The 57,671-nt window shown below is 56.5% G+C and carries 42 protein-coding genes (2 of these 42 cut by a window edge); 29 read left to right on the forward strand and 13 right to left on the reverse strand.

Annotated elements, in window-relative coordinates:
- The 5 genes from AAF465_00245 to AAF465_00265 all read left to right on the forward strand — a co-directional run.
- Nucleotides 1–8: the 3' portion of a phytanoyl-CoA dioxygenase family protein gene (locus AAF465_00245; GenBank protein MEM7081156.1), read on the forward strand. 802 nt of this gene lie to the left of the window's left edge; only the last 8 of its 810 coding nucleotides appear in the window; its start codon lies beyond the left edge, outside the window; its stop codon occupies nt 6–8.
- A gap of 164 nt (nt 9–172) precedes the next feature.
- The gene (locus tag AAF465_00250; protein MEM7081157.1) at nt 173–1,717 is read left to right on the forward strand and encodes a BCCT family transporter; all 1,545 of its coding nucleotides are present in this window, start codon (nt 173–175) and stop codon (nt 1,715–1,717) included.
- Nucleotides 1,718–2,039: 322 nt separating this feature from the next.
- Nucleotides 2,040–3,368 (forward strand): dimethylsulfonioproprionate lyase DddP, encoded by a 1,329-nt coding sequence (gene dddP, locus AAF465_00255; GenBank protein MEM7081158.1) that lies wholly within the window; start codon nt 2,040–2,042, stop codon nt 3,366–3,368.
- An 8-nt stretch (nt 3,369–3,376) separates the two neighbouring features.
- A complete protein-coding gene (locus AAF465_00260; protein ID MEM7081159.1) occupies nt 3,377–4,156 on the forward strand; it encodes an NAD(P)-binding domain-containing protein in 780 nt (259 codons plus the stop codon).
- Entirely contained in the window at nt 4,153–5,034 is an 882-nt protein-coding gene (locus tag AAF465_00265; protein ID MEM7081160.1) for a DMT family transporter, read from the forward strand. Before AAF465_00260 ends, AAF465_00265 begins: the two co-directional genes overlap by 4 nt.
- A 95-nt stretch (nt 5,035–5,129) precedes the next feature.
- Here the strand turns inward: AAF465_00265 and AAF465_00270 are convergent, their stop codons facing one another.
- The 4 genes from AAF465_00270 to dctP are packed head-to-tail and all read right to left on the reverse strand — an operon-like array spanning nt 5,130 to nt 9,936.
- Entirely contained in the window at nt 5,130–7,130 is a 2,001-nt protein-coding gene (locus tag AAF465_00270) for a hydantoinase/oxoprolinase family protein (GenBank protein MEM7081161.1), read from the reverse strand.
- On the reverse strand, nt 7,130–8,425 hold the full coding sequence (locus AAF465_00275) for a TRAP transporter large permease (protein MEM7081162.1): 1,296 nt from the start codon (nt 8,423–8,425) through the stop codon (nt 7,130–7,132). Before AAF465_00275 ends, AAF465_00270 begins: the two co-directional genes overlap by 1 nt.
- Entirely contained in the window at nt 8,425–8,937 is a 513-nt protein-coding gene (locus AAF465_00280) for a TRAP transporter small permease (protein ID MEM7081163.1), read from the reverse strand. The genes AAF465_00275 and AAF465_00280 overlap by 1 nt, the downstream gene beginning before the upstream one ends.
- 3 nt (nt 8,938–8,940) lie before the next feature.
- A complete protein-coding gene (dctP, locus tag AAF465_00285; GenBank protein ID MEM7081164.1) occupies nt 8,941–9,936 on the reverse strand; it encodes a TRAP transporter substrate-binding protein DctP in 996 nt (331 codons plus the stop codon).
- 133 nt (nt 9,937–10,069) lie between these two features.
- Between dctP and AAF465_00290 the strand changes: the two genes are divergently transcribed.
- Nucleotides 10,070–10,561, forward strand: coding sequence for a hypothetical protein (locus tag AAF465_00290; protein MEM7081165.1), 492 nt, complete (start codon nt 10,070–10,072; stop codon nt 10,559–10,561).
- 14 nt (nt 10,562–10,575) lie between these two features.
- On the opposite strand, the gene AAF465_00295 is transcribed toward AAF465_00290, so the two are convergent.
- Both AAF465_00295 and fusA read right to left on the reverse strand, forming a co-directional pair.
- Complete coding sequence (locus tag AAF465_00295; protein MEM7081166.1) at nt 10,576–11,901, reverse strand: MFS transporter; 1,326 nt, start codon at nt 11,899–11,901, stop codon at nt 10,576–10,578.
- Nucleotides 11,902–11,968: 67 nt separating this feature from the next.
- On the reverse strand, nt 11,969–14,053 hold the full coding sequence (gene fusA / locus AAF465_00300) for an elongation factor G (protein MEM7081167.1): 2,085 nt from the start codon (nt 14,051–14,053) through the stop codon (nt 11,969–11,971).
- Between the two features lie 470 nt (nt 14,054–14,523).
- On the opposite strand from fusA, the gene AAF465_00305 reads away from it, so the two are divergent.
- From AAF465_00305 to AAF465_00315, 3 genes are all read left to right on the forward strand, one after another.
- Complete coding sequence (locus AAF465_00305; protein MEM7081168.1) at nt 14,524–15,576, forward strand: efflux RND transporter periplasmic adaptor subunit; 1,053 nt, start codon at nt 14,524–14,526, stop codon at nt 15,574–15,576.
- An 11-nt stretch (nt 15,577–15,587) separates the two neighbouring features.
- Complete coding sequence (locus AAF465_00310) at nt 15,588–18,701, forward strand: efflux RND transporter permease subunit (protein MEM7081169.1); 3,114 nt, start codon at nt 15,588–15,590, stop codon at nt 18,699–18,701.
- A 332-nt stretch (nt 18,702–19,033) separates the two neighbouring features.
- Nucleotides 19,034–21,988, forward strand: coding sequence for a dockerin type I domain-containing protein (locus AAF465_00315; protein MEM7081170.1), 2,955 nt, complete (start codon nt 19,034–19,036; stop codon nt 21,986–21,988).
- 43 nt (nt 21,989–22,031) lie between these two features.
- On the opposite strand, the gene AAF465_00320 is transcribed toward AAF465_00315, so the two are convergent.
- Complete coding sequence (locus AAF465_00320) at nt 22,032–22,508, reverse strand: Lrp/AsnC family transcriptional regulator (protein MEM7081171.1); 477 nt, start codon at nt 22,506–22,508, stop codon at nt 22,032–22,034.
- A 169-nt stretch (nt 22,509–22,677) separates the two neighbouring features.
- Here AAF465_00320 and AAF465_00325 point away from each other — a divergent pair, with 169 nt between their 5' ends.
- Complete coding sequence (locus AAF465_00325) at nt 22,678–23,850, forward strand: Glu/Leu/Phe/Val dehydrogenase dimerization domain-containing protein (protein ID MEM7081172.1); 1,173 nt, start codon at nt 22,678–22,680, stop codon at nt 23,848–23,850.
- A gap of 82 nt (nt 23,851–23,932) precedes the next feature.
- On the opposite strand, the gene AAF465_00330 is transcribed toward AAF465_00325, so the two are convergent.
- From AAF465_00330 to AAF465_00340, 3 genes are read right to left on the reverse strand one after another with little or no spacing between them, the layout of a single operon-like run.
- A complete protein-coding gene (locus tag AAF465_00330) occupies nt 23,933–25,057 on the reverse strand; it encodes a hypothetical protein (protein MEM7081173.1) in 1,125 nt (374 codons plus the stop codon).
- A gap of 55 nt (nt 25,058–25,112) precedes the next feature.
- On the reverse strand, nt 25,113–28,439 hold the full coding sequence (locus AAF465_00335; protein MEM7081174.1) for a two-component regulator propeller domain-containing protein: 3,327 nt from the start codon (nt 28,437–28,439) through the stop codon (nt 25,113–25,115).
- Nucleotides 28,436–30,394: a bifunctional diguanylate cyclase/phosphodiesterase gene (locus AAF465_00340; protein MEM7081175.1), complete on the reverse strand. Its 1,959-nt coding sequence runs from the start codon at nt 30,392–30,394 to the stop codon at nt 28,436–28,438. Before AAF465_00340 ends, AAF465_00335 begins: the two co-directional genes overlap by 4 nt.
- Before the next feature lie 151 nt (nt 30,395–30,545).
- Here AAF465_00340 and AAF465_00345 point away from each other — a divergent pair, with 151 nt between their 5' ends.
- Together AAF465_00345 and AAF465_00350 are read left to right on the forward strand one after the other, a co-directional pair.
- Complete coding sequence (locus AAF465_00345; GenBank protein ID MEM7081176.1) at nt 30,546–31,127, forward strand: nitroreductase; 582 nt, start codon at nt 30,546–30,548, stop codon at nt 31,125–31,127.
- Nucleotides 31,128–31,131: 4 nt separating this feature from the next.
- Nucleotides 31,132–31,650: a GNAT family N-acetyltransferase gene (locus AAF465_00350; GenBank protein MEM7081177.1), complete on the forward strand. Its 519-nt coding sequence runs from the start codon at nt 31,132–31,134 to the stop codon at nt 31,648–31,650.
- Between the two features lie 9 nt (nt 31,651–31,659).
- Here AAF465_00350 and AAF465_00355 read toward each other — a convergent pair whose 3' ends face one another.
- Nucleotides 31,660–33,540: a Na+/H+ antiporter NhaC family protein gene (locus AAF465_00355; protein ID MEM7081178.1), complete on the reverse strand. Its 1,881-nt coding sequence runs from the start codon at nt 33,538–33,540 to the stop codon at nt 31,660–31,662.
- 116 nt (nt 33,541–33,656) lie between these two features.
- On the opposite strand from AAF465_00355, the gene fdhD reads away from it, so the two are divergent.
- From fdhD to AAF465_00390, 7 genes are all read left to right on the forward strand, one after another.
- The gene (gene fdhD, locus AAF465_00360; protein MEM7081179.1) at nt 33,657–34,505 is read left to right on the forward strand and encodes a formate dehydrogenase accessory sulfurtransferase FdhD; all 849 of its coding nucleotides are present in this window, start codon (nt 33,657–33,659) and stop codon (nt 34,503–34,505) included.
- A gap of 13 nt (nt 34,506–34,518) precedes the next feature.
- Nucleotides 34,519–34,992 (forward strand): formate dehydrogenase subunit gamma, encoded by a 474-nt coding sequence (locus AAF465_00365; GenBank protein ID MEM7081180.1) that lies wholly within the window; start codon nt 34,519–34,521, stop codon nt 34,990–34,992.
- Nucleotides 34,993–35,027: 35 nt separating this feature from the next.
- The gene (locus AAF465_00370) at nt 35,028–36,566 is read left to right on the forward strand and encodes an NADH-ubiquinone oxidoreductase-F iron-sulfur binding region domain-containing protein (protein MEM7081181.1); all 1,539 of its coding nucleotides are present in this window, start codon (nt 35,028–35,030) and stop codon (nt 36,564–36,566) included.
- Nucleotides 36,566–39,433, forward strand: coding sequence for a formate dehydrogenase subunit alpha (gene fdhF / locus AAF465_00375; GenBank protein ID MEM7081182.1), 2,868 nt, complete (start codon nt 36,566–36,568; stop codon nt 39,431–39,433). Before AAF465_00370 ends, fdhF begins: the two co-directional genes overlap by 1 nt.
- Before the next feature lie 2 nt (nt 39,434–39,435).
- Nucleotides 39,436–39,660 (forward strand): formate dehydrogenase subunit delta, encoded by a 225-nt coding sequence (locus AAF465_00380; protein MEM7081183.1) that lies wholly within the window; start codon nt 39,436–39,438, stop codon nt 39,658–39,660.
- Between the two features lie 116 nt (nt 39,661–39,776).
- Entirely contained in the window at nt 39,777–41,468 is a 1,692-nt protein-coding gene (locus tag AAF465_00385; GenBank protein ID MEM7081184.1) for a prephenate dehydrogenase/arogenate dehydrogenase family protein, read from the forward strand.
- 232 nt (nt 41,469–41,700) lie between these two features.
- Nucleotides 41,701–43,587 (forward strand): ATP-binding cassette domain-containing protein, encoded by a 1,887-nt coding sequence (locus AAF465_00390; GenBank protein ID MEM7081185.1) that lies wholly within the window; start codon nt 41,701–41,703, stop codon nt 43,585–43,587.
- 158 nt (nt 43,588–43,745) lie between these two features.
- Here AAF465_00390 and AAF465_00395 read toward each other — a convergent pair whose 3' ends face one another.
- Complete coding sequence (locus tag AAF465_00395; GenBank protein MEM7081186.1) at nt 43,746–44,591, reverse strand: neutral zinc metallopeptidase; 846 nt, start codon at nt 44,589–44,591, stop codon at nt 43,746–43,748.
- A gap of 174 nt (nt 44,592–44,765) precedes the next feature.
- On the opposite strand from AAF465_00395, the gene AAF465_00400 reads away from it, so the two are divergent.
- Complete coding sequence (locus tag AAF465_00400) at nt 44,766–45,356, forward strand: tetratricopeptide repeat protein (GenBank protein MEM7081187.1); 591 nt, start codon at nt 44,766–44,768, stop codon at nt 45,354–45,356.
- Nucleotides 45,357–45,430: 74 nt separating this feature from the next.
- On the opposite strand, the gene AAF465_00405 is transcribed toward AAF465_00400, so the two are convergent.
- Nucleotides 45,431–45,826, reverse strand: coding sequence for a GFA family protein (locus AAF465_00405; GenBank protein MEM7081188.1), 396 nt, complete (start codon nt 45,824–45,826; stop codon nt 45,431–45,433).
- Nucleotides 45,827–46,016: 190 nt separating this feature from the next.
- Here AAF465_00405 and AAF465_00410 point away from each other — a divergent pair, with 190 nt between their 5' ends.
- From AAF465_00410 to leuB, 9 genes are all read left to right on the forward strand, one after another.
- Complete coding sequence (locus tag AAF465_00410; GenBank protein ID MEM7081189.1) at nt 46,017–48,725, forward strand: serine/threonine-protein kinase; 2,709 nt, start codon at nt 46,017–46,019, stop codon at nt 48,723–48,725.
- 28 nt (nt 48,726–48,753) lie between these two features.
- On the forward strand, nt 48,754–49,680 hold the full coding sequence (locus tag AAF465_00415; protein ID MEM7081190.1) for an arginine deiminase-related protein: 927 nt from the start codon (nt 48,754–48,756) through the stop codon (nt 49,678–49,680).
- 41 nt (nt 49,681–49,721) lie between these two features.
- Entirely contained in the window at nt 49,722–50,612 is an 891-nt protein-coding gene (locus tag AAF465_00420) for a prohibitin family protein (GenBank protein ID MEM7081191.1), read from the forward strand.
- Nucleotides 50,613–50,619: 7 nt separating this feature from the next.
- Nucleotides 50,620–52,374, forward strand: a complete 1,755-nt coding sequence (locus AAF465_00425) for a PDZ domain-containing protein (GenBank protein MEM7081192.1) — start codon at nt 50,620–50,622, stop codon at nt 52,372–52,374.
- A 460-nt stretch (nt 52,375–52,834) separates the two neighbouring features.
- Complete coding sequence (locus tag AAF465_00430; protein MEM7081193.1) at nt 52,835–54,385, forward strand: 2-isopropylmalate synthase; 1,551 nt, start codon at nt 52,835–52,837, stop codon at nt 54,383–54,385.
- A 31-nt stretch (nt 54,386–54,416) separates the two neighbouring features.
- A complete protein-coding gene (locus AAF465_00435; protein ID MEM7081194.1) occupies nt 54,417–55,376 on the forward strand; it encodes a branched-chain amino acid transaminase in 960 nt (319 codons plus the stop codon).
- Nucleotides 55,377–55,438: 62 nt separating this feature from the next.
- Nucleotides 55,439–56,833 carry a 3-isopropylmalate dehydratase large subunit gene (gene leuC, locus AAF465_00440; protein MEM7081195.1) on the forward strand — a complete coding sequence of 465 codons (1,395 nt, stop codon included), beginning with the start codon at nt 55,439–55,441 and terminating at the stop codon, nt 56,831–56,833.
- A 25-nt stretch (nt 56,834–56,858) separates the two neighbouring features.
- Nucleotides 56,859–57,434: a 3-isopropylmalate dehydratase small subunit gene (leuD, locus tag AAF465_00445; protein ID MEM7081196.1), complete on the forward strand. Its 576-nt coding sequence runs from the start codon at nt 56,859–56,861 to the stop codon at nt 57,432–57,434.
- Nucleotides 57,431–57,671 carry the 5' portion of a 3-isopropylmalate dehydrogenase gene (gene leuB, locus AAF465_00450; protein ID MEM7081197.1) on the forward strand. The gene runs 824 nt beyond the window's last position, so 241 of the gene's 1,065 nt are visible here — the first part of the coding sequence; the start codon lies at nt 57,431–57,433; its stop codon lies beyond the right edge, outside the window. The genes leuD and leuB overlap by 4 nt, the downstream gene beginning before the upstream one ends.

Here is a 57,671-nt window from a genome sequence, read left to right on the forward strand (position 1 = left end):
ACGCGTAAATGGGCCACTGCCTTTGCTCGCAGAGAAAGTGATCGCGCTTCAGCGTCGCATGGCGAGATCAAAATAGGGTTGGAGGATGCCCTGGTTACGCGTCGAGTCAGGCCCCTCATTTTGTGTTGGGTCATCGGCGTGGTAAGTTTTCACGCTGAATAAAAACGAGTAGGTGAGCGGTATCTCTCAATCCAAGACGTCGGCGTCGCACGCCGAACCCACGATCGATTGGAGCGTTTTCGTTCCAACGTTCATCATGGTCGCCCTGCTGGGTGGCGCGTTGATCGGTTTTCAGGACGCCTCGAATCAGTGGGTGGCCGATGCCGTGAGCTTCATTAAAACCAATCTGAGTTGGCTCTACTTGCTCATCGGATTGGGCGCGCTGTTTTTTTGCGGTTGGCTGGCGTTTGGCCCCTATGGCGGTATGAAGTTGGGGGCGGATGACGAGCAGCCCGAATTTACCACACCGCACTGGGTAGCCATGATGTTTACGGCGGGTATTGGTGCTGGGTTAATTGTCTGGGGATTTGCTGAGCCCATCTACTATATCCAAACGCCACCGTTTGGCATTACACCCCACTCGGATTTGGCGTTCGAATGGGCGCACGTTTACCCGCTTTTTCATTGGGGCGTGATTCCATGGGCCGTTTATGCCGTGCCGGCTATCCCGATCGCGTATCTGCTCTACCGTCGGCGCGAATCGCATCTTCGCATTAGCCATACGTTGAGCGATTCGTTCCCCGGTGCGAAGCATCCGGCCATCGCGTCCTTTATCGATATTCTGATCATGCTGGGCATATTGGGCGGCACCGCCACGTCGCTTGGGCTGGGCGTGCCGCTCGTTTCATCATTCCTTTCGGCGCTAACGGGTATGGAAGATTCCGTGACGCTCAAATTCATCGTGCTGTTCGGCTATACGCTAATCTTCGGTGCCAGCGCTTATCGCGGATTGAAAAAAGGCATCAAGGTGCTTGCCGATATCAATATGGTGTTAGCGATCATCATGATGCTGTTCATTTTGTTGATCGGCCCCACCGTGTTCATCCTATCGTTAAGTGTCAATAGCCTCGGCATGTTTTTCGACAACTTCTGGCGCATGAGTTTGTGGACTGATCCAATTACACAGAGCGGTTTTCCGGAAGATTGGACCGTGTTCTATTGGGCCTGGTGGATTGCTTTCGCGGCCTTTATCGGTTTGTTCTTTGGCCGGATCTCGCGCGGGCGCACCATTCGGCAGGTGGTTTTGGGAATTATTGGATTGGGTAGCCTCGGTACCACGTTCTTTTTGCTCATCGCCGGCGGCTATTCCCTGCATCTTGAGCAATCGGGTGCACTGGCGGTCAGTGAGGTGCTATCCGAGCATGGCTTGTCGTATACGGTAACCGCTGTGTTGTCACAGTTGCCCTTTGGCAAACTCACATTACTGGCGTTTTTTATTTTGGCGCTCATTTTTTACGCGACCACGCTGGATTCAGCGGCGTATGTGTTGGCCAGTGTGTCGTCAAAAGATTTGCGTAACGATCAGGAGCCGCCGCGCGCGAACCGCTTGATTTGGGCTTTCGCGCTGGCCTTCTTTACGGCCGGACTCATCAAGGCGGGCAGCCTCAGTATTGTGCAGTCCATGACGATCGTCTTCTCGCTGCCGATTATTCCGATTTTGGTGCTGATGAGTCTGTCGCTTGTCAAATGGTTGCGCGCTGATCCGTATCGTCAATAGCCGGTCAATTCAGCCGCCCCACGCGAACTGTGGTGACTCAGCACGTTGCTTGTTAGATCGGTTGCTCTTTCTTTTTACTTTTCACTCGCAGCGGCTTTCTGACCCGCAGTAATAATCCACCGAATTGCCTCGAGGTCTCGCGCGAGGCGAGGCTAAACGAGGGATCGCGTCACCCGCGCGCATGTTCAAAAAACGACATTTGCCTTTCGGATTTTCCCGACTCTGGCGGTTTGCGATTTCGGGACGCATTTTCTCCGTGACCATCGCTTCCCCTGTCACCGAAAAGGTGGTTTATTGAGATCGGGAAGTGCGAGGTGATGACATGAGCTATTCAGTTTCAAAACCAAAAATCAATCCGTTTACGTCAGGCGCTGGCGGACTTAAAGCCGATGGTTCGCCGGACGATAACGATCGCGTTGAAATTGGCCCGACGCACATCGCATTCGAAGAGTGGCAACGCGCTGGCTTACAACCCCCCAATCTTGAGCGCATGCGCGAGCATCGTTTGGCGCGTGTTGTTGCACAACTTCAGCAGCGCGATTACGCCGGCGTATTGTTGTTTGATCCGCTCAATATCCGCTATGCCTGCGACAGTACCAACATGCAGGTGTGGACGCTGCACAATTATTCTCGAGCCGTGTTTGTATCGGCCAGCGGCAAGGTGATTCTGTGGGACTATCATCGTTGCGAGCATGTTTCGGCGCACTTGCATCGCATCGATGAAATTCGTCACGGGGCCGGTTTCTTTTACTTTGAAACCGGTGATCAAACCGACCAATACGCCCAAGATTTCGCCAAGCAGATAGACGGCGTCTTGCGGGAGCACGGTGGCGATAATCGGCGTTTGGCCATCGACAAGATGGAAGTGGCCGGCATCCAGTCGCTGCAGAAACTCGGAGTTGACATAAAAAGCGGGCAGCAGGTTATGGAGCATGCACGCGTCGTAAAAGGGCCCGAGGACATAAAAGCCATGCGTTGTGCCATCTACAGTTGTGAACAAGCCATGGCCGAAATGCATAGCGCCATGACACCGGGTATGACGGAGGTCGAACTGTGGTCGCATCTTCACGCTGGCAACATACGGCGCGGTGGAGAATGGATTGAAACGCGTATTTTCAGTTCTGGCCCGCGCACGAACCCCTGGATGCAGGAATGTGGGCCGCGCATAATTCAAAACGGCGATATCGTCTCGTTCGATACCGACATGGTAGGGCCGTATGGCATGTGTGCTGACATTTCGCGCTCATGGATCTGTGGCGATAAAAAGCCCACCGACGAAATGCGGCGTGTTTATCAAATGTCCCGCGAACATGTCGAAACCAATATGCGCTTGCTGGCACCCGGTGTGCCATTCAAAGAGCTCACATTCGGCGGCCATATGTTACCGGATGAATTTGTTGCTCAACGTTATGGAGTGAAAATGCACGGCATCGGACTGTGCGATGAGTTTCCGGCGATCTACTATCCCGAGGACTACATCGACAATGCGTTCGACTACGAGCTGGAAGCCGGCATGACCCTGTGCGTTGAAGTGTACGCGGGCGAAGTAGGTTCCAGTGTTGGAATAAAAATAGAGCAGCAGGTGCTCGTCACCGAAACCGGCTATGAGTGTCTCAGTCAGTTTCCTTATGATGAGCGCTTAATGGCGTAAACAACACTATGAACACAACTATCGGTGTAGTGGGCGCGGGCACCATCGCCACGCCCATGGTGCGGTCACTGCTGCGCCGTTTCCCGGACATTTCCATTGTTCTTTCTCCTCGTTCCGTCCATGTTGGCGAACGGTTAAGCGCTGAGGATGCGCGCGTGCAGGTGGCGCCGGATAACCAAGGCGTACTGGATGCGAGCAAAATTGTCTTGCTGTGCATGATGCAAGACGTGGCGCGCGAAGTATTGCCTGCGCTGAGTTTTCATTCCGATCACCGATTGGTGACTGTGATGGTCGACTACTCGGTTGAGGATTTATTGGTCGACTGCTATCCCGCCACGGACATTGAACTTACGATGCCGCTGCCGTTTATCGAGACGGGTGGCTGCCCGCTGCCTTGCTATCCCACCGCCCACATCGTCCGCGAGCTTTATGGTGACGACAATGACATTGTTGAATTGGATCGCATCGAGGCCATGGCGCCGCACGTCGCCGTATCGGGCGTTGTGTCGGCATTTATGCAGAGCGTTGATGAGGTGGGTCAATGGTTGGGCCAACAAACGGGCGATGCGGTTGCCGCGGAGTCGCACGTCGTGAAAATGCTGGTAGGCTATCTTAAATCGGTAAAAGCGGATGGTGCGGACAGACTCAAGGACGAAATGAAAAACCTATCCACGCGCGGTGGCCTCAATGCCCAGTTTCGACAGAATCTTAACGATGCGCAGGTCTATTTGCGCATGCACGCTGAACTCGATGCGTTGCTCAAGCGTTTAACCCAACCCTCGTCGTGACCACTCCCGCGGATTATCGACGCGGCGTTATCCAAGCCATTGTGGCCGGCTTCTTTCTGTCGAGCGCCGGCATCGGCATGCGCCTAATGGAGCAGGCCACGCCCGAACACGTCACGTTCTATCGCGCGCTGGGACTTACGTTTTTTGCACTGGCGGTGCTCGTGGTTAAAAATCCCACGCGACCGTGGCGGCCCGTCATTGAGACCGGCTGGATTGGGTTGGCCGCAGGAATTCCCTTTGCGTTTGCCTCACTGTGTGTCGTGTTTGGTTTGGCCAGCACCACCGTCGCCAACGTGATGTTCATCGTCTCGCTGTCGCCGTTTTTCGCCGCGCTGCTCGGCTGGCTGATTCTCAAAGAGCGCGTTTCGGTGCGCACTTGGATAGCCATCACGATTGCCGTATGCGGCGTACTCATCATGGTACAAGGTGGACTGTCCGCCGAGGGTTGGGTCGGTGTCCTGTGGGCGTTTGGCATGGCCTTCAACTATGGCCTATTCATGGTGCTCACGCGGTTCGGCAAAGATAAGGATATGTTCCCGGTCGTGTTCTGGTCAGGCGTGCTGCTCGCAGCGATCATTACCTTCTTTATTGACAGTTTTGCATTGCCCGCTCAAGACGTTTTGTTGGGTCTTGCACTCGGTGTCTTTCAAATTGGTCTGGGCGGCCTGCTGCTTGTCGCGGCGTCAAAACATGTGCCCGCCGCGCAGATAGTCTTTCTCGCTATGCTTGAACCGGTTCTGAGTCCTATTTGGGTGTGGCTCGGTGTGGGCGAAGTGCCGACATCTCAATCACTCGTGGGCGGCGCCATCATTCTGTTTGCCATCGGATTTTTTACGCTAGCAGGCGGTGCGCGCGAGGACGCCGCGCCCAAGGGCTGACACGGCCGCGTGCCGTATTCAGGTGATGACGGTAAATCACTTGAGTTCATTCGGTCGTAAAGCCAATCCACAGCTTAGTCGAGTGTCTATGTCGACTATTCGTTGGCCTCGAGACGGCGAGCGTTTTCGCCCGGTAAACTGTCACATGAAGCCGTCACCCGTGCGCTGATCAGGCCGGAATCATCGTCAACCTCCGGAAGTTGGATGCGCTGTACATCCAACGTCACGTCACTAGATTGTCCACCCTTGGTTTCTTGCAAGGCTTGCACTTGTTGTCGAGCCAGGTTTTCGGCTCGGGCGAGTGCGGCGGTCGGATCGATCTCTGATTCGGGCTCAGCGCCAGTATGAATCAGATAGCCACCACGCTCATTAAGCGTAATCTCAATGGTGTATTCGGATCGAATCATGCCCACGGCCGCGCCGACAGCGTTAGCCACGTGGCTGTGTTGGGGAACGTGTGTTTCGATGTTCAAACGCTGACCGACCGCTGGGTAGAACACATTAGCAGGCCCCCCCACCGCGACGAGGGGCAGGGCCGACGTAAACGTCACGCCCAGGTGATTGATCTTGTCCTGACCGGCCGCTACCGCGGCAACGAGTGCGTTGTCGTCGCTAAAATTCGTATCGCTCAATTCATTAATAATGAGCCGCGTGCTCTTATCGATGGTGAGATTGACTACCTCTTGGCATACGTTACGCACCTGTTCGTCCACATTAGACCCAGCCACCCGATAGCTGGCGCGGCCCAAGAGCTCAGCCGCCGAGCGCGCCGCGCGCACCGACCATTGTCCTTGAAGCCCGAGCACATGGGCTGCGTCACTCGGAGTAAAACCCGAGCGCCGCAAAATGCCGCGATCGACCAGCGCGCGCACGCAGGCGCGATCGGCGGCGCCATTTATCACGTTGCGGCTTTTGTTGGGGCGCGCTGGATTGAGCGTGGCAATAAAGCGCTGTTCGCGCGCGCTCAGCGTGGCGCTTTCGGTGAGATTCAGCACAAGATAATCGAGTGCTGACAGCATACCGCCCGAGGCTGAAAGCGCGGCCTCGAGTTCGATTTCGAGTTCAGGGTAAAGGGTTGCCAGCATGGAGATGGGTGCCACGCGCGTATCCAGCAGGGTTAGGCCGGAGGCGGAGTCGACCTCGACGCCGCTGTCACCGCCCAAGCCAATGGTCTGCATATCGATGGCGTGCACGAGCGTACGGTAACCGCCGACGTTTGAGCCACGCGCGCTTAAGGCGGGCCAGCCGTTGCGCACGGTGGCGACGTCGGAGGTGGTGCCGCCCATATCGGCCACCACAAAATTGTGGAGCGAGGTGAGGTAGCGTGCGCCGATCACGCTCGCGGCGGGACCGGACAGAATGGTTTCGATGGGTTTTTCTATTACCGAATCGGCGGCGGCGATGGAGCCGTCGCCCTTGACGATCATGACAGGTGCTTTGAGGTTCAACGCGTTCATCGATTCGATGACCGCATTGGTCAGATCAACAATCAGCGAGATAATGCGCGCATTAAACGCAGCGGTTAGTGCTCTGAGCGGTCCGTTGAGCGAATCGGATAGATCGCATGACGCACTGACAGGCTTACCGGTGAGGGCGTGAATCAGCGTCGACGCACGGCGCTCATGCTGGGGATTGCGTACCGCGTAGTGCGAGGCGACGGCGAAGGCGTCGACCTCAAGCGACGAGCACGCATCGCGCACCGCTTGTTCATCGAGCGGGGCGTACTCGTGGCCATCATAACGATGCCCGCCTTCAATCGCCACGACATGCGCGTCAGGGATAGCGCTGGCGATGTTCGTTCGCGCAATCATGTCTTGGTCAAAGCCGATAAGCAGTACACCGATGTTGGACCCTTTGCCCTCGACCAGCGCATTGGTGGCCAGTGTGGTGGACAACGACACCTGCGCGATGTCGGAGGCGGACAGGTTGCTGGCTTCGTCGAGCACTTTTTCTAACGCGCTCGATACACCATCAGAGAGCTTGCTGTGCGTAGTCAGTGATTTAGCGGCGGTGATGACGGCGTTCTGATCAGAATCGATAATCACCGCATCGGTGTACGTGCCGCCGGTGTCGATGCCGATGAGGTAGCGACTCATCAGGACACGTATCCAAACAGGCGGGGTAGATACAAAGCAAGCGGCGACCAAAAAGTCGTTATGAGCATGACCGGCAGTGCGGCAAACAGCATAAAGCCAAACGCGGGGCGGGCGACGCTCGACATGCCCACATTACAGATACGGCAGCTCATAAAAAGAATGGGCGCCATTGGTGGACTGTTGCAGCCAATGACGACGCTCGTGCCAACAATGGCCGCAAAATGAATGGGATCGACGCCGATATTGATCATCACAGGCAGCAATAGCGGACTGACGATGGCCACGACGCTCACATCGTCCATGATCATACCGAGCAGGATCAGAAATAGGTTGACGGCAAGCAGGATAAGAATTTTCGACTGCAGCGTATTGAGCATCAGGTCGGTCAGTTCCTGTGGGATGCGCTCGAGCGTGAAAATGCGACTGGCGACAAACGAGAAGACGAGAATGATCATGATCACGCCGGTGGTCGTAGCGGCGTCGATCAGCGCGTTGGCAAGTTTGCGCCAGTCGAGTTCGCGGTACACGAAAAATCCAACGGGAATCGCATACACGACGGCAATCGCGGCGGCTTCCGTCGGCGTGAAATAGCCGCCGTCGATGCCACCGAGAATGATGAATGGCACAAGCAGCGCGGGGAGCGCCGCTCCGCCGGCCTGACCAATGGTGCGCAGTCGTGTTTTTAATGGCATGGCTCCGCTGGCCACGCCGGCGTGACGACGATGCCAGGCATTGAGCGCGCAGAGCCATAGAATGAGCAGAATGCCGGGCCCGATGGTGGCAAGGAAACAGGCCGCCACCGATTGGCGTGTGACCACTGCATAGAGAATCATGGTGATGCTAGGTGGAATCAGTAGACCGAGCAGAGACGACATGCTCAGTAGCGCCGTGGTGTACGGCCTCTCGTAACCGTGTTTTTCCATCGGGTCGGCCATGATCGTGCCGATGGCGGCCACCGCCGCCGACGCGGTGCCGGAAATCGCACCGAATATGCCGCACGCTACAACCATCGAATTGCCCATGCCGCTGCGCGAACGTCCAACAATTGCCTCGACAAATGTAATGAGTCGCGCGGCCATACCGCCAGCCTGCATGAGATAGCCGGTCATAATAAAGAGCGGTAGGGCGATGAGGATCACCGAGTTGATCGACCAAAAACCGGTGGTCATGACAAACGAAAATTGAATGTCATACGTGAGCACCAGAACGAGCGTCATCGCGGCGAACGAAAAGACTACCGGCACGCCGATCATCATTAGCAGCACGACGGCGATGAGGGCATACACCACGCCCATCAGGCTTTGCCTCCATCGCCGAGTGCCAGGGCGTCGCTCAACGCATCGCGTATCGCGTAAAACACCATGAGCACACTGCACACAAACAGGCTGGACTGCGCCACGTAGAGGGGGATGCGTAAAGCTGCCGTGCTCTGCTGGCGTTCAAAGCCCCAACGGATGAGGCTGAAGCTCCAAATGGCAAACACGATCGCCATGAGAAGTGAGATAAGTGTGGCCACAAAACGCATACGCGCTTTGGTCGATTCGTTTTGAGTGATGACCTGAATAAAATCGCCGCTGAGGTGGGTGCGGTCACGCGAGGCGAGCGCCGCGCCGAGCATGTAAAGCCACATGACGCTAGTGAGTACGACTTCTTCAAGGCCCAACAACGGCTGGCCGAGCAGTTCGCGCGAGACGATGCCGCTGACCATGAGCACAGCCACGGCGAGCGACAGCACGACGACCAGCGGCTTGAGTACTCGTGCGACGAACGGGTCGAGGCGTTTGATCAGAGCGAGCAACGCGTGCATGTCTTACTCCGGCACCGACGCGTTATCACGCACGGTTTGCATGATGGCAGGACCTAAAAACGTTTCCGCTTGCGGCCACACTTTGTCGCGCACCGTGCGCACCCAACTCTGCATTTCAGCGGTATTGGGCACAAAATACGCCATGCCGTTCGCCTGGGCAGTGGCGATCCATTTGTCGTCTTCGGTTTTGGCGTCAGCAAACTGCTTGCGAATCACGATGTCGGCGGTGTCTTCAAAGATCTGCTTGTCCGCGTCGCTCAGGTTTAACCACACCTCATTGTTCATCACAAGCGCCGCCGCCGAGAAGTTGTGTTTGGTGTGCACGAAGTAGTCGAGCAGATCGCCAAAGTACTCATAGTCCCAATAGATCACATTGCTCGAGTCACCATCAACAACGCCAGTCTGTAGCGAGGTGTACACCTCAGACCAGTCGATGGGCACGGCGTCAAAGCCCATTGCCGAAATGGTTTGTGGTAACGGAAAAATTGTTTGCGAACGCAGTTTTATTCCTGCCGTGTTATCGATGCTGGTCGTGTAGCGGCCCTTGGTGGCGATGCCACCAAATCCTTCTGGATAAGGGCCAAAATATTTAAGACCGTTCTCGGCATAGACACCGGCGACAACTTGAGTGAGCCAACCGTCACGTGCGTAGGCGGCCAGCGCATCGTCCCAACCGATCGTGAGATAGGGTAAAAAACTCACGCCCATACGTTGGTCGTACGCCGTTTGCGGCCAGGCGAGCACCATGTGCAGATTGCCTTTCAGCAGTTGGTCAAAAATCTCCTGCTGGCCACCCAGCTCATTTTGATAAAAGACGTTGATCGAAAGGCGGCCCTGCGAGCGCTCATCGACGAGTTTCGCCCAAAGGCGCATCGATGTGCCCTGCGGCGAATCGTAGTCGCCTGACACCACCACAAGATGGAAGCGTTGTGTCTCGTCGGCCGCCATGGCGCCATACGAGAACAGCCAAACAAGAAGGATCAGGCCGTAACGGTTCATAGGGATTCCCTGTTCTGGCGCGAGTACGACGCGGTGGGCGCCGCCAGCAGCCAACTAAAAATATAGCGTGTTGACACCCTTACACGTCGGGCTGTTCGTGACCCCATGCGACGATTCCGGGTACACTTGCGACATGACGAATTTATTTCTCGATTTACCGCCGCGTGATCTGCTGCGTGTGATTCATAACCATCTCAATCAGCGTTTTTTTGCCGACAGCAAGGCCGCGTCGAAGCGGCTGTTTAAATCGCTTGCGCATGGCACCGAGGCGCCGTTTATTGCCATCTCGACCGAAGAGTCGGGCGACATTCGAAGCGTCCTGCGTCTCGACATGACGGCGGTGTCGGGCAAGTTTAACTTTCGTTTGTTCCGCGAAGCACTCGCGGCGCATCTTTATCGCATCGACCAGGCGCTTGCTGACCAGAATGACGCCACGGCTGACTCTGCAAACGTTTACGTCGATCAAGATGATTCCAGCCGTCTGGTGTTCAATTTGCCGGGCGTTACCGACAGCAATGGCCATATCAACGCGCTGGTGTCCGGTGTCGAGGTCACGGAGCCCGGATCGTTTGTGGTAAAGCTCGTGTTTTTGCCCGTCGAGCAGGACGCGCCGCGCAGTGATTGATACCGGTTGGGCAACTAGGCGGTCACCGCCTCAAGCGCGCGGCGGTAATAACGCAGCCCCCAAAACACCACAACGGCGGTGGCCGGGTACACGATCCCGGCGACTGTGCTGAGCGACAGATTCAACAGCATGTCGTCGCGGTAGACGAAATTGGTGAAACCGGCGATTAGGCTGCCCCCGAGCGCAAGACCAAACAGGTTGGCCATAAACAGCAGGAGCGCGCTCATTTGCGCGCGCATGCGGTTAGGGCTGATGGCCATCAGTGCGGCGAGCGAAATGCCAAAGTAGGTGTAGTGCACGAATGAGGTAAACCACAGAAGCGCAATCGCCGTCGAGGCATCGGGCACGAGCGTCGCAAGGGGGGCAGGCAGTATCAACAGCGCCGCCGCTAGTCCCACTACGCGCAGATTGGCATCCACGTAGCCGCGCTTGCGCACCCACGTCGCCGCCAGCGCGCCAAACAAGGCCCCTGGGGTGCCGGCAAAAATCGACATCAGGCCCAGCTGCGTGCCGGCTTCGGTGAGCGGCATGTTGTGCGTGCGCTGAAGAAAGGACGGAAACCAGTTGGCGTGTCCGTAACCGATCATGCTCATCAGCGACACGGCAGCAAATATAGCGGTGAACGCCTGCCAGTGTGTTCCAAGGTAGGCTCGAATTTCACTCAGCGGAATGGAGTCGCTGCCCTGTTGCGTGAGCGTGGTTTGCTGGCGCGCCGGTTCTTTTAGAAGCGCAATGGCAATGGACAACGCGACGCCCGGCAAGCCGACGGCAATAAATGTGAGTTGCCAGGCTTCAAAGCCTTGTAGCATTTCGGGCAACGTCGCCGTTGAAAAATACTCGAACACATGCCCGCCGATCATGTAGGCCAGTCCGCCTCCAAGCGTGATGCCCATGGCATAAATCGACGTCGCCCAGCGCAGTTTGCCGGGCTCGAAGTAGTCGGATAACAACGAGTAGGCCGGCGGTGACAGCGCCGCTTCGCCAACCCCAACGCCCACGCGCGCAAAGAACAAGCCAATAAAGTTCTTGGCAAACCCGCATAGGCAGGTCATGAGCGACCAAAACATCACGCCCGCGGCGACAATTCCAACGCGCTTATGCGAATCGGCGTAGCGTCCAATCGGCAAACCAAGGCCGATGTACAACAGCGTGAACGCAAAGCCATGCAGTAACGAAAATTCGAAATCGCTGATGTTGAACGATTCGCGAATGGGCATCACGAGCATCGCCATAATGTTGCGATCAATGAACGAGAGGATGTAGGCCAGCAGCAATAAGGCAAGCGCGGTGTTGGCTTGTCGGGCCGGTGGATAGGGAATTGAAGAGGCGCGGTCGGTCATACCTCAATGTAACAAAAAAAGCCCTCCGAAGAGGGCTTTTTGTCGAGCGGTTAACACGTCGAATCGGCTAGCTTGCCGCCTTGCGATCCTGCGCTTCTTTGATGACCGCTTCGGCCACATTCGCCGGACAGGCTGAGTAGTGCGAGAACTCCATCGAGAACTGCCCACGGCCCGAAGTCAGGGTACGCAGATGACCGATGTAGCCAAACATCTCACTCAACGGTGCTTCTGCCTTAACACGTACGCCGGTGACGCCGGTGTCCTGCGCCTTAATCATGCCGCGACGACGGTTGAGGTCGCCGATAACATCCCCTACATGATCGTCGGGCGTAAACACGTCGACTTTCATAATCGGCTCAAGCAGCTGTGGTGATGCTTTTGGCACGGTCTGGCGGTAAGCGGCTTTGGTGGCCAACTCAAAGGCCATCGCTGAGGAGTCTACCGCGTGGAACGCGCCGTCCATCAACGTCACTTTGACATCGAGCAGTGGATAGCCGGCGAGGGTGCCTTCTTCCATGCTGGCCCCAAACGCTTTTTCGATCGCCGACCAGTATTCACGAGGTACGTTACCGCCGGTGACTTTCGATTCGAATTCGTAGCCACTGTTGGTTTCACCTGGCTCAATCACGTAGTCGATTTTCGCGAATTGACCCGAACCACCCGTCTGTTTCTTGTGGGTGTAGGAATCTTCGACCAGTTGAGTAATGGTTTCGCGGTAAGCGACCTGCGGCTTACCAACTTCCACCTCAACACCGTGTGTACGCTTGAGGATGTCGACCTTGATATCCAGGTGCAGCTCACCCATTCCGGCGAGAATCGTTTCGCCCGATTCTTCATCGGTGCTCACGCGGAACGATGGGTCTTCCTGAATCATCTTGTTGAGCGCCACACCCATCTTCTCAGTGCCCGCCTTGTCTTTAGGACTAATGGCGATTGAGATCACCGGGTCTGGGAACACCATTGGCTCCAGCGTAGCCGGATCGTTAGGGTCGCACAGGGTGTGACCAGTGCGGGTGTTTTTCATACCCAACAGCGCGATGATGTCGCCGGCCTGTGCTGAATCACGCTCTTCGCGCGAGTCAGCGTGCATTTCGACGATTCGTCCGATCCGCTCGGTTTTACCAGTATAGGTATTGAGCACTGTATCGCCTTTTTTCAGCGTGCCCGAATAAATGCGCGTGAAGGTCAGCGCGCCGTAGCGGTCATCCATAATTTTGAATGCCAGCGCGCGCAGTGGACCGCCAGCATCGACAATCGCCTTGCCGCCGGTTTCATTACCCTCCAGGTCCACCTCAGGCTGTGGATCGACTTCCATCGGGTTAGGCAGGTAGTCGACAACGGCATTCAGCACCAGCTGCACGCCTTTGTTTTTGAATGCCGAACCGCAGTAGGTCGGGAAAAAGTCCAGAGCGATGGTGCCTTTACGAATGCATTTCTGCAGGTCTTCCACAGACGGCTCTTCGCCCTCGAGGTATTTTTCCATGAGGTCGTCGTCCTGCTCGAGCGCGGTCTCGACCAGCATCTCGCGATACTCTTCGACTTTGTCCGCATAGTCAGCCGGTACGTCAGTGACTTCGTATTTGGTCGGATCGCCTGAATTGTCCCAGGTCCACGCTTTGCGCGTGAGTAGATCAATGACGCCCACAAAGTCGTCTTCGATACCCATCGGCAGCACCATAACGAGTGGCTTTGCGCCCAACACGTCGCGCACCTGATCGACCACGCGATAGAAATCCGCGCCCATGCGATCGAGCTTGTTCACAAAGATGATGCGAGCGACTTCAGACTCGTTGGCATAGCGCCAGTTGGTTTCAGACTGAGGCTCCACGCCGCCTGAACCACAGAACACGCCCACCCCACCGTCGAGCACCTTCAATGAGCGGTACACTTCGATCGTGAAGTCCACGTGTCCAGGGGTGTCGATGATGTTGAGGCGGTGCCCGTCCCATTCGCAGGTCGTAGCAGCGGACTGAATGGTGATGCCGCGCTCTTGCTCCTGGTCCATGAAGTCAGTGGTTGCTGCGCCGTCGTGAACCTCACCGATTTTGTGAATCTTGCCGGTTAATTTCAAAATCCGCTCAGTGGTGGTGGTTTTGCCTGCATCCACGTGGGCGAAAATGCCAATGTTGCGGTATTTGGTAAGGTCAGTCATGACGGTTCTCTTCGTTTTCAGTAAATGTGTGTTTTCGTGCGTTTTGCTGGGCCTTTTGTTTCGTCCAGCGTAAAAAGCCCATCTGCGGAAGTGGGACCCGCGGATGAGCTTAGATTTTGCGAAACGAGATGATTAACCTTTTGATTTATAAGAGTTAATCAAATAGCCGTTCCGAACTTTGCGCGCATGATAGCAGGGTCCGCCAAAGGCCGCCACCCAAACCGTTTAAACGCGCCAAATCAAGCCGATTAAATGTGTCCTCGCGCGCCGGAATTCAAGGGCGACGTGGTCGCGCTCGATGGCGTGAAATCATCGCGCGGCTGAACCAAAACGTGCCCTCGATGCTCTGACGTTAAGATGGGAAACGGCCGCGCATCACCGTATAATTGTCGCGCCGCACAAGCCCGATATGAGCATGGCTTTGGGCGCGTGACTCAGCTCCTCGGAGCCCACTACAGGACGTCATTATTATGAGCAGTATTTGCCGGGGCACTGGACGCCACCTCGATCGTATCCATCGATGTGTGGCCGCATTGATGTTGGGCCTAAGCCCGGTGTCAATGACCGTTGCGCAAGAGGCCACTACCGTCAATGTCGCGACGCTTGCGGATGTGCAGGTTGCGCAACGCCAATTTGCGCCGGCCGATGTGATCGCGGCCAACCGCGCCATCGTCGCTGCCGAGGTGGCCGCCAATATCGACTCGGTGGCGGCAGAAGTTGGGCAGCGTGTCAAAAAAGGCGACGTGCTGGCACAGCTTGATCAGCGCGACTATCAACTCGCGCTCGAACAAGCCGAGGCGCAGCTGGCGTCGACCAATGCGCAAATCGACCAGGCCAATCTTCGTCTAAAACGGGCGCAGAAGTTATCGGGTAACCAATATATTTCCGCCGACGACCTGCTCGCACGCGAAACGGATGTTGTGGTGCTCACGGCCAACCGCGCCGCGAATAATGTCGCCATTCGCATTGCCAAAAACAATTTGGACAAAACGCAAATCCGTGCACCGTTTGATTCGGTTGTGGTGGCGCGACCGGCACAAGTGGGCAGCTACGTAACCCCCGCCGCCCCCATGTTTGAATTGGTGCAACTCGATAGTGCGGAGGTCGAGGCACGCGTGGCCAGTAATCTGGTGGCGGGCATCGAGTCGGCCACAGCGCTGCGCTTTGAGCGCAATGGTGAATTCTGGCCGGTGAGATTGCTGCGTGTGAGTCCCGTCGTGGCGTCTGAGTCCGGCGCACAAATCGTGCGCTTGGCATTTGCGCAACAAGCCGCCGCGGTGGGAAGCAGCGGTCGATTCAGTTGGCAAGATGCCGGTGGGCTGGTGCCCACCGACTTGTTGGTCAAACGAAACGGCGAACTTGGCGTGTTTATTGCCGAAGGTGACCGAGCGCGTTTTTATGCGGTGGCCGGTGCACAGGAGGGCCGCCCCGCGGCCGTTGGGCTCGATCCGTCTACAACGATCGTGACGGTCGGCCGCTTCAAACTGCAGGATGGCCAATTACTGAATATCGTCGGTCAATAGGATTCACGGCCGTGCTGAGAAACCTCCTTACCCATCATCCGCTGGTCAATATTCTCTTTCTGGTTGTGCTGATTTTCGGCGCGTTGTCCTTTGTGCAAATGCCCCGCGAGAACGATCCCGACGTCAATTTTAACTGGATAATTATCAACACCGTGTTGCCGGGCTCGTCGGCCAAAGACGTCGAGGAACTGGTCACTGCGCCGCTGGAAGATGCACTGAGCGGCATTAAGGACATCAAATTTGTGTCGAGCAATTCGCAGCAAGATAGCTCGACGATGCTGGTGCGCTTTAATGAAATGCCGCGCGATGAGTTTTTAGTGCGTTTTGCTGATTTGCGTCGCGACGTACAAAACAAAGCGCGAGCTGAGCTTCCCGATGAAGCGGAAGATCCGTTTATTACGGAGATTTCCACTTCGAGTGGTTTCCCGACAGCCATTGTCGTGGTGGCCGGTCAGGCGCAGGACGAAACGTTGCGCGAAATTGCGCGCACCATGGAGCAGGACCTCGAGCGCTTGAAAGGCGTCGACAATGTGTCGAGCATCGGTCTGCACCCACCTGAACTGCAGGTCAATCTCGATTTATCGGCGATTGCCGCACGCGGATTGACCGCTACGGCGATCAGCGACAGTTTGCGCAGCGCTTATCGTGATACATCGGCGGGCGAACTGTCGGTCGCGGGTGCGCAATGGCTTGTGCGGGTCGACGAAGCGGAGCCCGATCCGGAAAAGTTGGCGCAATTTCAGTTGCGCACCCCCGATGGCGGCCAGGTCGCGTTGGGGCAGGTCGCCAGTGTTGAGCGGGTGCGTAAAAAGGCCGCCACCAAAGTGACGTTTGAAGGCAGCCCGGCCGTGTCGTTGGCCGTGATTAAACAAAAGTACGTCAACACATTGGAGTTGGTTGATCGCATCAACGCGTATGTCGATGAGAAAAACACCCAATACGCCGATCGTGGTATTCACGTGTCGTTGGCGGACGACCAAACCGTGCAGACACGTAACGCGCTGAACGTCATGGGTCGGAACGCGGTGCTCGGTTTGTTCCTGGTGCTTATCGTGTGCTGGCTGTTTCTCGGGATACGCATTGCCACTATGGTTACGCTCGGTATCGCCTTTTCCATTGCCGGTACGCTATGGATGCTCAATGTCACGGGCAATACGCTGAATGTCATGGTGCTGCTGGGTATCGTGATTGTACTTGGGATGCTGGTGGACGATGCCGTGGTTGTGGTGGAGGCGGTGTACTATCGACTGCAGCGTGGCGTACCGGGTGTCGAGGCGGCGATCGGCGCGTTGCGCGAAGTGGGCAAGCCCGTGCTGTCAGCGGTCGCGACGACTTCGGCGGCGTTTCTGCCGCTGATGCTGCTAAAAGGCGTTGTCGGTCAGTTTATGTTTGTGATTCCGTTTGTGGTGACAACGGGACTTGCCGTGAGTTTGATCGAGGCATTTTGGATTCTGCCAGCGCACGTCATTGCGCTAGGTGCCAATGCAACCGGTGGCGCCGACAAACGCACACACTGGCGTACGCGCTGGACAGAATCGTTACGTAAACGGTACACGCGCGCATTGGCCTTTTTTATGCGTCGGCCATTTATTCTGTTTTTAGCCACGCTCGCGTTGATTCTGTTGGCGGTGCTGTCCATTCTCGGTGGTCGCGTCACCATGAATTTTTTCCAGGCCGATCCGTTGCGCATCGCCTACGTGAATCTCGACATGCCGGCGGACAGCACGCTCGATGAGACGCTAGCGCAGGCCAACGTTGTGGAGCGTCGTGTGCGTGAGAAAATTCTGCCGGAGGAAATTCGGGCGATCACGACGTACGCGGGCACCAAATTTACCGAGACCGAACAGCTCTTTGGCGATCAGTACGGCCAAATTCAAATCTCGCTGAATCCACGCGGTGATGGTCGCACGGTGGGCGAGATTATGGATGGTCTGCGTGAATATGCGCTGGCGACTCCCGGCGATGCCGAGATCACCTTTACGCAAATATCCGGTGGACCTCCTACCCTTGGCGACATCAACGTCAAAGTGCGCAGTAACGACTATGAGGAGTTGCGTAGCGCTACCGATACTATGAAGTCGCTGGTGGCCTCCTTACCCGGCGCATCAAACGTGGCGGATGATGATGTTCCGGGTCGATTGGAGCTCACTCTCGATCTGAATGAGACTGCGATTCGTCGCGCGGGCCTTGAGCCGGGCATGATTAATCGACTCGTGCGCCTGCATGTGGACGGCGAGATAATCAGCTTCCTGCGCTACAAAGGCCAAAAAATGGAGCTGCGTGTTCGTGCCGCGCCGCGGATCGTAGGATCCATCGAGGAGGTGCTCGATGAGCCTATCGCATTACCGATGGGCGGCACGACGTCGTTACGTGAGTTGAGCGACACGTCGATTCAACGGGGGTCGGGGATTATTCGTCACTACAACTTCCGACGCTCGATCACCGTGACGGCGGATATTGACGAGACGGTAATCAATATCAAAGAAGCGAACGAGCAGCTGAAAGAGAAATGGAATGCGGCGAAGGGCCAGTTTTTGACAGCCGACGCCGACTACACCGGCGTGCTGGATGACATCGAAGAATCGCTTGACGGCATGACCGTGTTGTTCTTGTTCGGTGTTGGTTTGATGTATCTCATTCTGGCAACGCAGTTTAAAAGTTATTTTCAGCCTCTGCTTATTCTGACGACCGTCCCGATGGCGTTTACAGGGGTGGTGCTGGGTTTATCGATCACGGGCAATCCGTTGAGTTTGTTTTCGATGTATGGGGTCATTGCGCTTACGGGCATCGCAGTGAATGCAGCGATTGTGCTGATCGCCGCCGCTAATCAACGTATTGAGGCGGGGATGCGGCCGTTACACGCCACTATGTACGCCGCCCGACGTCGGGTGGTGCCCGTGCTGATGACCGCTACGACAACCATCGCCGGGCTTTTTTCCCTTGCTGTTGGGCTCGGCGGTAAGTCGCTGGTGTGGGGGCCGGTGGCCAGTAGTATTGTATCTGGCCTGATCGTCGCGACGGCGCTCACGCTGTTTGTGGTGCCGGTGCTCTATCGGTTTTTCATGCGCGGCAGCCGTCGTGGATCCGGAGGTACGGCCTCCGTTCAGGACAATCGGCACGCTTAAGGTCTCCGATTTTACCCACCCGGTCTTTCTTTCTCGGATTCCCTCATCGTCACGATGCTGACCAAACCGCCCCGTGGCGTGGGGGAGCGCATCCGTTGACCAGAATCGGCTGCTGTGCGCGTTGCAATTGAACGTGTGTCGCGTGAGTCGGCTGCCATTGTATCGGACGAAATCCGCTATTGAATCCGCGCGGTATGACCTGAAACCGTCTCCGGCCCGCTGGAACCGGTATGTGGGTCCGATTTATGTCTAATCGTGAGGGAATACTCGGCACCCTGTCGCTATGATGTTTGAGCCAGTCTGAAACCATAAAAAAAACAGTGGGGGACACAATGCAGACGCACCGATCAAAAGGCCGTACAGGCGAGTGGTTTTCGTTTCTTTTTATTGTACTGACCATCACGGTAGTCAGTACGGCATCGGCATCAACACCACCCTGCGCGCCGGCAGGTCTGGTGGTGTTGACACCGGCATCTACTGCGACACTTGTTGCAATTGAGCCGGACCTACAACCGTCGAGACTCGAGTTGCGTTTCCAGAATCCGACGTCGGAGCTTCTGGCACTTGCCGCATTTGACGATATGCTGTTGCCGCCGGGGCCGGGCTTACCCACCGGTTTTCGCGGCCAGGTCTGGAACGTTCAATCGATGGGTAACGAATTAACGATCGTGGCCGAGGGCAGCCGGCGGGCGGGCAACCCGTCGCTGTTTTTAACGCCTGTGTTGTCGTCTCAGCCCACCGATTTTTCCGGATCGCGTTCGTGCTTTACGCTGCTTGAGGACCAAGATCTTGTGGACTCGGATGCGGATGGTGCCGGCGATGGTGGTGCCTTGGAGGCCCAGTGCAAGGAAACCAATGGCAATGATTATGCGTTTTCAGTAGAGCTGGTTGAGGGCGTCGACATCAATGGCTTGCTAACGGTTGCGCCGTTTGACATCGACGGTGAAATTGAAATCGAGGCACTTGAACTGCTCAAAGCGCAAGTGATTAGCGAGGGACGCATCTCGTTCACCGGCGAAATCAGCGCGGATGCGGATGCCGTGCTGCCGGAGGGGGAGACGCTCATCGGCAGCACGGTGCTTGGCTCATACATCCTCAAGATGGGCGAACTGTCCAATATCGCCACGCTCACCGCGACCTTAACGGCGGATGTGTTTGTTGGCGCGTGTGGTTCGATCAGTGCCGGCACCCGCACCGGTGTGACGAGCACGGCGGCGGCCACGCTTGGTATCGAATATGACAATGGCGCGCCACGAATTATCGCCAGCACGGCCGAAACGGACCTGCAAGTGAGCCCACCACAACTCGATTCCGATGTCGCCGCGGACGTCACACTCTATGGCGGCGCCGTATTGCGACTGTCGTTGGATCTCGCTGCCGTTGGTGTGATTCCGGTGGCGGGTGTCATCACCGAAATGACGGCGCGCGGTTCCGCGCGTGTGCAGGTCGACCCCGTTGCCGATCCCTGGTGGCAGGTGAGCGGACGACCCGAAGTATTTGTTGATTTGTATCCGGCGTTGCTGACCGGTGATCTCTCGCGTTTTAATTTCGACGTGATTAATCCGCCAGAGCAGCTTTTGTTTTCGGCCAATAACGAGTTTCCGTTTACTCTCCCCGCAGCGAATCGTGTCAACGGGACGCGCGTTTCGGGTTCGGCGCTTCGCTGGTCACGCGCGTATCTCAGTGCCGATGATTATCAGACGGTTGATACCATTCCGACGGCGGATGGCGGAGCGCTTTCGCTGGCCAACAGCGCGCAGTTCGGTTCCATTTTGCGTGTCGATTATCTCGGTAACCGCGTATGGCAGCGTCGCGTCGAAGGGGCATTCGTGCCGCAATCGGCCTTTGAACTGTCCAATGCCGATGTGCTCATTGCCGGTACGCAGTCTGGCGAACTGTGGCTGTTGTTGCTCGATGCCGACGGCAACGAATTATGGTCACGCAATTATGCCAGTGCCGGCGGGGATATTGAGCTTGCGACCGTTACCGGCACAGACGGTGGCGACCTCATTGTCGGTGGACTGTTTTCAAACACGAGCGGCACACCGGAGCTGTCGCCATGGGCGGCGCGAATCGATGCATCCGGTCCGGTAGTCTGGGCCAATTACTTTGGACAGATGGGTGTGGATGAGCAGATTCTGGGCGTCACCGGTACAGCCGACAATGGCTTAATGCTCGTTGGCGACACCGAATTTACGCCACCGGGACCGCTTTTGCCTGGTGCCAATACCTACACGCTTAGGCTGAATCCTGATGGGACGGTGAAGTGGTCTAACGTGTGGGCAAGCTCCACCGGCGACCGGCTACTCGCCGCGACGCAGGCGCCGGATGGATCCTTTATCGCCGTGGGTAGTACAGGCGGTACGAATCAAGATGCGGCACCACGTGGGTTGGTGATTCGCTACGACGAGGACCAGGCGGCGTCGCCAGTCGAACCTCGCTACGTGCGGGCGTTCGGTGGTGCATTTACGTACCTTGAGTTTGTGTTCGATGAATGGGTCGATGTGGTGAACAGTGGCGATGGTTTTGCGCTGGTCGGCACGAGCGGTTTGGGGGCAGACCGCAAGGTGTGGCTCGCCTCATTGGCTGAGCGCGGAGATGAACCTGATCTGACGTGGACGGCGTACCACGATGGATTGGATGATGATGGGGCTGTGCGCCTTCACAACGTTGGCGATGGCTATCTGCTCGGTGGAGATAGTGCATCATTTGCTGACGGTGCGCTGGAACAGGCGCTGTGGTTGTCGCGGATCCCGTATGAAGGTTGGATGGACTGGAATGTCCCGTCCAACGCCGCAGCCACCTACACACCGATTCTTGAAGATGAGCCGCCCAGTTTTCCGGCGGTGTCGGATATTCTGAATATCACTGGTGTCGAGGACACCACAAGTTTGGAACAGGAAATGCCGCTCAATTTCACGGTTGCCGCTTCCGATGGGCTGGTGTTGGTGCCCGTCGGGTTTCCGGCAGTGGAATTGGTGCGTGAACCGCTCGCGTTCGTCGATACAGACGGCGACGGCGTGCAGGACGAGCTGGATAATTGTGTATTGGTGTCGAACGCCGATCAGCTCGATACCAACAGCGATGGGTTCGGCAACCTGTGTGATGCCGACCTCAATAACGATGGCGTCATCAATTTCATCGATCTCAGTTTGCTCAGTAGCCTATTTTTGATGACTGACGACGATGCGGACCTCAATGGTGATGGTGTGGTTAACTTTATCGATGTGAGTTTGCTGTCGCAGCAGTTTCTTCAGGTGCCAGGACCCAGTGGCATCGCGCCGTAGCGTTGGTGACCGTCGGCTTCGCGCTTCGACGTTGAGCAGGCGGTCAGTCCATCAACCCAAGCGGTAGGGCGGTTGTGTTCTTAATATTTGAGAGTGCGATGGTTGAGTTGACCTCGAGCACCGACGGCAGCTGAGAAAGCGAATTGCGGAAAAATCGTTCGTACGACTCGATGTCTTTTGTCACGACTTTGAGAATGTAATCCACCTGCCCGGTGGTGGTGAAACAGTCCATTACCTCTGGAAATTCCCGAATCGCGTTTTCAAACTGAGGCAATAATTTGCGCCCGTGCGCAGAGAGTTTGATGTGCGCAAAGACCACCACATTGAGACCCAATGCCCGCCGATCGAGCAGGGCGACACGCCGCTGAATAATGCCTTTTTTCTCTAGGCGATTGATTCGTCGCCAGCAGGGCGACTGCGACAAACCGACCTGTTCAGCGATGTCGCTGGCCGACATCGTGGCGTCTTCTTGCAATAGTTCGAGGATCTTGCGATCGGTTTGATCGAGAAGCATAAAAATACGTATCCTTATATGAAATATGCATAGATCATGCAATATATTGGTGAAAAAGTGTAGTAATTGCGCTAATTTTTCCGCAAAATCGCGATAATCTAAGCATTCTAATCTGACCATTTTCGGTCCGGATTCGCGCACTGGGTCACGTCCACCGCAATCGATTTCATCTGTAATGAATTGGTTTGAAACGGGGGAGGACACCCGACTTAATGACCAAATTGAACATGAATGTCCTGAAGGATCGGAGAATCGCATGAATGTGTTTCAACACGCCGAATACGATAATCACGAGCGTATCGTTTTTTGTCACGATGAAGCCTCTGGGCTCAACGCTATTATCGCCATCCATAGCACCACGTTAGGTCCTGCCGCCGGCGGATGTCGTATGTGGCGCTACGCAAACGACGAAGAAGCGCTCACCGATGCGCTCCGTTTGTCGCGGGGCATGAGTTACAAAAATGCGATGGCAGAGATCCGCTTCGGTGGTGGCAAATCAGTGATTATTGGCGACGCACTGCGTGATAAAACAGCGGAGCTGTTTCGTGCATTTGGTCGCGCCGTTGATCAGCAATCGGGGGACTACATAACCGCCGAAGATGTCGGTGTGCGTGTGGCCGATATGGAAGAAGTCGCGACCCAAACTCGATTTGTGAGTGGGTTGAGCCAGCGCGGTTCATCGGCTGGCGGCGATCCGTCACCTTGGACTGCACGTGGCGTATTTGTGGGTATCGGTGAAGCGGTTGCCCATCATCTGGGTGCTGAGTCGCTACAAGGCGTGCGCGTGGCTGTGCAAGGATTGGGCGGAGTGGGCTACCATCTTTGTCGACATTTGCATGAAGCGGGCGCGGTACTCACCGTCGCCGATATCAATGCTGAACGAGCCAACACGGCGAATGATGAGTTCGGTGCACATGTCGTGAATACCGAAGACATCGTGGGAGCAGACGTCGATGTGTTTGCACCCTGCGCACTTGGCGCGGTAATCAATGCGCGCTCCGTTGATGAGCTCAAAGCTACGGTGGTGGCAGGTGCAGCCAACAATCAGCTTGCTACACCGGAAGATGGTGAGCGCCTCCGCAGCGCGAACGTGCTGTATGTACCGGACTACGTTATCAATGCCGGTGGCATCATCAGCGCGGAGGGAGAGTATTACGGAGATAAAAGTGCTGACGATGTCGCAGCGCGAGTCGACGCCATCGGTCCGCGACTGCGTGCGATATTTCTCGAGTCCTCGGCAACCAACACCGGCACGCATGTGATTGCCGATGCACTAGCGGAGAGTAAGATTCGCGAGGGGGCGAGCAAAACGTCTACGCCAGCCCTGGTCGATAAGCTCGCGTCATAAAAATACTGCGATCGAATTAGGCCCTCCGCCCGACTGGGCGTGAGGGCCTTATTTCGTTATGGCAACTCGAAAAGGAAAGAGGTCAGGGTTGCACCGCGAGCGTCTTTGCGCGTCGTAGATGGGCAAGAGCGGCGTGGAAGCGTTTCATCACTGGCATCGCATGCGTCCATAATGACGCGTCTGCGCGTTGGGGATCGATCGTGCTCGACGCGCCGGCAAAACCACGCGGAATTTGACTGAACACTCCGCTGACTTCGAGCGGATCGGCGAAGTGATATTCGTATCCTGGGATACAGAGTTTTTCGTCGACGTTTGCATCGACCGTGTGCACGCCGTAACTCATCAGGTCAATGGCGATAGGCTGCGGTGGAATAATCCAGCTTTGGTTTGGCGCGCGCATAAACAGATATTGAATGCGGCGATTACGCGATGCGATGCGAAAGCGTTCGATATCGCCCCCATACAATTTACTGCGCGATTGGCTCTTATCGATAAGGCCGCGACGAAAATCCGGCTCGTAACCACCAGCGAAGAGCAACGATTTGGGGTCGTGGTCGTCGCTAAACCAGGCGACGGGTTTGTTGTTATGGATTGCCCGTTGGCGGTCCTGCATGGCGCGTTTTCTCGGGGTGGAAAAATCGGCATAGGGGCGCACGCGATCGTCGGGGGCGCTTCGAAGCACAAGCTCGAGCGCCTGGCGATCGGGCCGAGGCCGGGTCGCACGGCGGCTGATGGTGTCCAGCGCGTTTTGAATTTCGAACGGTAAGTTTGTGGTTTCCTCGGCGCTATACCAATGTGTTTCGCCGTTTTCAACCACCGGTTTAATATCGCCTTTGCCGATCCAGTGCTCGGTCTCGGTATTGATGTAGTGTGTCGCCACACGCCATACCAGTGACGAGTCTTTATAAAAAATGCGTGGGTGAAGCGGCCGTCGATGTTCGGGTACCGTCGGTGTTTGCAGCTGAACGTACGCCACGAAGAATCGAAATTGCTGGTCTCGACGTACGTGGGTGACAAAAAAGCGATGGCCATTCAGTGTGACCAAGTGCTTGGGCAAACGCCTGGCAAGCAACGCATCAGGAAAGTTGGCGGCTGAACCTTGCGGTTTAACCGGGCAACCTCGCTCGATAAGGCGCGCAAATCGACGCGAGACTGCGGTTTCCGATTGCGCGTTAGGCGCCTGATCGCTTTGTGGAACCGCGTGCATAGCACTCTCTTAGGCTGAGATGAAGATTCATCCCAAGAGTGTACCGCACTGAGAATCAGGCCTCTCGTCGGGCCTCACTGTTGGCGTCATCGGAATGACGAATTTCAAGCATGCCTTGCTCAACCATTGCGTCGGTGTGATCGCGGAAACTGTAGAACGGATTAATCACGGTCGCGCTCTGTTCTGTAGATGCGATGGATACCCAAGCATTGCGAGTCGCTTTGGCGCGATACATCGCGGTGTCAGCCAGGCTCAAGAGTTGTTCCCAGTCCATCAGGTCGGGTCTGGTGCGGCAAAACGGAAAGCCGGTAATACCGATCGATGCTGTGCTGCGGGTTGCTTGGCCATTACCCACCGAAAACACCGCGTTTTCCATGGCTGCGCGAATACGCTCGGCGAGTACTTCACCCTGACGCAAGTCTGAGTAGCGACCGATGACCAGAAACTCGTCACCGCCCCATCGAATGACCACGTCCGATGAGCGGCAGCACGATTGCAGAAGGTCACGAATTTGCAGCAGCATTTCATCGCCGGCGCTATGGCCGCAGGTGTCATTCACCGGCTTAAAGTTGTCAAGGTCGATCATCATAAAGATGAAGTCTGACTGTTCAGGTGACGAATCAGCCAGTGGTCGCGCGCCGGGATTGGATTGATAGCGTCGACGTACAACGTCGATGTCTTTGGCAATTTCTTCGAAGACAAAGCGACGGTTGCGCAATCCTGTGAGTGGATCGGTGATGCTGGCTTGTAAGAAGCGTTGATTGAGCTGCTTAAGCTCGCCATTACGTGCCGCCAACTCGCGCGTGCGTTCCTGTACGTCTTTTTCGAGTCGACGACGATAGCTGGCTTCGCGCTGTAACTGCTTTTGGTGGATCGACCACGCCAGAGCCGCGGCCCCCATCAGTATCATGAGATAAACGAAGTACGCGACTGGGCTGTTCCAAGGCGCTGGAGAAGTGCTCAGCGTTAACGACATTTCATCCGTTTGCCACACGCCGTCGTTGTTGGCGGCGCGGACCATGAAGCGATAATCGCCCGCATCCAGGTTGGTGTACGTAACGTGACGTTTATTCCCTGCTTCAATCCACTCGGGATCGAACCCTTCGAGTTTGTAGGCGAAACGGTTTTGCGATGGATCGGCAAAATCCAACGCGCTGTATTCGATCGAGAGCACATCGTCTTGATGGCTTAGGTCGAGGGTTCGGGTCAGCCAATGTGGCTTTCCGTTATCGATCGGTTTATTGAGCAGCGATACTTGCGTCAGCACTACTGTTGGAGGCGTGGTGTTGATGCCAAGATCGGATGGGTAAAACGCGTTGAACCCGTTGGCGCCGCCGAAAAACAGCTGGCCGGTAGGGCTGCGGTAGTGGGCACCAAAGTTAAATTCTTCACTTTGCAGACCGTGACTGCGATGAAAGTTGGCGACTTTGTTGGTGGCGGACGAATATTGGGTAATGCCGTAGTTAGTCGACATCCACAGGTCGCCATCGGTGTCAGACTCAATGCCGTAAACGACATTGTTGATGGTCGGGCCGCTGGTCGGAATAAACTGTTCAAAACCGAGTCTTTCGGGGTAAGCCAGATTGCCGATGGCGCGGGTCAGACCGCCACCCTGGGTGCCGACCCACATGACACCATTGATGTCGCGGTGAATCGCATAGATGGTGTCCGCACTGATAGACGTCGGGTCTTTCTGATTGTGTCGATAGTTGTGGAAATAGCCGTTCTCTGGGTCATAGATGCTGAGCCCGCCGCCGTCCGTGCCGATCCAGATGTGACCGTGACGATCCTGCGCGAACGCGGTCGCGCGGGCACTGGCGAGTCCTTCATTGACCGACTGACCAAATGGAAATCGGGTGATTGTGCCGTCGCTCGCCATGCGGTTGGCGCCGCCGCCAAACGTACCGATCCAGATGTTGCCCTCGCGGTCTTCGAATAACGTCATGATGCCGTTGCTCGATAGGCTTGCCGGGTCATTCGGGTCATGTCGGAAGTTGGTCACTTCGCCAGTGTCCAGATTAACTCGATCGACACCCGCTACCATTGTGCCGAGCCACAGCTCGTTGCGGGCGGTAATGAGCATCGACATAATGTGGTTGTCCGAAATAATCGGTGCCGTGTCGGCTTCTTTCGTCAGGAACGCAACGTCGCCTGTGGCGCGATTGATTTTGTTTAGGCCACCCCCAAAGGTGCCTACCCATAAGGTTTTACTGCGATCTTCAGCAAATGAAGTCACGTTGCCGAAACTCAGTCGGTCAGGGGAGAAATGGCCGAATCCCCAGCTCCTGGGGTTCCATTTACTGGCGCCCTTGTTGCGCGTCCCGACCCATAATATGCCCGACCGGTCTTGGTACAACGACATAATGTACGAATCGCTCAGGCTGCCTGGATCGGATCGATCATGTTTGTAATGAAAAAAGCGGTTGCGCTGTCGATCAAACAGGTTCAGACCTTTGTTCGTGCCAATCCAGAGGCGACCTGCGTCGTCCTCAAAAATGCTGCGCACACCGTTGTGGCTGAGGGTACGGTCATCCTCGGCATCATGCTGGAAACGAGCAAACGTTCCGGACTCACGATCAAACCGGTTTAGCCCTGAGTTACGCGTGCCAAACCAGAGCATGCCTTGTCTGTCTTCAAAAATGGCGCGCACTTTGTTGCTGCTGAGCGACTGATTATTGCCGGCTTCGTTACGGAAATTTTCGAATGTGCGCGTAATGGGATCGAAACGACTCAAACCATTATTGGTTGAGATCCAAATGATGCCGCGACTGTCTTGCATCAGTTCGTACACTTCGTCGCTGGCCAGTGAGTTGGGGTCCGCGGCGTCGTGTCGATAATGTTCGGTAATACCCGTCGCTGGGTTGAGCCGATCGAGGCCGGCGCCACTGGTGCCGACCCATACTGAACCGTCCGTGGTGTAGGTTACCGCTCTGACGATATCCTTCGAAATGCTGTTGACGTCCTCCGGGTCGTGGCGGAACGACGTGAAATCATCGGTGGTCGCATTCCAGCGGGCGACACCACCGCCATTCGTGCCGATCCACAGGTTCCCGTGGGCATCTTCGGTCATGTCCCAAATAAAGTCGGCGCCCAACGAGTTGGGATTGCCGGGGTCGCGTTTGTACTGGTGCACGCGATTGCCATCATATCGATTGAGTCCGTTCTCGGTACCAAACCACAAGAACCCCGTTTGATCTTGAAGCATCGCGTTCACGGTACTTTGAGACAGTCCTTCGCCCATTCCCAAGTGTCCGAAGCGCATTGGGTTGCCGACTTCCGCGAAAACCTGCAGACAAAGGGTGGTCGCCAACAACGCGAATGTACGACGCACGCATTGCCGGTGTCGTCGTGAATCCGAGAGGGAAGAGAATATGTTCTTCATGAACGAAGTTCCTGTAGGACGGGTTTTGAGGTTGAGTTGTACAGTTCTAAAAACGCATCTCGTGAGATGGCGGGTGAACAGTAGAAGCCCTGGTACAGATGGCATTTCCAAGACCGCAATAGTTCGTACTGCTCTTTCGATTCGATGCCTTCGGCAATCACGGTGAGATTCATGTTGCGAGCGAGCGATATGAGTGCAGAGGTGATGACCGAATCGGCGCCGTTCTCCAGCGCTCCTGATACGTATGAACGGTCAAGTTTGAGAATATCGATGGGCAGTTTTTTCAGGTAATCGATCGCCGTGTCGCCCGTGCCGAAGTCATCCAATGACAGGCGCACACCGATCGCCTTGAGTTCGTGCAACTGCCGCACAATACGCTGATCGCTACCGATATTTCCGCGCTCGGATATTTCCATTTCGAGCTGAGCCGCATCAAGGCCATGTTCGACGAGCGAACGCTCGAGGGTGCGCACGACGTTGCCGCGTCTGAGCTGCGTGATCGACAGGTTGATGGCCATACGCAGGGCCGTTCCGGTCTGATCCATCCAATAGCGCAAGGCAGCGCAGGATTGTTCGATAACGTAATCGCCGATCTCAACGATGCTGCCGTTCATCTCTGCGACCGGCACAAACTCGCCGGGCGAGATGACGGTGCCGTCTTCGCGGGTCCAACGCAATAAGGCTTCGGCGCCCACAATCTGGTTGTTCCACATGTTGACCAGAGGTTGATAAGCGACTTGCAATTCATCGCGTTTGATCGCTTCGCGCATCCAGGCATCGAGCTGCAGCTGCCGCGCGCTAGAAATCTGGCCCTCTTTATAATGAAACGCAAAACCGCCACCTTTGCGCTTGACGTCGCTCATCGCGCGTTCCGCGCTGCGCATTAATTCGTTTGCGCCGCGTCCGTGTTGTGGGGAAACGGCAGCACCAATGCTGGTGGACAGGTAGATATTGATGTCGCTCAATGCAATCGGTTTGGCGAGCTCGGCAGTCACTAACTTGCGGACTTTTGTGAGGTGGTTTTCGCTCCCATCGTGCGGCACCATCAGCGCGAAACGCACACCGTCAAGTTTCGCCGCACATGCGGCAAGTGTGCTGGGTACGTTGGGTGCGTAGAGATCTGACTTGAGCACCATCAAACGCAGGCGTTCGCCAAGTTGCGCTAATACACGATTGCCCACTTCCCGCCCATGTGTATCGTTGATCAGGTGAAAGCGCTCGACTCCAATATGAAAGACCAACAGCTCGGCTGCTTGACTCATGGCGCCGGCAATTAAGTGGCGAAACTTGTGCGCGGTGGGTAGCTGGGTCAGCGGATCAACGGCTTCGAGTTGCGACAGATGCTGTTTGACGTCCAGCGTACGGCGCTGTTCTTCCTGGATGCGCACTTTGGTGTCGAGCAGTTCGCGCTTAATGGCCGCAAGCTCGACGACTGCTGCGAGGCGTCGACTGGCCACGTTCCAATTGACCGGCTTGCGAATGACATCGGCGACGTTGCTGTCGAGCGCGTGCTGGATTTCGCGTTCATTCGACACAATCGTCATGCAATCAATTTTGCTGTAGGGGATTTCTTCTGAGATGTACTCGTACAGATGCCGGCCATCGTTACAGTAGACGCTGGCTGGACAGATCAACGCAGAAGGCGGTGTGTCGACGCAGTAGCGCGCCGCTTCTTCGGTGTTCTGGATGCTCACACACGTGAGCGATTCTCGAGTCAGCCACTTGCGCGCCCAGTCGGTTTCCACAGGCGTAAAACCGGCGAGCAAGACCACGCCAAGCGAATCCTCAGGAAGGATCTCGCTTGTTGCCTCCGCGTCCCTGTCAGTCAGGCGGATGAGTTCGTTGGTGGGTTTTCTTTCCATAATACGCTGAGTCTCGACTTTGATGACTCGCGCCTCAGCGGTGGCGCTAAAATGATTTATGGAAAGATACGGTGTGTCGGCAGCGCCAACCATCGAACAGTTCCCAAAATCGTCTTTTCCGATACCGCTTAGGACAAATTTGAGGACTGGTTGGCATGTCTTCGGATGGCGTTTGGCCCAGCATGGAGCTGCTGCGCCAATCTATGTAAAATTGCAGCCTCACCAGCCCGAGAGAATGATCGTTATGTCCAATCAATCTGGCGCGTCCATTCCGGATGCGGATCGCGTTGCCGCATTGTTGCGTGGGCGCCGCACTTTGGGTCGATTTGCCGACAAACCGGTCGATCGAGCGTTGCTGCTCGAGGCGATTGAAGTGGCCCGTTGGGCGCCCAATCATCACCTCACAGAACCCTGGCATTTTTATGTGCTTGGCCCGGAGGCGATCTCGACCACCATCGAATGCGTCCGTGCACGTGCGACCGAAGCCAAAGGCGAGGAGATGGGTCGTCGCAAGGCGAAGCGCGCCCAAAACGTACCAGCGTGGGTCGTGGTCACCAGTCGTTTTTCGGATAATGCCATTGTTGAAAAAGAGGATTACGCTGCGACATGCTGTGCCATCCACAACATGGCGCTGTATCTATGGGAGCTGGGTGTCGGTATGAAATGGTGCACCGGTTCTATGGCGCACGGCACGCAGTACGCAGAGGCGCTGGGACTCGATGTGGAGGCCGAATATATCGTTGGGATTTTGCGCATCGGCTATCCGTTGAATCAACCCACACAGAAGCGCAAAGCGGCGATCGACATCACGACGATTATGGACTGATTGTATGTCGAATATCGTTACGCGAATGGCCAGCACAGCCGATACGGATTCACTCGCACGTTTGGCCAAGCAGACCTTCTTGGACGCGTTTGAGAAATTCAACGAACCCCAGAACATTCGCGCCTATGTCAAAAGCGCGTTTAGTCCGTCACAAATCGCCGTCGAATTGCTCGACGAGGACTCTGTTTTTTTCGTCGCTGAACGCGACAGCATGCTGGTGGGTTACGCCAAAATTCGTCAGGGGGAAGTGCCCGCGTGCGTAGCGGCGGCATCACCTGCCGAGCTTCATCGAATCTATGTTGAGCAGAGCGTGCTCGGTACGGGTATCGGACAGATGCTGCTCGATGCCGCCATTGAAACCAGTCGTGCACAACAGCACGATGTGTTGTGGTTGGGCGTGTGGGAGCACAACCTCGACGCAGTGGCCTTCTATGAGCGTTTCGGTTTTGAGCGTGTCGGTGAGCACCCGTTTATGATGGGCGCCGAGCAACAGACCGACTTCATCATGCAGCTAACGCTCTAGTCGACGTTGCTAAGCGCGGCGGCCAAACACGCGTAAGGCCACGAGCAGCAGCGCCATGCCCGCGAGCATCGAAATCCACCAAGGTAAGCCGAAACCAGTAGGGATGGTGCCCACACTGATCGCGACGACACCGACCAGCATGGCGTAGGGGATCTGTGTGCGTACGTGTTCGATGTGGTCGCAGCCGCTGGCGGTTGAGGAGAGCACCGTGGTGTCGGAAATCGGCGAGCAGTGGTCACCCCACACGGCACCGGCAAGATTGCAAGAAACGGCTGAATAGATGATGTGATAGCCCGCCGGATTGTCCGCGCCGTTGACCGTCATAATGGCCCATGCCAGCGGTATGATCAGGGGCATCAAAATGCCCATCGTGCCCCAACTCGTGCCGGTTGAGAACGCGGTGAGGGCCGATACGATAAAGATCGTTGCGGGCACCAGGGCAAGTGGTAGCGTCTCCTCGAGTTTCGATACTAGATACGCGGCCGTACTCAGATCGTTGGTGACGTTTGAAAGTGCCCACGCCAGCACCAGAACCGTCATCGCCAACAGCATGGCGCGCACGCCCCGGTACCAAGCGTCCACGGTTTCATGCACATTCAGTACGCGATAGCCCATGGCAAGAAAAGCAGCCGCCAGCACGCTACAGATTGACGCCCACATTAGCGCTTTATAGGAATCTGCGTTGCCGACGATGTCCCGCAGTGATTCAGTGGTGTCACTCTTGCCCGTTACATATAGCCCGATAAGCAATCCGCCGATGAGCACGAGTATCGGTACGATCGCAATTATCGCGCGTGGCTCGACGCCCGGCTTGGCTTCTATCTCATCGCCTTCAGCCGCGACGGATCCTTCGATCATCGTGGTTTTGACGTTGCCCGCCCGCGCCCGGCGTTCGGCTTTCAGCATGGGACCAAAGTCGCGGCCCGTAACGGCTACCGCGAGCACGAACAGCAGCGCGAAAAACGGATAGAAGCTGTACGCCAACGAGTTGAGAAAAATACTGTAAGCCGCTTCATTGTATTGCGGTAGCTGATCCACAGACTCTTTGATCAGTCCAAGCTGATAGCCGATCCAGGTTGTGATCAGGGCCACCGTTGCTACCGGCGCGGAAGTTGAGTCGACGATATACGCAAGCTTTTCCCGTGAGATATTGAGACGGTCTGTGATGGGGCGGGCGGTATTGCCGACCACCAGCGTGTTGCTGTAGTCGTCGAAGAAGATCACCAGGCCCATGGCCCAGACCGCGACCTGACCCGATATCGCGGTTTTCGCTTTGCGAATAACTGACTGCACAATCGCAGCCATGCCCCCCGAGCGCGAAACGATGCCTACCATGCCGCCGATCATGAATGTGAACAACATGATTTGCGCGTGCGAGCGGTCGGCGAGTGCCTCAGTCACATAGTGCTCAAACGCGTTGAGCAGGCCTTGAAACAAACCCTTTGGGCCAAAACCGATCAATGTTGCTGCACCAATCCAGATGCCGAAAAACAGCGCCGGGATGACACTGCGAAACACTAGTGCCAACAAAATGGCGATGAGTGGCGGCAGTATCGACAGCCAGCCTGGGATGAGTCGGAGCGTTTGGTTTTCGCCCGTCGCACTTTGCGCCACAATCGAGTGGTTGGCGAGCACGTCACCGAAGGTGGTTTTGCCGTTGTCATCGGCTGTCTGCACCCGCGGTTTGTCGTCGACGATCAGGGTGATGGCGCTGCCAGGTTCAACGCCAGAAATCGTAATTTCACTGCCGACCTCTTTGAGCGCAACCTTTGGTGAATCGATGGTCAACGCGTGAGCGCTGGCCGCCACGCACAAACTGAACATCAGCGCATACATTCCCCGCACGATTGTCGCCACCTTGTTCTCCGCCGCTGTTAGACAAAGCCCCATGCTATCACGCTTGCGTGCCCGCGCCGCCTGTGGGGCGTTAAGCGTCTCAGATTCACACGCGGCAGCGCTGCAGGCTGATACACTGGAGAAGTGTTATGGGAACAGTGTGAAGAGCCATGCCTCACTCAATGAAATCCGTGGCGATCACGCGTCGTCGTGAAGCTGACTGCGCGATCGATAACGACCACGTGGCAACCGAAGAGCCGATGGAAGTACGCCTTCGCCATCAAGTGGACGGTAAGTGGACCGAGCGCAGTATCTCGATCACGATGCGTACGCCCGGGAATGATGCGGAACTCGCTGCCGGCTTTTTGTTCACCGAAGGTATTGTGCGTGACGCGTCGGACATCGCGCACGCTGAGCACTGCGGTCCGCCCAACGCCAGCGGCCTGCGCAATGTGGTCAAAGTAACCCTCGCGGAGGGCGTCACGGTCGATGTCGGCAAGCTCATGCGCAATTTTTACACGACGTCCAGTTGTGGCGTGTGCGGCAAAAGCTCGCTCGAGGCGCTCGATGTGGAAACTCGATTCACCATTCCGGCGCCACGACCGATGTTGACCGATGCTGCGCTCATTGATGCCCCAGCGAAACTGCGCGCCACACAGTCTCTGTTTGATTCCACCGGGGGGATCCACGCCTCGGGATTGCTCGATCGCGCCGGTGATTTGCTGGCAGTGCGGGAGGATGTCGGGCGTCATAATGCCCTGGATAAACTCATAGGACACGCCCTGGGGGAGCGGGCCCTGCCTCTGTCGGAATGTGCGGTATTGCTCAGTGGCCGGGCGAGTTTCGAGCTGTTACAGAAGAGTTTGATGGCTGGAGTGCCGATTGTGGCGGCGGTAGGCGCGCCGTCGTCGCTTGCAATAGAGTGCGCGGAAGCAAACAACATGACACTGGTGGGGTTCCTGCGCGGTTCGGGGTTTAATGTCTACTCCGGTCCTGAGCGCATTATGTTTGATCGCTGACCCGAGAACCAACATGACACCGGAGCAGATAAAACAGCGTACAGCTATCATCGTGGAGTCCATGCAGTTTCTGCCGGGTGGGCTACTGCCTATCTTGCATCGCCTGCAGGATCAGCTTGGCTATGTGCCTGAGGAATCGGTGCCCGTGGTGGCTAAAGCGCTTAATCTATCTCGCGCTGAAGTGCACGGTGTAATCAGTTTCTATCATCATTTTCGCCGCACGCCGCCCGGTCGTCGCACCTTGTTTGTGTGTCGTTCGGAAGCGTGTCAGTCGGTCGGTGGGCGCGCTTTGGAGCAGCATGCCAAAGAACGACTCGGCATCGATTGGCATGAAACGACAACGGACGGGAGCGTCACGCTCGAGCCGATTTATTGTCTCGGCAACTGTGCCTGTGCGCCCGCGGTGATGCTCGATGAGCAGGTGGTCGGTCGGGTGACATCCGGACGACTCGACGCGCTGATCGATGACCTCAGCGCAACTGACTGAACACTGGGACTCAAGTTTCCCTCGGGCGAAATGACATGACGACACTGTCTGCTTACATCTCACTTGATACAACCAGTCGCTCGATTGGCGCCGACGAGGTGGCCGCGTTGCTGCAAGCATCCGCCGTTCAACACGGTACATCGGTGTCGCTCACGCGAACCGGCACGCGCGGTCTGTTCTGGCTTGAACCGATGATCGAGTTCGACACCGACGCGGGGCGTGTCGCGTTTGGTCCGCTTGACCCCGGCGATGTGCGCGCGGTGTCGACAGTGATCTCGCCAAAGGGTGAACTCAATACCGAGCACCCGGCCTATCTTGGGTTGCTCGATGAGGTGCCCGAATTCGCCGGCCAGCTTCGCCATACCTATTCGCGAGTGGGCGTTACCGACCCGCTGTCATTGGCGCAGTATCGTGCGCACCACGGCTACGAGGGCCTGCAGCGCGCGCTGTCAATGAACAGTGACGATATCGTCGAAGAAATTGCGAATTCGGGCCTTCGTGGTCGTGGTGGCGCCGCGTTTCCAACGGGTATCAAAATGCGCACTGTGGCGGCGCAAAACGACACGCAAAAGTACATCGTCTGCAATGCGGACGAGGGCGACTCCGGCACGTTTGCGGATCGCATTATTATGGAAGGCGATCCGTTCTTGCTCATCGAGGGTATGACGATTGCGGGTGTGGCGTGTGGTGCCACTCAGGGTTACATCTATGTGCGATCCGAATACCCGCAAGCCATCACTTTATTGAACAAGGCGCTGGCAACGGCCTATGAGCACCAGCTGTTGGGCGAAAACGTGATGGCTTCGGGCAAACAGTTTGATCTCGAAGTGCGCAAGGCAGCCGGTGCGTATATTTGCGGCGAGGAAACCTCTCTGCTCGAAAGCTTAGAGGGCAAACGCGGCCTTGTGCGGTTTAAGCCGCCGCTGCCGGCGATCGAGGGACTATTTGGTAAGCCGACGCTCATCAATAATGTGGTGAGTTTGGTATCAATGCCTGAAATCGTGCGACTCGGTGCGGATAGTTATCATGCCCTCGGCGTTGAGCGATCCCGCGGAACACTCACGGTACAGCTCGCTGGCAACGTCAAGAAAGGGGGCCTATTTGAGGTGCCGTTTGGCACAGCACTGCGTGACGTGATTGAGCAGTTCGGTGGCGGCACGTTGACTGGGCGACCGGTCAAAGCCGTGCAAATTGGTGGCCCGTTAGGCGCATTTGTGCCGCCTGCCCATTTTGATATGCCGCTGGACTACGAAGCCTTTGCTGCGCGTGGTGCCATGATCGGTCATGGCGGGATGGTGGTGTTTGACGACACGGCGGACATGGGCGAGATGGCGCGGTTTTCGATGGAATTTTGCGCGATCGAGTCATGTGGCAAATGCACACCTTGCCGCATTGGTGCGGTGCGGGGTACGGAAGTGATTGACAAAATACGACGTGGCGAAGAGGTTGACGCACATCGCATTTTGCTGCGGGATTTGTGTAATACAATGGTCGATGGTTCGCTGTGTGCGCTGGGCGGCATGGCGCCGTTTCCGGTGCTGAGCGTTATGGACCACTTTGAGGAAGAGCTCTAATGGCTAGCTGGAAACGGGCAGAACCTGAACACGACTACGGCACGCCAGAGGTGTTGGCGTCGACGTTTGTCACGCTCACGATCGATGGTGCGGAAGTGACGGTGCCAGAGGGCACGTCGGTCATGCGCGCAGCCGCGATGAATGGCGTCAGCATCCCTAAGCTGTGTGCCAGTGAAGATCTTGAGCCGTTTGGCTCCTGCCGGCTGTGTTTGGTCCAAATTGAAGGACGCAAAGGCTTTCCAGCATCGTGCACAACCGAAGTGGCCGAGGGCATGGTGGTCAACACGCACAATTCGGATATTGCGCGTCTGCGTCGCAACGTGATGGAACTCTACATCAGCGACCACCCGCTCGACTGCCTAACCTGTTCAGCCAACGGCGACTGTGAACTTCAGGACATGGCCGGTGCCGTGGGGCTGCGCGAAGTGCGCTACGGTTACGACGGCGCCAATCATATTAATGACGAAGCGGATCGATCGGGCGCCTACTTTGACTACGACCCTAGTAAGTGCATCGTCTGTTCCCGCTGCGTGCGTGCATGTGAGGAAGTGCAGGGCACGTTTGCGCTGACCGTGGACGGTCGTGGGTTCGTGTCTCGGATCGCCGCCAGTCAGAACGATAACTTCGCTGATTCCGAATGTGTATCGTGTGGGGCGTGCGTCAAGGCGTGTCCGACCGCAACGCTCATGGAAAAGTCAGTCATTGAAATGGGCCAACCTGAAAACGCCACCATTACCACGTGCGCCTATTGCGGCGTCGGCTGTTCGTTTCGGGCCGAAATGCAAGGCGATCAGCTTGTTCGCATGGTGCCCAACCGCGATGGGCATGCCAATCACGGGCACTCGTGTGTGAAGGGACGCTTTGCATTTGGTTATTCCAATCATCCTGATCGCATTACAACGCCCATGATTCGTGAGTCGATTCATGAGCCATGGCAACAGGTTGATTGGGAAACGGCCATCGAATTTACCACCAATCGACTCAAGCATATTCAGAAAAAATATGGGCGACGATCGGTGGGTGGCATTACCTCGTCTCGCTGCAGTAACGAAGAAACCTATCTCGTGCAGAAGTTTATTCGGGCGGGCTTTGGTAATAACAACGTCGATACCTGCGCCCGCGTCTGTCATTCACCTACCGGCTATGGCCTGAAAACCACCCTTGGCGAATCGGCGGGCACCCAGGCCTTCGATTCGGTAATGAAGTCGGACGCGATAATGGTCATCGGGTCCAATCCTACCGATGCGCATCCGGTGTTTGGTTCGCAAATGAAACGTCGCATTCGACAAGGTGCCAAGGTCATCGTGGTTGATCCACGCCAGATCGATCTGGTGAGCAGTCCGCACGCCAAAGCCCATCACCACCTGCAGCTCAAGCCGGGCACTAACGTGGCCATCATTAACGCGCTGGCGCATGCGGTGATTGATGCGGGTCTAGAAGATCGCGCCTTTATCGCCGAGCTCTGCGAAGACGAGGCCTTTGATATCTGGCGTGAATTTATTATGCGCGAGGAAAATTCACCCGAGCACCTGGAGGCCTTTACCGGCGTACCGGCAAGCGACGTGCGGGCCGCGGCGGTGACGTTCGCCAGTGTACCTAACGGTGCTATTTACTACGGACTGGGAGTCACCGAGCACAGTCAAGGCTCCACGATGGTGATGGGGATTGCCAATCTTGCCATGCTCACCGGTAATGTAGGTCGCGAAGGGGTTGGCGTAAATCCCATGCGCGGACAAAACAACGTACAGGGCTCGTGCGACATGGGCTCATTCCCGCACGAACTGCCGGGCTATCGCCATCTTTCCGATGTGGATTCGCGTCGACTGTTTGAGCGTGAGTGGGGCGTTAATCTCGATCCCGAACCGGGCTATCGGATTCCCAATATGTTCGATGCGGCTGTCGAGGGCAGTTTCAAAGCGCTGTACATTCAGGGCGAAGACATGGCGCAATCCGACCCCGATACTCAGCATGTACACAAAGCGCTGTCATCGATGGAGTGTGTCATCGTGCAGGATCTGTTTCTCAATGAAACCGCCAAGTTCGCGCATGTATTTTTACCGGGATCCTCATTCCTCGAAAAAGACGGTACGTTCACCAACGCAGAGCGACGTATTTCTCCCGTGCGAAAGGTGATGGAGCCACGGTCTGGCCTGGCCGACTGGGAAATCACGATGGCGTTGTCGAACGCGATGGGTTATCCCATGACCTATACCCACCCAAGCGAAATTATGGATGAGATTGCGCGTCTGACCCCAACATTTACCGGCGTTAGCTACGCGCGGTTGGACGAGCTGGGCAGCATTCAATGGCCCTGCAACGAGACGGCGCCAGAGGGCACACCCACCATGCATGTCGACGGGTTTGTGCGAGGCAAGGGTTATTTTGCGCCCACACCGTTTGTCGAAACCACCGAACGCTCGACGCGCAAGTACCCACTGCTGATGACCACGGGTCGCATACTGTCGCAATACAATGTGGGCGCCCAAACGCGCCGCACAGCAAACATGCAGTATCACGACGAAGACGTGCTTGAAATGCATCCGGCTGATGCGGAGACCCGCGGTATCAAAGAAGGCGACTGGGTTGGCATCAAAAGTCGCGCTGGAGAGACCGTAATGCGTGCGGTGATGTCAACCAAGGTGCAGCCGGGTGTTGTGTACACCACCTTCCACCATCCGCACTCGGGCGCTAATGTGGTGACGACGGATAATTCCGATTGGGCCACCAATTGCCCTGAGTACAAAGTGACGGCGGTAGAGGCCTATCCGGTCAGTCAGCCGTCGGAATGGCAGCGCAACTTCCAGAAGTTTACGGATCAGCAGATTGACTACCTGGGCTCGGCGATGGCTGAGCAAAAAGTGCGCTAGCGATGACTGTTCGAGTGGATAAGCTCGTGCGCATGGCTCAGCAGATTGCCGATAACAATAGTTTTACCCCCGATGTCGACGTGGTTGCCGCCAAAGTTGCCGATCATATTCAACGTTTCTGGGATCCACGCATGAAGCAGCAGATCATCGACTACGCCAATTCTGGAGAAGCGCAATTGACCCAAGTCGTGACGCGAGCGGTAAGCCTCATACGCGTGGAGACCTAACCCATCGTCGGTATTCTATTCGCCGCCGCGCGTAGCGCCGTGGTGAGTCCGGCTGACGATCACGCCGACTGCAGGGATTGGGTTGCTTTTGACCTGCAGTTCGATAGGCTTCGCTCATGACTTCCTCCGATCTTCTTCGTGTCGCCTACTTAGGGCCGGCCGGTAGCTACACCCAGCAGGCGGCACAGAAACGCTTTAGCGACGCGCGTTTGGTGTCGTGTGCGTCGATCGAACAAGTGTTTGCTGCGGTGGGCAATGCCGAGGCCCAGTATGGTGTGGTGCCGATCGAGAACATGCTGCAGGGCTCAGTTACCGAGACGCAGGATGGACTCTACACGTGGCACGACTCGGTACGCATACACGATATGCTGGTGATGCCGATCGCCCATGCGTTGGGCGGCGTCGGCGTATCGCTCGACGCGGTACGTGATGGCATACAGACTGTCTATTCCAAAGATCAGGCGCTCAAACAGTGTTCGGATTATCTAGAGCGCGTATTTCCCAATGCGACCTTGATTGAAGTGGACAGCACCAGCCTCGCGGCAGAACGCGTCATGTCGGCGAACGATCCGACATTGGCCGCCATTGCCAGCGAGGCGGCGTTCGCTCAAGTCGGTCTGACGGTACTCGATACGCAGATCGGCAATATACGCGACAACAAAACTCGCTTTGCAGTGCTTGGGCCACCCAATCCGGATTTGGCCAATGCAACAGGCAGTGACGCCACCGCCTGTGTTATTTATCCACCAGGCGATCGCGTCGGTATTTTGGAAGAAATTCTCGCGGTAATCAGTCGTGATCACGGACTGAGTTTGTCGTCGATTCACTCTCGCCCTGATCGTCGCGGTGCGTTTCGATTTTATATAGAAATTGAAGGGCATCTGAAAGATGCCGCCGTTCGACACTGCATCGACGCACTTCGCCGAAAACTGGCCGATGATCTGGCCGAAATTTTGGTGTTCGGTAGCTATCCCAGGTGCCCCTTTAACCCGCCCAAGCTCAGCACAATCGGCATTGTCGGCGGTACGGGCAAGATGGGAGCCTGGTTTCGCGAGCTGTTTGAAAAAGCAGGCTATGAGGTGTTGTTATCGGGACTTAACAGCGAATTGAGCGTCGAGCAGTGCGTCAAGCAATCGCAGGCGGTATTGCTTAATGTTCCGATCACCCATTCGGTTCAAGTTGCGCGAGACGTGGCGGCTTGGCTGGAGCCTGGGCAGCTCGTGCTCGACAACACGTCGGTGAAGGGGCAGGTGATGGATGCCCTTCTCGACGCTGTGCCAGAGGGCGTTGAAGTGCTGGGTATGCACACCATCTTTGGTCCAGAAGTCGACTCGTTGCGTAAGCGGAATACCGTGTTTACTCGCACGGCCAAGTCCGGCGAATTGGCTGAAGAATTTGAACACATTTTTTATAAATACGGTGCGCAGCTGAGCTATACCGATGAAGCCAATCACGACCAGCAGATGGCTTTTCATCAGAATCTTGAGCACTTTACCAAGCTGGTGTTGGCGGAAGTGCTGTCTAAACATGTGGCCGACCCATCGGGCACGGTGGCCTACAGCTCGCCAAATTCGCGAGCGTCGCTGCGTACGATGGCGCGCGTCCTGAGGGTGGATGCGAAATTACTCGCGGATATTCAGGCGCACAACGAGCAAGGCCCGGAAATGCTTCGCCAATTCATGACTATTGCGCATGAGTTGCTCGCGCTGATTGAGAACAAAGACTTTGATGCGTTGCTCCAACGCATACAGTTCAACTCAGACGCACTGGGAGAAGATCTGCTGGCAGAGCTGCTTTATAACGAGTAGCTCGACGACAGATGCAGGGGTGAACGACGCTGAGAACGTGTAGCGAGCACCCACTTCCACCTTTCTTCCTCGTGCTTGCGCGCACTTTTTCCGGCATTGTGTGTTGGGCTGGCTCGGTAGAGCCTGGAATCTCCGACTCGTCGCCATGTTTGCAGTGCACTGTCGAGATGCCGCGCAAAGTTTCCCAGCACCGCCACTGGACCGGCCAACGGTCGGCCCTTAGAATTCCGCCATGTCATTGATTCGGATGGACGACATTTCGCTCGCCTTTGGCGAGCAGGTGATTTTTCGGCAGGCCAATTTCGTGCTTGAGGAGGGCGAGCGCGTTTGTCTTATTGGTCGCAACGGGGCGGGCAAATCCACGCTCATGAAGCTTATTACCGGTGAGTATCAGACCGATGATGGGGAGATTCATCGGCAACCGGATGTGCGGATCAGTCAACTGCGGCAGGAGCTGCCGGAGTACTCAGAGCTTACAACTCGTGACGTGGTGGCCACAGGGCTGGCGCGGCAAAGAGAGTTGATTGATCGGTTCGAGGCGTTATCTGCCGACACCGGACGTGCCAATCAGCTCAATGAGCTCGAAGCGCTTCAGCGACAAATCGAAGCGGCGGGTGGCTGGGAACCCGGTCAGCAAGTGGACACCATGATCGCCCAGCTCGAGCTCCCAGCGGATAAGCGATTGTGTGATTTATCGGGTGGCTGGCAGCGACGTGTGGCGCTCGGACGCGCGCTGGTGTCCAAACCGCACATATTGATGCTTGACGAGCCAACTAATCACCTGGATATCAGCACGATCTCATGGCTCGAACGGCGCGTTCAGTCGTACGACGGGAGTGTGGTGTTTATCACTCATGATCGCTTGTTTTTACAAAAACTGGCAACACGCATCGTTGAGCTGGATCGCGGGCAACTGATCAGTTGGACGGGTGATTACAAGAAATTCTTGCGGCACCGCGATGAAGCCAATACCACCGAGGATGCGCACAACGAATTGTTTGATAAAAAACTCGCTCAGGAGGAGGCATGGATTCGGCAGGGCATTAAGGCAAGGCGTACGCGCAATGAGGGTCGAGTGCGGGCGCTACAGGCAATGCGCGAAGAGCGCGCCGCGCGCATTAAGCGGGCTGGCAAAGTTCGCATGCACATCGAGGGTGCGGGCGCGTCGGGCAAGAAAGTCATTACCGCGCGTAACATCACGCACGGTTACCATGGCGAAACGCTGATTAAAGGTTTTTCGCTAAAAGTCATGCGGGGAGACCGTATTGGGCTGATCGGGAATAATGGCGTGGGCAAAAGCACATTGCTGCGAATATTGCTTGGTCAAATCGAACCGGATGAAGGCTCTGTCAAGCTCGGTACACATCTTGAGACCGCCTATTTCGATCAGATTCGACGCACACTCGACGGCGATCAGACGATCGTGCGCTATATTGGCGAAGGCAAAGACTACATCACGTTGGGCAGTAAGCAAACGCATGTGATTGGCTACTTGAAGAACTTCATGTTCTCGCCCAAGCGTTCAATGACGCCCATACGCGCGTTGAGCGGCGGTGAACGCAATCGAGTACTGCTGGCAAAACTGCTCACCCGTCCGGCCAACTTGTTAGTGCTCGACGAGCCCACTAATGACCTGGATGTCGAGATGCTCGAGGTGTTGGAAGAGCAGCTTGTGAACTACGACGGCACACTGATTATTGTGAGTCATGATCGACAGTTTTTGGATAATGTCGTCACGTCCGTGTTGGTCTTTGAGGAAGAGGGCAAAGTCGAACAGTACGTGGGGGGTTACAGCGACTGGCATAGACGAAACAAGAAACTGTTGATCAAAGACGAGCAGCAGGCCGCCCAGCGCAAGAAGGAGTCCGACACCGCGAGACGAAATGAGAAGCCTGCGCGAACCAAACTAACGTACAAGCTGCAGCGCGAGTTAAATGCTCTGCCGGAGACGATTTCGAGTCTCGAAGAGGAGGTCGAAACGCTGCGTCGCCAGACGCTGGCGGCGGGTTTTTATGAGCAAGACTATGAGCAGATGCAAAGCGTGCTTGATCGTTTGACGGCCGCCGAGACGGCGCTTAACGACGCCACGGAACGTTGGATTGAGTTGGACGATATGTGAGCGCCGGGACGCTGCACACGCATGCGCTGTTCTGTATTGAGGGGCGAGGTCAGCGGCGGTAGAGCCAATGCGCTCTTGCCTGACGGCGCGCAAGCGAAGGCCGCAGCGATCCACCGATGACCGTTAATGCGGTGTGGGTCAGGCTCGGCGCGACAGCATCACGACGAGAACGTGTCGCAGGCGCCGACATCGCCAGTTTCAAGCCCGCGCCGAAACCAGTACATCCGTTCTTCGGATGAGCCGTGAGTAAACGCTTCTTCAACGACCCGGCGGCCGGCCATTTTTTGGATGTGATCGTCACCGACAGCGGCCGCCGCACGAAGGCCTTCTTCGATATCTCCCTCTTCGAGCACCTGTCGCTGTTCGTGCGCATGCCGTGCCCACATGCCGGCATAGCAGTCGGCCTGTAACTCCATGCGCACCTGGATTTGATTGCTCTCGGCCTGACTGCGCGCCTGGGCTTGCGCGGCGCGGACACGATTTGAAATGCCCGTTACCGTTTGGACGTGATGGCCCACTTCGTGTGCCACGACATAGGCCAGTGCGAAGTCACCGCTCGCGCCCATGCGCTGCAGTTGATTGAGAAAGCTCAAATCAAGATACACCCGTTGGTCGGCCGGGCAATAAAATGGCCCGCTCGCTGCTTTGCCGGTGCCGCAGGCGGTGGGGGTTGTGTTTCGATAGAGAACTAACGTAGGGCGGGGGTAACGCTGACCAGCGTTGGCGAACACTTGATCCCAAACGTCTTCCGTGTCGGCCAGTACAACCGACACAAAATCGCTCACTTCTTTTTCTTGCGCGCTTTGTTGGATGGCGCCAGAAGACGAAGTCGAGGTTTGTTGACGCCCCATGTCCTGCATGACTGTCGCTGGATCTTTGTTTAAAAGAAAAATCGCAACCAGCGCCATAATTATTGCCCCACCGCCGAGGCCGGCACTGCGTTTGACGCGCTGTCCGCGTCGATCGTCAATGTTTTTACTCCTGCGTCCCCGTTCCCACCGCATCGCGTGCCCTCTCGCTGTTTGTGATGATTTGCGCCACATCGTGTGCGGGTAAAGTATACCCCTATTTCGTAAGTTGCCCCTAGCAATGGGCGAACAGAGACAACAAATCAGGCGCTTACCTGGCTTGGGTTCACGATTTTTGACGCTCCGCCTCTGATTGGATAAAAAGAGGGCATGTACACGCATCGTAATGTTCCTTTTCGTCACGCGCTCGGTGTGTGGTGGCTGTCCATTGCGTTAGCGCCTGCGGTTGAGGCGCAGTCCGTTCAGGTCATTGGCGACAATGGTGGTAAGACTTGCTATCGTGCTGCCGAACTGGCGGTTTCGACTCATGTTGCTTCGAAAGACGATGTCGCGGCATGCACGCGCTTTCTTGCTCAAGACCGGATCACCAAAAGCGATCGGGCAGCGGCGTTGGTTAATCGCGGAATTCTCGAAATGGCTGCAGGTGATCATGCCGCTGCACGTCGGTCGTACGACGACGCGTTACAGTTGGCAGAGAACCGAGGTGAAACCCGCATCAATATTGCCAATATCTATATGCACCAGGCGCGTTATCGCGAGGCCGTTTCGGAGTACACCAAGGGTATTCCGCTCATGAAGCGACGCCAGCATGTCGGCTACCTGAATCGCGGTCTTGCCTACGAGTATCTTGAGGAATACGAGGCGGCGGGTGCTGATTATGCGCGCGCATTGAACCTCGCGCCGCAATGGATTCGGGCTAAAAAAATGCTGGCTCGTGTGCGGCTAAAACAGTCGCCTTAAGCCGCGTTGCGGATTACAGACGCGACGTTTTCGCGATAGCGGCGAGGTATCGTCGACATTCCGCCTCGATGGTTTTACTTTCCGCCGACGGTGTCCCGACTCAAATGCACCAACGTGTCGGCATGTTGCTCCCAGTTCTGCCCATCGAAATCGCGAATCACCATGTCATCGGGAATAGTGTCCAGACAGCGTGCGTTTACCGAATAGCCATCGGGATTAGAGCGCGGAATATAGAATGGGCGTGCTCCGCATACCGAACAAAAATAGTGCTTCGCAATGCCGGAGTTAAAGGTGTAGCACGAGAGCGATTCCTCGCCGGCCACTAAACGAAAGGCGGAGGCTGGTGTGATGACATGCAAAAATCCGGTCTTGGTGCAAATGGAGCAATTGCATCGAATCGCCTCAAGCGGCGGTTTGACACGCACTTCAACACGAACAGCGCGGCAGTGGCAGGCGGCGTGCAGTAACATGTCGATCTATCCTCCTCATAGTATTGGCGCCTCGAATGCGCATGGTAGCGTGTTTATTCCGCTCTTGCCGTGCGAGCGGAGCGAAGAATGCCCCGTTTCACCGCGATGGGTGGAGGTTGCGATCGGAAAAGTCTATATTTTGAGGACGCCCATTTCGGCGCAATAACACCCCGGTGGCAGGTGTGTTGGCATGAACGCTTCAGACGGTGAACAACTCACCGCGATCTTTTTTGGTGCGTGTGACCTCGATGGCGAGGAGCGTGAGCGCTTTCTCGATGAGCAGTGCGCGCACAACCCTGACCTTCGTGAACAAGTCGAGCGCTTGCTGGCGGCGGGCGATGATCTGTCTGAAGCCGAACAAACCCATATTGTCGCGCGTGCGATTCACGATGCTGCGGGCAAGTTCGCCAGAGAGCAGATGCCCGAGCATATAGGGCCCTATAAAATACTCGACGAGATTGGGGAGGGTGGCATGAGCGTGGTGTACGCCGCCCAGCAGCACGAGCCGGTTAATCGTCGCGTGGCGCTTAAGTTGATTCGCCCTGGCATGGACACGCGCGACGTGATCAATCGATTCGAGTCTGAGCGTCAAGCGTTGGCGGTGATGGACCACGTCAACATCGCCAAGATTTTTGACGGTGGCACGACGTCGGCGGGTCTGCCGTATTTTGTCATGGAGCTGGTGTCTGGCGAACCCCTCACCGATTACTGTGACGAACATCGACTGTCGATAAAAGCGCGTTTAAGTCTGTTTTGCGATGTGTGCGCGGCGGTACAGCACGCGCACCAAAAGGGTGTTGTGCACCGCGACCTCAAGCCGTCGAACATACTGGTTAGCGAGCAAGATGGTGAGCCACTTGTGAAAGTTATCGACTTCGGTATCGCTAAGGCACTCGATGCAACACTCAACGACGACCCAACGGAAACGCGCTATGGGGTGGTGATGGGTACACCGACCCACATGAGTCCTGAACAGGCCTCGGGTCACGTGCACGACATTGATACGCGCACCGATGTGTACTCGCTCGGCGTGGTTCTGTTTCAATTGTTGACCGGACTGCTGCCTTACGAAATCGACAAAATTGGCAGCGACGCCATTCGCAAGTCGATCGAAGCGGGCGCAACCACACGACCCAGCGCCAAACTCAAACGAGACGATCAAGGCGAAAGCCTGGCACAAACTCGTCGTCTGAGTTTAAGCGCGTTGCTCAAGCATATTGAAGGCGACCTTGACTGGATCACGTTGCGCGCGATGGATGTCGAGCCTTCTCGTCGCTACCAAACCGTCAACGCCCTTACGCTCGATATCCAACACTTTCTTCAGGCTCGGCCCGTGACAGCGCGTCCCCCGAGCGCGGCGTATCTGGTTAGCCGATTTATCAAGCGCAATCGCAAGACTGTGTTGGCCGCCGGAGTGACCGTGGCGGCACTGCTGGCCGGCATCACAATGGCCACAATCGGTCTGGTGCGCGCTACCCAAGCAGAGCGCGTAGCGGTGGATAAACAACGTACCGCCGAGAGCGCCAAAGAGTTTGTGGTGAGTATCTTCACGGCCAGCGATCCGGAGGCGGCGCTGGGTCGTCAGGTGTCGGCTAGTGATCTATTGCGTCAAGGTGCCGCGCGCATCGATCAACAGCTTGATGATGAACCGGCGATTCAAAGTGAGCTCCTGCAAACGATGGGACGCGCATTTGAAAACCTTGCTCTCTACGATGACGCCGAGCCGTTGTTGAGACGCGCGGTGACGTTGGCCGAACAGGCGTATGGGCCGAACCATCTCGAGGTGGCCGCCGCACAGCAAGAGCTGGGTGAGGTGCTCTGGCGTACCGGGCGCTATGACGAGGCGAAGGCCGCGCATGAGCGCGCGCTTGAGATCATCGCGTCGGAGCTTGGCAGCGATCACCCCGACTACGCGGTTAATCTTGCCAAGCTTGGCATGGCTTGGTTTCGGGAAGGTAACTTCGAAAAAGCGCAGAGCCTGTTCCAAGAAAGCCTCATGCTTTATCAACGGCTAGGGCTAACCGACACGAGTGACTATGCCGACACGCTGAGTGACCTGGGTGGCGTCAAACTACGTCAAAATCGTCTAGATGAAGCGGCGGTAGACTTTCATGAGGCTTTGCGCGTGTGGCGTGAGAGCTTAGGCGACGTGCATCCAAATATTGCGACGGTGCTGTCGAATCTGGGCGCGGTGGCGGCCAAGCAGGGTAGTCATATTGAAGCCGCGCAATATTACGAGCAGGCGCTGGATATGCGGCGTACGTTGTATGGCGATAAGCCGCATTCTCAAACAGCGGTGTCTCTCAATAATCTCGCGTCTTTGTATTGGCGGCAAAACGACGTGGCCAGGGCGGAGCCCTTGTTCCGAGAATCGCTCGCCATGCGTCGAGCCGTGTTCGGAAATACGTCGGTCGCGGTCGCGACCGGACTCAATAATCTCGCCTTGGTGCTGCTCGCCCGCGGTGATACCGACGCGGCGGAACAGGCCTATCGAGAAGCTCTACAAGTGCGGCAGCTCGTACAAGGCGAAGATCATCCCAATGTCGGTATTACGCAGACCAATCTCGCCGCGGCACTCAATGCCAAGGGCGACTATTCGTCGGCCTTGCGAGAAAGCCGGGCGGCGATTACCGCGCTACAGCTCGCGCTGGGTCCGGCACATTGGCGGGTGGCGTCAGCGCGCAGCGTCCACGGTGCCGCATTAGTCGGTTTGGGCGAGTTTCTGGAGGCCGAGGCAGAGCTGGTACCGGCGTTTAGCGATATTCGCGCCGCACGCGGCGACAGTGATCGCTATACGCTTGAGGCGCTCGATCGGGTAGTGAATTTGTACGCCGCATGGGAGAATGGCGCTCCCGATGAAGACTATGCGGCGCTGCGCAACACGCTGGGTAGTCGTTAGCGTTACCTCATTACCCGGCGGAGTCTCGATGACCTCACACTCTTTACAAAGCGCGCCCTGCGTCCTCATGGTGCGCCCGGCGTGCTTCTATTCCAACCCCGAAACGGCGAAAACCAATGAGTTTCAACACGCTATCGCCGCGGATGTGGATGCGCTCGACATGGCGCAGGCCGAATTCGACGGCGCCGCCGCAACGCTGCGAGAGGCGGGGGTTCAAGTGGTGGTGGTGGAAGACACCGAATCGCCGCAAACCCCCGATGCGCTTTTTCCGAACAACTGGTTGACCACCCATGCCGACGGTTCGTGCGTGCTCTATCCCATGCAGCCGGAGAGCCGTCGCGGTGAGCGACGTCTGGACGTGCTCGACATTCTTCGAATCGAGCACAAAAAAACCATTCGACACGTGCTGGATTGGTCTGATTTTGAACACACACAAAAATACCTGGAGGGCACCGGTAGTCTCGTGCTCGATCGCCAGCATCGGGTGGCGTACGCGTGTCGCTCCGCCCGCACGGACGAGACCGTGCTACGGCATTTTTGCCGGCACTTCGACTACACGCCCGTGTTGTTCGACGCGTTCTCACAGAGCGGAACAGCGATTTACCACACCAATGTGATGATGTGCGTGGGTACTGGCTACGCGGTCGTGTGTCTTGAGTCGATTCGCGATGAGCGCGAGCGCGCGCAGGTGGTGGACGCGCTGTCGCAGCACCGCCAGATTATCGATATTTCCTATGCACAGGTCGCGCAATTTGCGGGCAACATGCTCGAAGTGCGCGCCTCAACCGATGCGCGTCTGCTGGTCATGTCGTCGCGCGCCTATGCCAGCTTGACGGCGTCGCAAATTTCCGCGCTCGAGACCCATGCCAATCTCGTTCAATGTCGGGTCGACGGCATCGAGGATGCCGCCGGCGGCGGGATTCGGTGTATGCTAGCGGAAATCTTTTTGCCGTAGTCGGCGCGACCGCTCGGCACGTTCATTGTTTGGAGTTTATTATGGCTAAGAATCGACTGCCTAATTTTGTTGTCGTGATGGCAATCATTGCTGTTATTCTCATCGCCTTTGGTGCGCGCTTTTTCAAAGCTGTGGAACCCGGTCACGTCGCCGTTGCATCGCTGTTCGGAAAAGTAACAGCGGAATCCTATCCCGAAGGACTTCACATTCCCGTCAATCCATTTTTTAAGTGGCATGACTATGATGTGCGCATGAAAACGCATTTTGAAAAGGCGAACGTGCCCTCACAGGATCAGCTGCAAACCCAGCTTGAAGTTAGCGTGCAGTATCGATTGATTGGCGCACAGGCGCCACTGATTTTGCAAAACACAGGTAGCATGGAGCAAATCGTTGCCGTGCATCTGCGGCCAGCGCTCCGTTCGTTGTTGCGCGAACAGGGTAAGAGCATTCGTCGGGCAGAAGATTTCTTCCTTGAAGAGACGCAGCAGAATTTGCAAACGGCGCTGCTGACAGGGATGGACCAGTTCATGTTGCCGAAAGGCGTCGCCGTAGAAGCCGTTCTGATCCGTGATATCCAACTGTCGCCGTTTATCACCAAAGCCATTGAAGAAAAGAAACAACGCGAGCAAGAGGTTGAGAAACAAAAGGCCGAGCTCGAGCGTTTTCGCACGGAGCAGCAGCAGCTTGTGGCCGCCGCCACCGCGGAACGTAATGCCGCTGAAGAGCAGGCAAAGCGGCAGCGAATTCTGGCCGATGCACAGGCCTATGAAATCCGCCAAATCAATGAGGCGATTGCATCAAATCCGGCTTATATTCAGCTTCAAGCGCTGGAGTCGCTAAAAGAAATTTCCAAAGACCCAGCGTCCAAGCTGTATTTCATTAACAGCGATAGCCCCATGCCGCTGCCGCTGATGCATCTGGGCGAAAAATAGCCGACCGATGAGTACCGTGCACTACGACATCACGCCGGCGTCGCTTGGCGGCCATCGGTTTGACGTGCGGCTCACCGTGCAAACCGATGGCGAAGGGCTTGATCTCACGCTGCCGACGTGGATTCCCGGCAGCTACCTAGTGCGTGATTTTTCCAAGCATCTGGGGCGGGTAACGGCGCACTGTTCAGGCCGTGCTCTTCGTGTGCGCAAACACGATAAGCGACGCTGGCGGGTTGAGCCGTGCGACGGTGAGGTCGTTATTGAGTACGAGGTGTACGCGCACGATCTTAGCGTGCGTGGTGCGCATCTTGATTCCACGCATGGCTTTTTTAATGGATCGAGTGTGTTCCTTGAAGTCGAGGGTCGTGAAGAGCAGCCCCTCACGGTGACCATTCATGCGCCGACTGACGAACATGTGTCGGTGAAGGACTGGCGCGTCGCAACGACACTGCCTCGCGATGGGGCGTCCGAATGGGGGTTTGGTCGGTTTCGCGTGAGTAATTACGCCGAACTCATCGATCATCCAGTCGAAATGGGTCGCTTCGATCTCGTGCCGTTCGAGGTGGCCGGTGTGCCGCACTATTTTGTGCTCAGCGGTCGTCATCACTGCGATACCGCGCGCCTTGCCGACGATGCCGCGCGCATATGCCGCACGCAGGTGGATTTGTTTGGCGAACTGCCGTCTATGGAACGCTATCTTTTCCTCACACGCGTAGAAGGTTCGGGCTATGGCGGCCTTGAGCATCGTGCCAGTTCCGCGCTTGTCTGCGCGCGTGACGCGCTGCCTAAGCACAGTGGTCATGCGGACAAAAAATACCGACAGTTCCTTGGGCTAGTCAGTCACGAGTACTTTCATTTGTGGAACGTCAAACGCATAAAGCCAGCGGTCTTTACACCGTATGCACTCGAGGGCGAGAGCTACACCGAACTGTTATGGGTTTTTGAGGGCGTTACCAGCTACTACGACGATCTGGCGTTGGTGCGATCGGGTGTGATCGACGAAAAGGCCTATGCAGAACTCCTAAGCAACACTATTTCTCGTGTGCGTGCGTCGGTTGGGCATCGGCATCAATCGTTAGCGGAATCGAGTTTTGACGCATGGGTTAAGTTCTACAAACCCGATGAAAATACGCCTAACGCCGTGGTGAGCTACTACGCGAAAGGCGCGCTCGTTGCGATGGCGCTCGATCTGACCTTGCGTGAGCGCGGCGACGCGACGCTTGATGATGTGATGCGCGCGATGTGGTCGCACTACGGCAGTCGTGATGTGGGAGTCCCGGAGGACGGTTTTGAAGAAGTCGTCGAGCAGGTGAGTGGCCTGCATCTGCGGCCCTTTTTTGACGCTATGGTGCGCGATACACAAGCGCCTGATCTCGAAGCGTTGCTGGAGAGCGTTGGATGGCAGCTCATGCCGGCGAGTGAACCGGCCGCGCCGATTACCAGTCTTGGTGTCACACTGGCCGCCGGGTCCTCGGAGATTAAAACGGTTCGGCGCGGTAGCTGCGCGGAGCGCGCCGGCCTCGCTGCTGGCGACACATTGATCGCGATAAACGGTCTGCGGGTGGCGGATAAGGTGGCCGCACTGCTCAAGCCGTATTCGGTCGGTGATCGTGTGCGCGTCCATCTCTTTCGGCGCGACGAATTAATTGAGTTTGACGTGGTGCTCGAGAAGCGACCGGCCACACGGTGGGTCATTGCAGACGCGCCTCAGGCGGACGATCGAGCGCTGGCGTCGCGCGCGCTTTGGTTGCAGTTACACTGAATGTCCGCCTGTTGATCGCCGCCACGTGCGGCCTCCGCTCAACACACCTAACCTCAAAACCCCGCTCCACTGCCGCCGAGACAAGCAATTGGTGTGTCTCAGTGTATCGGCGACGCGACAAGCGCCCCTCGTTGACGACATTGCGACCAGGAAGACCGGCATCGTTCGTCATGCGACATAAACTGTGAACCGTGTCTTGACACACCGAGAAAATACTGGTGTTATCGGCATTATCTTGTAACGCTTTGGTTTCATTAGATACTTTAACGATGCGAAACGATCAGACTTTGTCAGCACGTGGCCCCGGTTTGACCGGCGGTGTGCTGTTGCTCGACCTTCTAGTTCTCCTTCTTAATTAGGAGCGGGGCGAGCACGCGAAGTAAACAGAACACACTAAGCCCCGCCTCTCCAACAAAGAGTGCGGGGTTTTTTTTGTCCACACACCCTTAGGGCGATGACTATGACGGCGACTCAACCAGAACGATTGATTATTTTTGATACCACTTTGCGCGATGGCGAACAGGCGCCAGGCTGCAGCATGAGTCTCGATGAAAAACTACGGGTGGCGACCAGCCTCGCGCGGATGGGCGTGGACATCATTGAAGCGGGTTTTCCGGCGGCTTCGCCTGGCGATTTTGACGCGGTGAAAGAAGTGGCGAAGTCCGTCAAGGGCTCCACGATTTGCGGCCTTGCGCGCAGTCATGCGCCGGACATCGAGCGTGCCTGGGAAGCGCTGCAATACGCAGAGGACGCGCGAATTCATGTGTTTTTGGCGACCAGCGCGATTCACCGCGAGTTCAAGCTCAACATGGCCAAGGAAGAGATCTTACGCCGTGTCCATGAAGGCGTGACGCTCGCGCGATCGCTGTGCGACAACGTGGAATTTTCACCCGAGGACGCGTCACGGACTGAACATGACTTTCTGGCTGAGGTAGTACGCGTGGCCGCGGACGCGGGCGCCACCACAATCAATATTCCCGACACCGTTGGCTACACGGTGCCATCCGAATTTTACGACGTGTTTGCGCACCTTCGCGAAACGCTGGCGGATCGCGATGACATTGTGCTCAGCGTGCATTGCCATGACGATTTGGGCATGGCGGTGGCCAATTCTTTGGCGGCTGTACGAGGTGGCGCGCGGCAAGTCGAGTGCACCATTAACGGGATCGGTGAGCGCGCCGGCAACTGCTCGCTCGAAGAGGTAGTGATGGCGGTGAAGACGCGCCCGGATATTTATCCACTTGCTACGAGTATCGACAGTACACGTTTGTATCCGGTTAGTCGGCTGGTGTCTAAGGCTACGGGCATGCACGTACCGCGCAATAAAGCGATTGTGGGCGAGAATGCGTTTGCACACGAGGCCGGCATCCATCAGCACGGCATGCTGCAGAACGCACAGACGTACGAAATTATGAAGCCCCAAGATGTGGGCATTAGCCGTTCGCACTTGGTGTTGGGCAAGCACAGCGGACGACACGCGTTTCGGCAAAGAGTGGAAGATTTGGGATTCCGCATCGAAGAGCGCGAGATCGAGCGTGCGTTTAACGATTTCAAGGTGCTCGCGGATAAGAAAAAAGACATTTTTGATCGAGACATCGAAGCGATTGTGCTGCGTCGAAACGTGTCGCAATCTGGACCATGGAGTCTCAAGCGCCTCACGACCAGCTCGGCGTCGCGCGAAGCATCCTCGGCGCAAGTATGGCTCGAGCATGAATCCGGTGCGGAGGCCCATGCTAGCGGACGTGGGGATGGTCCTGTGGCGGCTGCGTTCAGCGCGGTTGAAGCGGCACTTGGGATCAATGTCGTGTTGCGCAATTTCGACGTGCGCAATGTCTCTATGGGTGAAGACGCTCAGGGCGATGTGTCCGTTAGTATCGAACACGACTACACGGAGTATCACGGTTCAGGGCTCCACACTGATATCATAGAGGCCAGCGTTCGCGCGTTGTTGCAGGCTTTGAATCGGGTGCCGGCTGTGGCGGCCGTCACGCCCGAACCTGCGACGGTCTGAAGCGCGAGAGAAAAATTATTAGGAGATCTCTATGTCATCGCCCGCAAAATACATCTGGCAAAACGGGGAGCTCGTGCCCCATGAGCACGCCACAGTGCACGTGCTGACGCACGCGCTCCACTACGGTTCTTCGGTTTTCGAAGGTATTCGCGCCTATGGCACACCCGATGGCGCGCAGTTTTTTCGACTCGAAGAACATATGCGTCGACTTTTTTTCTCGGCCAAGGTGTATCGCATCGACATCCCGTTTACGCTCGAGGAGTCACTTCAGGCGTGCCACGATGTACTGGCGGCTAACGAATTGACCGACGGGGCCTATATTCGACCGATCGCTTTTCGCGGCAACAGCGGTTTTGGTGTGGTGCCCGCGCCGGATGCACCGGTTGAATTTGTCGTTGCCGCGCAGGAGTGGGGTGCGTATTTGGGTGCTGACGGTCTCGAGAAAGGCGTAGACGTATGCGTCTCGTCGTGGAATCGTGCCGCACCCAATACATTGCCGGCCGGCGCCAAGGCCGGCGGTAACTATCTATCGAGCCAGCTGATCAGTATGGAGGCCAAACGACTTGGCTTCACCGAGGGCATCGGCCTGACGGTGGATGGGCTGGTCAGCGAAGGCGCGGGTGAAAATCTGTTTTTGGTGCTGAATGGCACGCTCTATACGCCGGACATCAGCTCATCGATTCTCGGCGGCATTACTCGCGGCACCATTATCGAGTTGGCGAAAGAGAACGGCATTGAAATGGTGCAGCAATCGATTCCGCGCGAAATGCTCTATGCGGCGGACGAAGTCTTCATGACCGGCACGGCGGCGGAAGTCACGCCCGTGCGCTCCATCGACCGAATCAAAGTGGGTGAAGGTCGGCGCGGGCCAATTACCGAGCAAATGCAAAACGCCTTTTTTGGTTTATTCAACGGTCAGACCAAGGACCAATGGGGTTGGCTGACGCCCGTCAACTTTGCGCCACCCACCGCGCGCATTGTGGCGGGGTAGATTGCCCCGCTGGCTGAGCGAGGCCGCACTGACCGCATGACACTGACCACGGTAAGAGACGAATGACGGCGAAGACTCTGTACGAAAAGATTTGGGATGAACATCTGGTGGTGCCGGCAACCGAGGATCACCCGGCGGTGCTGTATATCGATTTGCATCTCATTCACGAGGTGACATCGCCGCAGGCCTTTTCGATGCTGCGCGAACGCGGTCTGCGCGTGCGCCGACCGGACCGCACATTGGCGACGCCGGATCATTCCACACCCACTCGGGCGAACTTACTCTATGAGGCGTTTCCGGATGGACCTGCCAAAGAACAGGTCCATCAGCTTTTGGCCAACTGCCGCGAGTTCGATATCCCCCTCTACGACTTGCACAGTCCCGATCGCGGTATCGTGCACGTTATCGGGCCGGAAGTGGGCGCCACGCAGCCTGGCAAAACGATTGTGTGTGGAGATAGCCACACAAGCACGCATGGTGCATTTGGTGCGTTAGCCTTCGGCATCGGTACGACCGAGGTCGGCCACGTGTTTGCCACGCAGACGCTGTTGCAGCAGCGCTCCAAAACCATGGCCGTAAACGTGGAGGGGCGCCTGGCGCCCGGTGTCACGGCCAAAGATCTGATTCTCGCCATTATCGGTGAAATCGGTGTGGGCGGTGGGACGGGCCACGTGATCGAATACCGCGGAGAGGCCATTGAGGCGCTCAACATGGATGAGCGCATGACCGTATGCAACATGTCGATTGAGGCGGGCGCCCGAGCCGGTCTTATCGCGCCGGACCAAACGACGTTTGATTATCTTTTTGGGCGGCCACTGAGCCCCAGCGCGGAAGCGTGGGATGAGGCGGTCGCCCATTGGAAAACACTGCATACTGATGCCGACGCGATCTTTGATCGTGAGGTCTCCATCGACGCCAGTGTCATCGAGCCGATGATTACGTACGGCACGAATCCCGGCATGGTGATGCCGGTTGACGGGCGAATTCCGATGGGTGGCGACAAGACCTTTGATCAAGCATTGCGCTACATGAACTTAACACCCGGCCGTGCCCTGTTGGGTCAGAAAGTGGATGTGGTGTTTGTCGGTAGCTGCACCAATTCGCGTATGAGCGATTTGCGGGCGGTAGCGGATGTGTTGCGCTCGCGTAAAGTGGCGTCCTCGACAAAGATGCTGATCGTGCCGGGTTCGCAGGCAACCAAACGACAGGCCGAAGCTGAAGGGCTTGACCGTATTTTTATCGCCGCCGGTGCGCAATGGCGAGAGTCCGGCTGCTCAATGTGTTTGGGCATGAACGGTGACAACGTGGGTCGCGGCGAATATTCCGTGAGTACCTCTAATCGAAATTTCGAAGGACGTCAGGGCGTCGGGGCGCGCACGCTGCTCGCTAGTCCTGTGACGGCCGCCGCCGCAGCCGTGTCGGGTTGTGTGGCGGACCCGCGCGTCGTCTTCGCTTGAATCTCGGGGGCAATTAGGAAAGGCGATGAAGGCGATCAACACCATTACCTCTCGAACGGTTGTCATGCCCAACACGGATATCGACACCGATCAGATTATTCCAGCACGATTTCTGACGACAACAGAGCGGTCCGGCCTCGGTCAACATTTGTTCAGCGAGTGGCGTTATACGCCCGACGGCGAACCGAATCCCGATTTTGTTCTCAATACCGAACAGGCGAGCGGTTGCCGGGTGCTGGTGGCTGGGGATAATTTCGGTTGCGGTTCGTCGCGCGAGCATGCACCTTGGGCGTTAGTGGATTACGGATTTCAAGCGGTCATCAGTACGTCTATGGCGGATATTTTTCGTTCGAATGCGCTCAAGAACGGCTTACTGCCGATCGTGGTGAATGAAGCGGTGCACGCGGCACTGATCGCGTCGCCTGGTGCAAATGTGACTATTTCGCTCGGAGCGCGGATGCTCACACTTGAGCACGGCGAACGGGTGCCATTCGACATCAACAATTTCTCTCGGTACTGCTTGATGAACGGCGTAGATGAACTGGGTTTTTTGCAGTCTCATTTGCCCGCGATAGAGCGCTTTGAAAAGGTACGAGCATGAACGCCAGAATTTGCGTCCTGCCGGGCGATGGTATCGGCCCTGAGATTATTGCGGTCGCCGTTAGGGTGCTGGAGGCGATTGGCCAAAGCTCAGGGCGCTCGTTTGACATCGACCAAGCCGACATCGGCGGTGCAGCCATAGACGCCTGTGGCGATCCACTACCGCCATCCACGCTTGCTGCATGCAAGGGCAGCGACGCGATCTTGCTGGGCGCGGTGGGCGGGCCCAAATGGTCTG

The sequence above is a fragment of the Pseudomonadota bacterium genome (assembly GCA_039028935.1).
Classification (GTDB): domain Bacteria; phylum Pseudomonadota; class Gammaproteobacteria; order Steroidobacterales; family SZUA-146; genus SZUA-146.

Excerpts from the sequence above, each read along its gene's own strand:
- fusA (MEM7081167.1), bottom strand. The coding sequence starts at position 14,053 with ATGACTGACCTTACCAAATACCGCAACATTGGCATTTTCGCCCACGTG.
- AAF465_00355 (MEM7081178.1), bottom strand. The coding sequence starts at position 33,540 with ATGGGGCTTTGTCTAACAGCGGCGGAGAACAAGGTGGCGACAATCGTG.
- AAF465_00395 (MEM7081186.1), bottom strand. The coding sequence starts at position 44,591 with ATGCGGTGGGAACGGGGACGCAGGAGTAAAAACATTGACGATCGACGC.
- fdhF (MEM7081182.1), top strand. The coding sequence starts at position 36,566 with ATGGCTAGCTGGAAACGGGCAGAACCTGAACACGACTACGGCACGCCA.
- AAF465_00400 (MEM7081187.1), top strand. The coding sequence starts at position 44,766 with ATGTACACGCATCGTAATGTTCCTTTTCGTCACGCGCTCGGTGTGTGG.
- AAF465_00410 (MEM7081189.1), top strand. The coding sequence starts at position 46,017 with ATGAACGCTTCAGACGGTGAACAACTCACCGCGATCTTTTTTGGTGCG.
- AAF465_00415 (MEM7081190.1), top strand. The coding sequence starts at position 48,754 with ATGACCTCACACTCTTTACAAAGCGCGCCCTGCGTCCTCATGGTGCGC.
- dctP (MEM7081164.1), bottom strand. The coding sequence starts at position 9,936 with ATGAACCGTTACGGCCTGATCCTTCTTGTTTGGCTGTTCTCGTATGGC.
- AAF465_00295 (MEM7081166.1), bottom strand. The coding sequence starts at position 11,901 with ATGACCGACCGCGCCTCTTCAATTCCCTATCCACCGGCCCGACAAGCC.
- dddP (MEM7081158.1), top strand. The coding sequence starts at position 2,040 with ATGAGCTATTCAGTTTCAAAACCAAAAATCAATCCGTTTACGTCAGGC.
- AAF465_00315 (MEM7081170.1), top strand. The coding sequence starts at position 19,034 with ATGCAGACGCACCGATCAAAAGGCCGTACAGGCGAGTGGTTTTCGTTT.
- AAF465_00275 (MEM7081162.1), bottom strand. The coding sequence starts at position 8,425 with ATGGGCGTGGTGTATGCCCTCATCGCCGTCGTGCTGCTAATGATGATC.
- AAF465_00335 (MEM7081174.1), bottom strand. The coding sequence starts at position 28,439 with ATGAAGAACATATTCTCTTCCCTCTCGGATTCACGACGACACCGGCAA.
- AAF465_00260 (MEM7081159.1), top strand. The coding sequence starts at position 3,377 with ATGAACACAACTATCGGTGTAGTGGGCGCGGGCACCATCGCCACGCCC.
- leuC (MEM7081195.1), top strand. The coding sequence starts at position 55,439 with ATGACGGCGAAGACTCTGTACGAAAAGATTTGGGATGAACATCTGGTG.
- leuD (MEM7081196.1), top strand. The coding sequence starts at position 56,859 with ATGAAGGCGATCAACACCATTACCTCTCGAACGGTTGTCATGCCCAAC.
- AAF465_00405 (MEM7081188.1), bottom strand. The coding sequence starts at position 45,826 with ATGTTACTGCACGCCGCCTGCCACTGCCGCGCTGTTCGTGTTGAAGTG.
- AAF465_00325 (MEM7081172.1), top strand. The coding sequence starts at position 22,678 with ATGAATTGGTTTGAAACGGGGGAGGACACCCGACTTAATGACCAAATT.
- AAF465_00380 (MEM7081183.1), top strand. The coding sequence starts at position 39,436 with ATGACTGTTCGAGTGGATAAGCTCGTGCGCATGGCTCAGCAGATTGCC.
- AAF465_00280 (MEM7081163.1), bottom strand. The coding sequence starts at position 8,937 with ATGCACGCGTTGCTCGCTCTGATCAAACGCCTCGACCCGTTCGTCGCA.
- AAF465_00420 (MEM7081191.1), top strand. The coding sequence starts at position 49,722 with ATGGCTAAGAATCGACTGCCTAATTTTGTTGTCGTGATGGCAATCATT.
- AAF465_00345 (MEM7081176.1), top strand. The coding sequence starts at position 30,546 with ATGTCCAATCAATCTGGCGCGTCCATTCCGGATGCGGATCGCGTTGCC.
- AAF465_00270 (MEM7081161.1), bottom strand. The coding sequence starts at position 7,130 with ATGAGTCGCTACCTCATCGGCATCGACACCGGCGGCACGTACACCGAT.
- fdhD (MEM7081179.1), top strand. The coding sequence starts at position 33,657 with ATGCCTCACTCAATGAAATCCGTGGCGATCACGCGTCGTCGTGAAGCT.
- AAF465_00435 (MEM7081194.1), top strand. The coding sequence starts at position 54,417 with ATGTCATCGCCCGCAAAATACATCTGGCAAAACGGGGAGCTCGTGCCC.
- AAF465_00370 (MEM7081181.1), top strand. The coding sequence starts at position 35,028 with ATGACGACACTGTCTGCTTACATCTCACTTGATACAACCAGTCGCTCG.
- AAF465_00385 (MEM7081184.1), top strand. The coding sequence starts at position 39,777 with ATGACTTCCTCCGATCTTCTTCGTGTCGCCTACTTAGGGCCGGCCGGT.
- AAF465_00350 (MEM7081177.1), top strand. The coding sequence starts at position 31,132 with ATGTCGAATATCGTTACGCGAATGGCCAGCACAGCCGATACGGATTCA.
- AAF465_00390 (MEM7081185.1), top strand. The coding sequence starts at position 41,701 with ATGTCATTGATTCGGATGGACGACATTTCGCTCGCCTTTGGCGAGCAG.
- AAF465_00425 (MEM7081192.1), top strand. The coding sequence starts at position 50,620 with ATGAGTACCGTGCACTACGACATCACGCCGGCGTCGCTTGGCGGCCAT.
- AAF465_00305 (MEM7081168.1), top strand. The coding sequence starts at position 14,524 with ATGAGCAGTATTTGCCGGGGCACTGGACGCCACCTCGATCGTATCCAT.
- AAF465_00365 (MEM7081180.1), top strand. The coding sequence starts at position 34,519 with ATGACACCGGAGCAGATAAAACAGCGTACAGCTATCATCGTGGAGTCC.
- AAF465_00340 (MEM7081175.1), bottom strand. The coding sequence starts at position 30,394 with ATGGTTGGCGCTGCCGACACACCGTATCTTTCCATAAATCATTTTAGC.
- AAF465_00430 (MEM7081193.1), top strand. The coding sequence starts at position 52,835 with ATGACGGCGACTCAACCAGAACGATTGATTATTTTTGATACCACTTTG.
- AAF465_00290 (MEM7081165.1), top strand. The coding sequence starts at position 10,070 with ATGACGAATTTATTTCTCGATTTACCGCCGCGTGATCTGCTGCGTGTG.
- AAF465_00330 (MEM7081173.1), bottom strand. The coding sequence starts at position 25,057 with ATGCACGCGGTTCCACAAAGCGATCAGGCGCCTAACGCGCAATCGGAA.